General features: G+C 49.1%; 61 protein-coding genes (1 of these 61 cut by a window edge). 34 read left to right on the top strand and 27 right to left on the bottom strand.

From position 1 onward, the window contains the following. The first annotated feature begins 32 nt into the window (after positions 1-32). A complete protein-coding gene (locus AB8S08_RS01085; RefSeq protein WP_369743109.1) occupies positions 33-1,367 on the top strand; it encodes a sodium-dependent transporter in 1,335 nt (444 codons plus the stop codon). A gap of 63 nt (positions 1,368-1,430) precedes the next feature. On the opposite strand, the gene coaD is transcribed toward AB8S08_RS01085, so the two are convergent. Next, entirely contained in the window at positions 1,431-1,937 is a 507-nt protein-coding gene (coaD, locus tag AB8S08_RS01080) for a pantetheine-phosphate adenylyltransferase (RefSeq protein ID WP_153827026.1), read from the bottom strand. A gap of 101 nt (positions 1,938-2,038) precedes the next feature. Between coaD and AB8S08_RS01075 the strand changes: the two genes are divergently transcribed. The 6 genes from AB8S08_RS01075 to ubiA are packed head-to-tail and all read left to right on the top strand — an operon-like array spanning position 2,039 to position 6,933. After that, positions 2,039-3,232 (top strand): glycine C-acetyltransferase, encoded by a 1,194-nt coding sequence (locus AB8S08_RS01075; RefSeq protein ID WP_369743108.1) that lies wholly within the window; start codon positions 2,039-2,041, stop codon positions 3,230-3,232. A gap of 12 nt (positions 3,233-3,244) precedes the next feature. Then, positions 3,245-4,270: an L-threonine 3-dehydrogenase gene (tdh, locus tag AB8S08_RS01070; protein ID WP_110076645.1), complete on the top strand. Its 1,026-nt coding sequence runs from the start codon at positions 3,245-3,247 to the stop codon at positions 4,268-4,270. Between the two features lie 7 nt (positions 4,271-4,277). Next, complete coding sequence (gene glpE / locus AB8S08_RS01065; RefSeq protein ID WP_369743107.1) at positions 4,278-4,601, top strand: thiosulfate sulfurtransferase GlpE; 324 nt, start codon at positions 4,278-4,280, stop codon at positions 4,599-4,601. Then, positions 4,602-5,438, top strand: coding sequence for a rhomboid family intramembrane serine protease (locus AB8S08_RS01060; RefSeq protein ID WP_369743106.1), 837 nt, complete (start codon positions 4,602-4,604; stop codon positions 5,436-5,438). 9 nt (positions 5,439-5,447) lie between these two features. Next, complete coding sequence (locus AB8S08_RS01055) at positions 5,448-6,068, top strand: chorismate lyase (protein ID WP_313933219.1); 621 nt, start codon at positions 5,448-5,450, stop codon at positions 6,066-6,068. Between the two features lies 1 nt (position 6,069). Beyond that, complete coding sequence (ubiA, locus tag AB8S08_RS01050; protein ID WP_369743105.1) at positions 6,070-6,933, top strand: 4-hydroxybenzoate octaprenyltransferase; 864 nt, start codon at positions 6,070-6,072, stop codon at positions 6,931-6,933. A gap of 59 nt (positions 6,934-6,992) precedes the next feature. Here the strand turns inward: ubiA and plsB are convergent, their stop codons facing one another. Further along, entirely contained in the window at positions 6,993-9,455 is a 2,463-nt protein-coding gene (gene plsB / locus AB8S08_RS01045; protein ID WP_369743104.1) for a glycerol-3-phosphate 1-O-acyltransferase PlsB, read from the bottom strand. Positions 9,456-9,600: 145 nt separating this feature from the next. On the opposite strand from plsB, the gene lexA reads away from it, so the two are divergent. The 6 genes from lexA to AB8S08_RS01015 all read left to right on the top strand — a co-directional run bounded on the left by lexA (position 9,601) and on the right by AB8S08_RS01015 (position 15,153). Beyond that, positions 9,601-10,218, top strand: coding sequence for a transcriptional repressor LexA (gene lexA, locus AB8S08_RS01040; protein WP_153827030.1), 618 nt, complete (start codon positions 9,601-9,603; stop codon positions 10,216-10,218). Continuing rightward, positions 10,215-10,643 carry a hypothetical protein gene (locus AB8S08_RS01035; RefSeq protein ID WP_313933221.1) on the top strand — a complete coding sequence of 143 codons (429 nt, stop codon included), beginning with the start codon at positions 10,215-10,217 and terminating at the stop codon, positions 10,641-10,643. Before lexA ends, AB8S08_RS01035 begins: the two co-directional genes overlap by 4 nt. A gap of 311 nt (positions 10,644-10,954) precedes the next feature. Further along, complete coding sequence (gene coxB, locus AB8S08_RS01030) at positions 10,955-12,064, top strand: cytochrome c oxidase subunit II (protein WP_369744209.1); 1,110 nt, start codon at positions 10,955-10,957, stop codon at positions 12,062-12,064. 12 nt (positions 12,065-12,076) lie between these two features. Next, positions 12,077-13,663: a cytochrome c oxidase subunit I gene (gene ctaD / locus AB8S08_RS01025; protein WP_369743103.1), complete on the top strand. Its 1,587-nt coding sequence runs from the start codon at positions 12,077-12,079 to the stop codon at positions 13,661-13,663. A gap of 2 nt (positions 13,664-13,665) precedes the next feature. Continuing rightward, on the top strand, positions 13,666-14,262 hold the full coding sequence (locus tag AB8S08_RS01020; RefSeq protein WP_110076654.1) for a cytochrome c oxidase assembly protein: 597 nt from the start codon (positions 13,666-13,668) through the stop codon (positions 14,260-14,262). Between the two features lie 9 nt (positions 14,263-14,271). Continuing rightward, positions 14,272-15,153, top strand: a complete 882-nt coding sequence (locus AB8S08_RS01015) for a cytochrome c oxidase subunit 3 (RefSeq protein ID WP_369743102.1) — start codon at positions 14,272-14,274, stop codon at positions 15,151-15,153. 27 nt (positions 15,154-15,180) lie between these two features. Here the strand turns inward: AB8S08_RS01015 and AB8S08_RS01010 are convergent, their stop codons facing one another. Then, positions 15,181-15,396 (bottom strand): DUF2909 domain-containing protein, encoded by a 216-nt coding sequence (locus tag AB8S08_RS01010; protein ID WP_110076656.1) that lies wholly within the window; start codon positions 15,394-15,396, stop codon positions 15,181-15,183. Positions 15,397-15,422: 26 nt separating this feature from the next. Between AB8S08_RS01010 and AB8S08_RS01005 the strand changes: the two genes are divergently transcribed. The 5 genes from AB8S08_RS01005 to AB8S08_RS00985 are packed head-to-tail and all read left to right on the top strand — an operon-like array spanning position 15,423 to position 19,303. Beyond that, on the top strand, positions 15,423-16,172 hold the full coding sequence (locus AB8S08_RS01005) for an SURF1 family protein (protein WP_369743101.1): 750 nt from the start codon (positions 15,423-15,425) through the stop codon (positions 16,170-16,172). Then, on the top strand, positions 16,169-16,711 hold the full coding sequence (locus tag AB8S08_RS01000; protein ID WP_110076658.1) for a hypothetical protein: 543 nt from the start codon (positions 16,169-16,171) through the stop codon (positions 16,709-16,711). Before AB8S08_RS01005 ends, AB8S08_RS01000 begins: the two co-directional genes overlap by 4 nt. Before the next feature lie 4 nt (positions 16,712-16,715). After that, positions 16,716-17,690, top strand: coding sequence for a heme A synthase (locus tag AB8S08_RS00995; protein WP_369743100.1), 975 nt, complete (start codon positions 16,716-16,718; stop codon positions 17,688-17,690). Positions 17,691-17,719: 29 nt separating this feature from the next. Continuing rightward, positions 17,720-18,661 (top strand): heme o synthase, encoded by a 942-nt coding sequence (cyoE, locus tag AB8S08_RS00990; protein WP_369743099.1) that lies wholly within the window; start codon positions 17,720-17,722, stop codon positions 18,659-18,661. A gap of 24 nt (positions 18,662-18,685) precedes the next feature. Further along, a complete protein-coding gene (locus tag AB8S08_RS00985) occupies positions 18,686-19,303 on the top strand; it encodes an SCO family protein (RefSeq protein ID WP_369743098.1) in 618 nt (205 codons plus the stop codon). A 22-nt stretch (positions 19,304-19,325) separates the two neighbouring features. Here AB8S08_RS00985 and AB8S08_RS00980 read toward each other — a convergent pair whose 3' ends face one another. Further along, positions 19,326-20,393, bottom strand: a complete 1,068-nt coding sequence (locus AB8S08_RS00980) for a polysaccharide deacetylase family protein (RefSeq protein ID WP_369743097.1) — start codon at positions 20,391-20,393, stop codon at positions 19,326-19,328. On the opposite strand from AB8S08_RS00980, the gene AB8S08_RS00975 reads away from it, so the two are divergent. Next, complete coding sequence (locus tag AB8S08_RS00975) at positions 20,377-21,735, top strand: MATE family efflux transporter (protein WP_369743096.1); 1,359 nt, start codon at positions 20,377-20,379, stop codon at positions 21,733-21,735. The two genes, AB8S08_RS00980 and AB8S08_RS00975, sit on opposite strands and share 17 nt — an antisense overlap. Here the strand turns inward: AB8S08_RS00975 and AB8S08_RS00970 are convergent. Both AB8S08_RS00970 and nfuA read right to left on the bottom strand, forming a co-directional pair. Further along, positions 21,700-23,109: a DUF4397 domain-containing protein gene (locus AB8S08_RS00970; protein ID WP_369743095.1), complete on the bottom strand. Its 1,410-nt coding sequence runs from the start codon at positions 23,107-23,109 to the stop codon at positions 21,700-21,702. The two genes, AB8S08_RS00975 and AB8S08_RS00970, sit on opposite strands and share 36 nt — an antisense overlap. Positions 23,110-23,231: 122 nt before the next feature. Then, the gene (nfuA, locus tag AB8S08_RS00965) at positions 23,232-23,810 is read right to left on the bottom strand and encodes a Fe-S biogenesis protein NfuA (RefSeq protein WP_369743094.1); all 579 of its coding nucleotides are present in this window, start codon (positions 23,808-23,810) and stop codon (positions 23,232-23,234) included. A gap of 198 nt (positions 23,811-24,008) precedes the next feature. Here nfuA and AB8S08_RS00960 point away from each other — a divergent pair, with 198 nt between their 5' ends. After that, on the top strand, positions 24,009-26,633 hold the full coding sequence (locus tag AB8S08_RS00960; protein ID WP_369743093.1) for a M14 family zinc carboxypeptidase: 2,625 nt from the start codon (positions 24,009-24,011) through the stop codon (positions 26,631-26,633). Positions 26,634-26,649: 16 nt separating this feature from the next. Here the strand turns inward: AB8S08_RS00960 and AB8S08_RS00955 are convergent, their stop codons facing one another. Further along, complete coding sequence (locus tag AB8S08_RS00955) at positions 26,650-27,312, bottom strand: ComF family protein (RefSeq protein WP_369743092.1); 663 nt, start codon at positions 27,310-27,312, stop codon at positions 26,650-26,652. 41 nt (positions 27,313-27,353) lie between these two features. Between AB8S08_RS00955 and bioH the strand changes: the two genes are divergently transcribed. Continuing rightward, the gene (gene bioH / locus AB8S08_RS00950; protein ID WP_369743091.1) at positions 27,354-28,151 is read left to right on the top strand and encodes a pimeloyl-ACP methyl ester esterase BioH; all 798 of its coding nucleotides are present in this window, start codon (positions 27,354-27,356) and stop codon (positions 28,149-28,151) included. On the opposite strand, the gene mutM is transcribed toward bioH, so the two are convergent. Beyond that, positions 28,148-28,963: a bifunctional DNA-formamidopyrimidine glycosylase/DNA-(apurinic or apyrimidinic site) lyase gene (gene mutM, locus AB8S08_RS00945; RefSeq protein WP_369743090.1), complete on the bottom strand. Its 816-nt coding sequence runs from the start codon at positions 28,961-28,963 to the stop codon at positions 28,148-28,150. The genes bioH and mutM overlap by 4 nt on opposite strands. Positions 28,964-29,074: 111 nt before the next feature. Here mutM and AB8S08_RS00940 point away from each other — a divergent pair, with 111 nt between their 5' ends. Next, complete coding sequence (locus AB8S08_RS00940) at positions 29,075-29,728, top strand: 2OG-Fe(II) oxygenase (protein ID WP_369743089.1); 654 nt, start codon at positions 29,075-29,077, stop codon at positions 29,726-29,728. A gap of 76 nt (positions 29,729-29,804) precedes the next feature. Here the strand turns inward: AB8S08_RS00940 and rpmG are convergent, their stop codons facing one another. The 3 genes from rpmG to radC all read right to left on the bottom strand — a co-directional run bounded on the left by rpmG (position 29,805) and on the right by radC (position 31,042). Beyond that, complete coding sequence (gene rpmG / locus AB8S08_RS00935; RefSeq protein WP_092857736.1) at positions 29,805-29,960, bottom strand: 50S ribosomal protein L33; 156 nt, start codon at positions 29,958-29,960, stop codon at positions 29,805-29,807. Between the two features lie 11 nt (positions 29,961-29,971). Then, entirely contained in the window at positions 29,972-30,208 is a 237-nt protein-coding gene (rpmB, locus tag AB8S08_RS00930) for a 50S ribosomal protein L28 (RefSeq protein WP_110076755.1), read from the bottom strand. A 156-nt stretch (positions 30,209-30,364) separates the two neighbouring features. Continuing rightward, positions 30,365-31,042, bottom strand: a complete 678-nt coding sequence (gene radC, locus AB8S08_RS00925) for a DNA repair protein RadC (protein ID WP_110076754.1) — start codon at positions 31,040-31,042, stop codon at positions 30,365-30,367. A 258-nt stretch (positions 31,043-31,300) separates the two neighbouring features. On the opposite strand from radC, the gene coaBC reads away from it, so the two are divergent. The 3 genes from coaBC to slmA are packed head-to-tail and all read left to right on the top strand — an operon-like array spanning position 31,301 to position 33,707. Beyond that, complete coding sequence (gene coaBC, locus AB8S08_RS00920) at positions 31,301-32,593, top strand: bifunctional phosphopantothenoylcysteine decarboxylase/phosphopantothenate--cysteine ligase CoaBC (RefSeq protein WP_369743088.1); 1,293 nt, start codon at positions 31,301-31,303, stop codon at positions 32,591-32,593. Positions 32,594-32,614: 21 nt separating this feature from the next. Continuing rightward, complete coding sequence (gene dut, locus AB8S08_RS00915) at positions 32,615-33,070, top strand: dUTP diphosphatase (protein ID WP_153827065.1); 456 nt, start codon at positions 32,615-32,617, stop codon at positions 33,068-33,070. Positions 33,071-33,122: 52 nt separating this feature from the next. Beyond that, a complete protein-coding gene (gene slmA / locus AB8S08_RS00910; RefSeq protein ID WP_369743087.1) occupies positions 33,123-33,707 on the top strand; it encodes a nucleoid occlusion factor SlmA in 585 nt (194 codons plus the stop codon). 68 nt (positions 33,708-33,775) lie between these two features. On the opposite strand, the gene gpsA is transcribed toward slmA, so the two are convergent. Genes gpsA through AB8S08_RS00895 form a run of 3 tightly spaced genes read right to left on the bottom strand, consistent with a single transcriptional unit; the run spans position 33,776 to position 35,784 of the window. After that, the gene (gpsA, locus tag AB8S08_RS00905; RefSeq protein WP_369743086.1) at positions 33,776-34,810 is read right to left on the bottom strand and encodes an NAD(P)H-dependent glycerol-3-phosphate dehydrogenase; all 1,035 of its coding nucleotides are present in this window, start codon (positions 34,808-34,810) and stop codon (positions 33,776-33,778) included. A gap of 17 nt (positions 34,811-34,827) precedes the next feature. Further along, positions 34,828-35,325, bottom strand: a complete 498-nt coding sequence (gene secB, locus AB8S08_RS00900; RefSeq protein WP_110076749.1) for a protein-export chaperone SecB — start codon at positions 35,323-35,325, stop codon at positions 34,828-34,830. Between the two features lie 30 nt (positions 35,326-35,355). Continuing rightward, on the bottom strand, positions 35,356-35,784 hold the full coding sequence (locus AB8S08_RS00895; RefSeq protein ID WP_110076748.1) for a rhodanese-like domain-containing protein: 429 nt from the start codon (positions 35,782-35,784) through the stop codon (positions 35,356-35,358). A gap of 168 nt (positions 35,785-35,952) precedes the next feature. Between AB8S08_RS00895 and gpmI the strand changes: the two genes are divergently transcribed. Genes gpmI through AB8S08_RS00880 form a run of 3 tightly spaced genes read left to right on the top strand, consistent with a single transcriptional unit; the run spans position 35,953 to position 39,410 of the window. Further along, a complete protein-coding gene (gene gpmI / locus AB8S08_RS00890) occupies positions 35,953-37,494 on the top strand; it encodes a 2,3-bisphosphoglycerate-independent phosphoglycerate mutase (protein WP_369743085.1) in 1,542 nt (513 codons plus the stop codon). After that, positions 37,494-38,639, top strand: a complete 1,146-nt coding sequence (locus AB8S08_RS00885) for a murein hydrolase activator EnvC (RefSeq protein ID WP_153827062.1) — start codon at positions 37,494-37,496, stop codon at positions 38,637-38,639. Before gpmI ends, AB8S08_RS00885 begins: the two co-directional genes overlap by 1 nt. Next, entirely contained in the window at positions 38,640-39,410 is a 771-nt protein-coding gene (locus AB8S08_RS00880) for a divergent polysaccharide deacetylase family protein (RefSeq protein WP_369743084.1), read from the top strand. On the opposite strand, the gene rpoH is transcribed toward AB8S08_RS00880, so the two are convergent. The 4 genes from rpoH to ftsY all read right to left on the bottom strand — a co-directional run bounded on the left by rpoH (position 39,407) and on the right by ftsY (position 43,425). Next, a complete protein-coding gene (gene rpoH / locus AB8S08_RS00875; protein WP_110076744.1) occupies positions 39,407-40,273 on the bottom strand; it encodes an RNA polymerase sigma factor RpoH in 867 nt (288 codons plus the stop codon). The genes AB8S08_RS00880 and rpoH overlap by 4 nt on opposite strands. 156 nt (positions 40,274-40,429) lie before the next feature. Beyond that, positions 40,430-41,410: a permease-like cell division protein FtsX gene (ftsX, locus tag AB8S08_RS00870; RefSeq protein ID WP_369743083.1), complete on the bottom strand. Its 981-nt coding sequence runs from the start codon at positions 41,408-41,410 to the stop codon at positions 40,430-40,432. 3 nt (positions 41,411-41,413) lie between these two features. Continuing rightward, complete coding sequence (gene ftsE / locus AB8S08_RS00865; protein ID WP_110076742.1) at positions 41,414-42,085, bottom strand: cell division ATP-binding protein FtsE; 672 nt, start codon at positions 42,083-42,085, stop codon at positions 41,414-41,416. Beyond that, positions 42,082-43,425 carry a signal recognition particle-docking protein FtsY gene (gene ftsY / locus AB8S08_RS00860; RefSeq protein WP_369743082.1) on the bottom strand — a complete coding sequence of 448 codons (1,344 nt, stop codon included), beginning with the start codon at positions 43,423-43,425 and terminating at the stop codon, positions 42,082-42,084. The genes ftsE and ftsY overlap by 4 nt, the downstream gene beginning before the upstream one ends. An 86-nt stretch (positions 43,426-43,511) precedes the next feature. Here ftsY and rsmD point away from each other — a divergent pair, with 86 nt between their 5' ends. Both rsmD and AB8S08_RS00850 read left to right on the top strand, forming a co-directional pair. Then, positions 43,512-44,162, top strand: a complete 651-nt coding sequence (gene rsmD / locus AB8S08_RS00855) for a 16S rRNA (guanine(966)-N(2))-methyltransferase RsmD (RefSeq protein WP_369743081.1) — start codon at positions 43,512-43,514, stop codon at positions 44,160-44,162. 21 nt (positions 44,163-44,183) lie between these two features. Then, positions 44,184-44,462, top strand: a complete 279-nt coding sequence (locus tag AB8S08_RS00850; protein ID WP_153827056.1) for a DUF1145 domain-containing protein — start codon at positions 44,184-44,186, stop codon at positions 44,460-44,462. Between the two features lie 5 nt (positions 44,463-44,467). Here AB8S08_RS00850 and AB8S08_RS00845 read toward each other — a convergent pair whose 3' ends face one another. After that, positions 44,468-45,082: a YjaG family protein gene (locus AB8S08_RS00845; RefSeq protein ID WP_110076738.1), complete on the bottom strand. Its 615-nt coding sequence runs from the start codon at positions 45,080-45,082 to the stop codon at positions 44,468-44,470. A gap of 35 nt (positions 45,083-45,117) precedes the next feature. On the opposite strand from AB8S08_RS00845, the gene AB8S08_RS00840 reads away from it, so the two are divergent. Further along, the gene (locus tag AB8S08_RS00840; RefSeq protein WP_110076737.1) at positions 45,118-46,059 is read left to right on the top strand and encodes a threonine/serine dehydratase; all 942 of its coding nucleotides are present in this window, start codon (positions 45,118-45,120) and stop codon (positions 46,057-46,059) included. Here AB8S08_RS00840 and AB8S08_RS00835 read toward each other — a convergent pair. From AB8S08_RS00835 to AB8S08_RS00820, 4 genes are all read right to left on the bottom strand, one after another. Continuing rightward, positions 46,041-46,460, bottom strand: coding sequence for a VOC family protein (locus AB8S08_RS00835; protein WP_369743080.1), 420 nt, complete (start codon positions 46,458-46,460; stop codon positions 46,041-46,043). The genes AB8S08_RS00840 and AB8S08_RS00835 overlap by 19 nt on opposite strands. 36 nt (positions 46,461-46,496) lie before the next feature. Continuing rightward, the gene (locus AB8S08_RS00830) at positions 46,497-46,706 is read right to left on the bottom strand and encodes a hypothetical protein (RefSeq protein ID WP_110076735.1); all 210 of its coding nucleotides are present in this window, start codon (positions 46,704-46,706) and stop codon (positions 46,497-46,499) included. 89 nt (positions 46,707-46,795) lie between these two features. After that, the gene (locus AB8S08_RS00825) at positions 46,796-47,959 is read right to left on the bottom strand and encodes a cystathionine gamma-synthase (RefSeq protein WP_369743079.1); all 1,164 of its coding nucleotides are present in this window, start codon (positions 47,957-47,959) and stop codon (positions 46,796-46,798) included. 2 nt (positions 47,960-47,961) lie between these two features. Then, positions 47,962-48,933 carry a PLP-dependent cysteine synthase family protein gene (locus tag AB8S08_RS00820; protein WP_110076733.1) on the bottom strand — a complete coding sequence of 324 codons (972 nt, stop codon included), beginning with the start codon at positions 48,931-48,933 and terminating at the stop codon, positions 47,962-47,964. Positions 48,934-49,059: 126 nt separating this feature from the next. On the opposite strand from AB8S08_RS00820, the gene AB8S08_RS00815 reads away from it, so the two are divergent. Both AB8S08_RS00815 and ltaE read left to right on the top strand, forming a co-directional pair. Beyond that, positions 49,060-49,725, top strand: coding sequence for a hypothetical protein (locus AB8S08_RS00815; RefSeq protein WP_369743078.1), 666 nt, complete (start codon positions 49,060-49,062; stop codon positions 49,723-49,725). 4 nt (positions 49,726-49,729) lie between these two features. Continuing rightward, the gene (ltaE, locus tag AB8S08_RS00810) at positions 49,730-50,752 is read left to right on the top strand and encodes a low-specificity L-threonine aldolase (RefSeq protein ID WP_369743077.1); all 1,023 of its coding nucleotides are present in this window, start codon (positions 49,730-49,732) and stop codon (positions 50,750-50,752) included. On the opposite strand, the gene AB8S08_RS00805 is transcribed toward ltaE, so the two are convergent. The 3 genes from AB8S08_RS00805 to AB8S08_RS00795 all read right to left on the bottom strand — a co-directional run bounded on the left by AB8S08_RS00805 (position 50,738) and on the right by AB8S08_RS00795 (position 53,370). Further along, positions 50,738-52,264, bottom strand: a complete 1,527-nt coding sequence (locus tag AB8S08_RS00805) for a YifB family Mg chelatase-like AAA ATPase (protein ID WP_162014609.1) — start codon at positions 52,262-52,264, stop codon at positions 50,738-50,740. The genes ltaE and AB8S08_RS00805 overlap by 15 nt on opposite strands. 119 nt (positions 52,265-52,383) lie before the next feature. Then, positions 52,384-53,124, bottom strand: a complete 741-nt coding sequence (locus AB8S08_RS00800; protein WP_369743076.1) for a ferredoxin--NADP reductase — start codon at positions 53,122-53,124, stop codon at positions 52,384-52,386. 6 nt (positions 53,125-53,130) lie between these two features. Then, positions 53,131-53,370 (bottom strand): accessory factor UbiK family protein, encoded by a 240-nt coding sequence (locus AB8S08_RS00795; RefSeq protein ID WP_110076729.1) that lies wholly within the window; start codon positions 53,368-53,370, stop codon positions 53,131-53,133. Between the two features lie 134 nt (positions 53,371-53,504). Between AB8S08_RS00795 and rep the strand changes: the two genes are divergently transcribed. Next, positions 53,505-55,517 (top strand): DNA helicase Rep, encoded by a 2,013-nt coding sequence (gene rep, locus AB8S08_RS00790; RefSeq protein ID WP_369743075.1) that lies wholly within the window; start codon positions 53,505-53,507, stop codon positions 55,515-55,517. Here the strand turns inward: rep and AB8S08_RS00785 are convergent. Next, positions 55,514-55,796 carry the 3' portion of a diguanylate cyclase domain-containing protein gene (locus AB8S08_RS00785; RefSeq protein ID WP_369743074.1) on the bottom strand. The gene runs 2,348 nt beyond the window's last position, so only the last 283 of its 2,631 coding nucleotides appear in the window; its start codon lies off the right edge, out of view; its stop codon occupies positions 55,514-55,516. The genes rep and AB8S08_RS00785 overlap by 4 nt on opposite strands.

Raw genomic sequence — 55,796 nt, 5'->3', positions numbered from 1 at the left:
GCGCTAGAGTGCCAACTTGCCAACCTATAGTTGTGATTATGATACGTGATGCTTTTAATACCAGAATAGGCTTTATTCTTGCAGCCGCGGGCTCTGCCGTAGGGCTTGGCAATATTTGGGGCTTTCCAACCCAAGTGGCTAATCATGGCGGCGGCGTGTTCTTGTTGGTCTATTTGTTAGTGGTATTAATTCTCGCTATTCCAGCACTTTATACCGAAATCTCGTTGGGCCATGCGGCTCAAGCCAACCCCGTGCAAGCCTTACGCAGCTTGGCACAACGCCCCGCTGGAGTGGGTGCTGCGGCCGGTGCCGGTATGGGCTACCTGAATGTCGGTGGCGCCATCTTGATGCTGAGTTTTTACCATTTAGTCGCCGCTTGGATGTTGGCGCAGGGGTTAGCGTCGCTCGCTCTTGCGCTCAACCTAGACCAACTAAGCCAGTGGCTGCAAACCGGTAGTCATAGTCGCGACTTGGTGCTGATGTTTGCCTTTATTAGTCTTACTTTTGGGATTGTCATTAAGGGCGTGCAACAAGGTATCGAACGCTGGTCACGGCGTTTAATGCCGGTGTTGGTGCTTCTACTACTGAGTCTCATTGCCTACATTCTTACGTTGCCCGGTGCTAGCACTGGTTTAGCGGCCTACTTAATTCCTGATTTATCCGCATTAAAACAACCGGGGCTGATTGTCGCAGCGATGGGACAAGCGTTTTTCTCGTTGTCGATCGGCTTGGGCGGCATGATGATCTATGGGAGTTACCTGCCTAAAGACACCCGTATCGGCAAGTTAGTCTTTGGGGTGGCAGGGCTGGATACACTGATTGCGTTTCTAGCCGGGTTGCTGATCATTCCTGCGTTATATGTCGCTATGGCACAAGGGCTCAGCGTTGCAGAGGGCGACCAACTGATTGGAGAAGGCCAGTTGATCTTTCAAATCTTGCCGCAATTGTTTGCTCAATTAGGTACGGCCGGAGCTTGGCTAGGCTTTGCCTTTTTTGCGCTACTCAGTATTGCTGCGCTGACCTCAACGATTGCTACTGCGGAAGTGCCCATTGCCTATGCCATCGAGCAACACCAGCTGTCACGACGCCAAGCAGCTTGGATTATTGCTGCGCTGATAGCCGTCATCGGTAGTGCTTTGGTGATTTGGTTTGAGCCACTCTTCAACTGGGTGGTGACCTATGTTACTCAGTTCCAATTGCCGCTGTCTGGGCTGTTTTATTTTATTGTGTTGGGTTGGTTATGGCAGCGCAGCAATCGCTTACGTGAACTTGCCCAACAGCAGTTGAAGTATCGTTTGCTGTTCTGGCACTTACGGGTCGTGTGCCCGCTACTATTGCTCTGGGTATTCGTGGATGTTGCGTTTTAAGCTGTTCAGTTGGAGCTTATCGAGCGTTAAGGCTCACTAGAGCCTTAACGATGATTCATCTAGTTAATTCTGATTGGTTGCCTGATCGCGCAGTTTAACTTGCTGTTCTAAAGCTGCTGCGACACGACTATCGGTAAACTGACGGACATCGCCATGATGAATAGCGACTTCTTTCACTAACGTTGAAGAGATAAAAGAATTCTCTTCAGCGGGCGTCAAAAAGACACTTTCTAGGCCCGGAAACAGCCGGCGATTCATATTGGCTAACTGAAATTCATACTCAAAATCTGAAACCGCACGCAACCCACGAATAAGTACAGTAGCGCCCTGCTCTTTAGCAAAATCAACCAACAAACCACTAAAACCAACAACCGTAACGTTGTTCAAATTCTCTGTGACTTGCTGTACCAAAGCTACTCGTTCTGCTAATGAGAACATCGGCTTTTTGCTAGGACTGTTGGCAACGCCTACAATCACTTCACTGAATAAATTTGCTGCCCGTTCAATCAGATCCGCATGACCATTCGTAATAGGATCGAAGGTGCCTGGGTAAATAGCGCGTTTATGCATCAATTATCTCCCGTTGCATAAATGAGGATGCGCAGCCCCCTGTAGATCAGGTAAACTATGCAACATAAATCCATGAATCAGTCCGAACCACGGAGAATTACATGAAGAACGATTTTTATCAACAGCTTGAAGCCCAGCTCGTAGAGCTTGAAAACGAAGGCTTGTACAAAAACGAACGCATCATTTTAGGCGATCAAGACGCTGAAATCGAAGTAGGTAACGGCGAGTCCGTACTTAACTTCTGCGCCAATAACTACCTTGGTTTAGCCAATAATTCTGAACTGATTGCGGCGGCAAAGCAAGGTCTAGATGAACACGGCTTTGGTACCGCATCGGTGCGTTTTATCTGTGGTACCCAAAACATTCACAAGCAATTAGAAGCCAAATTGAGTGAGTTCTTAGGTACCGAAGATACCATTCTTTATTCATCATGCTTTGATGCCAATGGCGGCTTATTTGAGACCCTCATGGGCCCCGAAGATGCGATCATCAGTGACGAGCTTAATCATGCCTCGATTATTGATGGAATTAGATTGAGCAAGGCGAAGCGCTATCGTTACAAAAATAACGATATGGCCGACCTTGAAACTCAACTAAAACAAGCAAAAGCCGACGGCGCTCGTAACATTCTGGTAGCCACCGATGGTGTGTTCTCAATGGATGGCGTGATTGCCAACCTTAAGGGCATTTGTGATTTAGCCGATGAATATGGCGCCCTAGTGATGATGGACGACTGTCATGCCACAGGTTTTTTAGGTGCTAACGGTAAAGGTACTCACGAGTACTGCGAGGTCATGGGCCGCGTTGATATTATCACCGGCACCCTCGGTAAAGCATTGGGTGGCGCTTCAGGTGGTTACACCTCAGGTAAAAAGCCAGTGATTGATTGGTTGCGTCAGCGCTCGCGTCCTTATCTGTTCTCTAACTCAGTGGCTCCTGCGATTGTGCAAGCCTCTATCCGCGTACTTGAGATGCTTGAGCAAGGCCATGAGCGACGCCAGAAACTTTGGGACAACGCTAATTACTTCCGTGAGCAAATGACTGCGGCTGGCTTTACTTTGAGCGGTGCAGATCATGCCATTATTCCAGTGATGATTGGTGATGCCCGCTTGGCCTCAGAAATGGCTGACCGGATGCTTAAGGAAGGTATCTACGTGGTCGGTTTCTCATTCCCTGTGGTGCCGCGTGGTAAAGCTCGTATTCGTACGCAAATGAATGCTGCCCATACTCGTGAGCAGCTTGACCGTGCTATTGATGCCTTTACCCGTATTGGTAAAGACCTCGGAATTATTTAAGGAGTTTTGCCCATGAAAGCGCTCGCTAAATTACATGCAGAACCCGGCATTTGGATGACCGAGGTTGAACAACCTGAATACGGTTACAACGATCTCCTTATTCGGATCAAGAAAACCGCTATTTGCGGTACTGACGTACACATTTACAAATGGGACGAGTGGTCACAAAAAACCATTCCAGTACCTATGGTGGTTGGCCATGAATACGTTGGTGTCGTTGAAGCCATGGGTGATGGCGTGCGTGGTTTTACCAAAGGTGACCGCGTATCGGGCGAAGGCCATATCACCTGTGGCTACTGCCGTAACTGCCGTGCCGGACGTCGGCATTTATGCCGCAATACCGTAGGCGTTGGCGTTAACCGTCCGGGTGCTTTTGCTGAATACTTGGTGATTCCAGCCGAGAATGCCTTTAAATTACCCGACGATATCAGCGATGATTTAGCGGCTATCTTCGACCCTTTTGGTAATGCTGTCCACACCGCACTTGCTTTTGATTTAGTCGGCGAAGACGTGCTTATTACTGGAGCAGGCCCCATTGGTATTATGGCCGCGGCCGTTGCCCGCCATGTTGGGGCTCGCCACGTGGTGATCACCGATGTTAACCAGTACCGGTTAGATCTAGCGAAGCAAATGGGCGCAACTCGTGCCGTTGACGTCAGCAAAGAAAATTTGCGCGATGTGATGCAAGAACTAGGCATGAAAGAAGGCTTTGACGTAGGTCTTGAAATGTCAGGGGTGCCTTCGGCATTTTCACAAATGCTAGAAACCATGAACCATGGTGGCAAAATCGCCATGCTTGGGATCCCACCACAAAGCGTTGCTATCGATTGGAACCAAGTGATTTTCAAAGGGTTAGTTATTAAAGGTATTTACGGCCGCGAAATGTTTGAAACCTGGTACAAAATGGCCAGCTTACTGCAATCAGGGCTAGATTTATCACCTATTCTAACCCATAGTTTGCCGGTTGCTGACTTCCAGCAAGGTTTTGATATCATGACGTCGGGTCAATCCGGTAAAGTCATTTTAGATTGGAGTTAAGCTTACTATGGCAGAATTTACGCGTATCAACTGTGCTACCGCGCACCAATTATGGCAGCAGGGCAACACGGCATTCGCCGATATTCGCGATGCGCGTTCATTCGCCATGGGCCATATCCCAGGGGCTGTGCATTTAACTGATGCCAGCCTCAATGAGTTTTTGCAGCAGTTAGATGACGAGCAACAGGTGGTAGTGGTTTGTTACCATGGTAACAGTAGCCAAGGTGCCGCCCAGTATTTGGCTGGCCAAGGCATTGAGTTCGTCAGTAGCCTTGATGGTGGCATGACGGCATGGGGCCAACAATATCCTGAGGCTATGGAGCGCGGTTAAATGCAAAAGCTGATGAGTACTGAAGATGCTGAGTTAATGGCCAAAACCTACCGGTTCTTAAGCCAGCGCGGCGTTCCAGTCACCGTCAGCGAACATGGTAGCCAGTTAGAGTTATGGCTTACCGTGGCGAGTTACAGTGCGCATGCGAAGGCGCTGTTGCAAGAGCTTAAGCATCATCCAGAGCTACTTGATCAAGCCGAACCGGCGCACACTCCTTCCGCAAACAGTCATGCCAACCCCAGTTTGCTCAAGCAACTCTTGCAACAAAGTGGTTGGTTTACTGCGGGCTATGCACTGTTAGTAGTGCTGGTTTTTGCAGGGCTACAAGTCGATGCGCTGCAAGAGCCGATATTACGCGCCCTGCTCTATAATCCCGATTCGTTTGAGCAACTGCCATGGGCTCAGCCTTGGCGCTTGTTAACCCCGGCATTACTGCACTTTAGTGCCATGCATATCTTGTTTAACGTGTTTTGGTGGTGGTATTTAGGCGGCCGTTTTGAGCGCTATTATGGCTCTAAATGGCTGATTTTAACTTACGTTTGCGTGGCGCTGGTCTCTAACACTGCACAGTTTATGGTAAGTGGCCCGTATTTTGGCGGTTTATCGGGTGTGGTTTATGGTCTTTTTGGCCTAGCCGTGGTGGTTGCATGGAATCGTCCTCGCCACCCGCTCTTTCTACCCCGTGGATTAATCATCTTTATGTTGGCTTGGCTGCTGTTAGGCTACACCGACTTACTTTGGGTGAATGTTGCTAACACCGCCCACACCGCAGGTTTAGTCAGTGGCTTATTGGTTGGTGCACTGATCCAGTGGCTAAGCCGTTTCAGCACCAAATAAGGTTTTAATATGGGGTTTTTACTTCCAAATGGGGTTAACTTTCCGGTGATTGGGGTGGCGCAACAAGCGAACTGGTGCAAGGCCGAGGCCCAACACCTAAGCCAGCATGCTGAGCTCGATAGTTGGTTACAAGACCCGCAATCCCTTACCGCCAAACTCAAACAGCATAGCAGTGATTTTCAGGTTATCGTTATCGGCCAGCAACCAGGTATCATTCGTGCCGATGAAGCCACTTGGCTGGGCACCGATCTAACCGGCGAACATGCGATTATCCGTGAGGTGCTGTTGTGCTGCGATGGCCAGCCTTGGGTGTTTGCGCGTAGTGTTTTTCCTGCCAGCGCCATGGATACCAAGCAGCTACAACTAGGCCAGCTTGGCGATAAACCCTTAGGGGCGCATCTGTTTGCCCAACCGGATCTGCAGCGCAGCGCGATTGAGGTCTGCTGCTTTGCCGATAACTCGGTAGTCAGTGACCTCAATCAACAACTCGGTTTTGCTCGCCAACAGTTATGGGGACGCCGCAGTTGCTTTACTGCAGCACAACAACAAGTGCTGGTAGCAGAAGTGTTTATTGGCGCTTCTATACCTGCTCAGTTGGCGTTATCTGCTAGTTCATCAAGGGGAAGTTAACATGACCAACATGCGTTCGTTGGCGCGGGCAAGCTGGCAGCTGATGCGTGCTGACCGCCCCATTGGCACCTTACTGTTAGGTTGGCCTACGTTAATCGCTTTGTTCATTGCTGGTAACGGTAATCCTCCGTTAAAAGTGGTGGTGTTGTTTATGCTGGGTGTGTTTGTGATGCGTTCGGCCGGCTGTGTCATTAATGATTACGCTGATCGCCACATAGATGGTCATGTCACTCGTACTAAACAACGACCGCTAGCAACGGGGGCTATCAAACCTTGGCAGGCGATCGTTTTGTTTGTGGGCTTGTTGTTCATCGCTCTACTGATAGTTTTGCAATTTAATTTAGCGACTATTTTACTAAGTATCGCTGCTGTTGCCGTAGCTACTCTCTATCCTTTCTGTAAACGTTTTACTCAGCTGCCCCAATTAGTGCTAGGTATTGCCTTCAGTTTTGGCGTGCTGATGCCCTTTACCGCGTTGGAGCAAGGCTTACCCTTGGTGGCTTGGCTGCTGTTTTTCGCCAATATCGCTTGGACGGTTGCCTACGATACCGAGTACGCCATGGCAGATAGACCTGATGATTTGAAGATTGGGGTAAAATCTACAGCTATTTTGTTTGCTGGTTTTGATAAGCTGGCGATTTTTAGTCTGCAAGTGATTACTTTGTTGCTACTGTTGTGGCTAGGCATCGAACTAGCTTATGGATTAGCCTACTGGCTGGGGTTAAGTATCGTGGCAGTACTGTTTTTGTGGCAGCAAAAGATGATTTGGTGGCGAGAGCCTGATGCCTGCTTTAAGGCTTTTTTACACAACAATCATGTAGGCTGGATTCTTACGCTGGCGGTCGCGCTCGAGTACTGGTTTTAAGTTTTTAGGTTCAAGCTAAGCTAGCGCAAGCCCGGTCTGCACCGAGCTTGCGCATTTTTTTACTCGCTGGTGGAGGTATCCGCCTGCATCAACAGTTGTTGCACCGATTGCCTAATGGTTTGCAGCACAGTAGGTTCTAACAACACATCGATGGCATCACTGAACAAGCCTACCCGCGCATCAGCCAACAACATGCCGTCGGTATTAACGCTGATGTAACCCTCACGCTTAATGGTCGCAACCAAGGTTGTCAGTACTTTTCGATCAAAGAACTCTGGCGCATTAACCCCATGAATGGCACTCAAACGTTCCGCCAGCGTCACTGCATGCTGCTCTAAATCGCTACGACTTATTGGCTGCGCTTGCTGCAATAGCTCCAACACAATAGCATAGCGTTGCAAGGTTTCACTGGCGCTGCGGGCCAAGAGTACCAATTGGAAATAACGCTGCGAATCACGTGCAGGTACGCCATAAACACAGTCTTGCTCGTTGGTTAACAAACCAATCTGTACGTAATGCTCTAATAATGCGGCTACCCAAAGCTCGATATCTTGTTCTGGATGACTCAAAAAGAGTTCATCGCGCAATAAGGGCTGTAGTTGTTTTATTAAGGCCTGCAAGCCCGCGATACCAAACCTCTTGTGTCCCATCGCATAGGCGGCCACGATTGCAGGCACGATCACCATGTGGATGATATTATTACGATAATAGGTCATGGCGATGGCCGTGGTGCCGTCTAGGCGAATCAATTCACCCATGGTATCGGCTTCTACCACAAACTTATCGTGACGTTTCGCAAGCTCCCACAATTCAGCACCCGTTTGGTCTGGAATATAGGCATCCTTGCTATAAGGCACATGGCGCAAAATATCTGTGTATAAGTCCAGTTGCCCAATCAGTTCTTCACGAGTTAACGCATGGTGCTCAGAGCTGAGAATGGCTAGCGCCGACAAGTTAATGCTATTCAACGCCGCCGCATTATTGATTCGACACATGATTTCATCAGCCAACACATTAACGGTTGGGGTTAACCATTGGGGCCGCGATGGCTCCTCGGCACCCAACGTAATAGATTCACGCCAGTTCGGCTGCAATTTATCTAAGGTATCACCAAGGTTAATAGGGTCGCCAAAGGAGACATAGCCTTGGCCAAAATTGCGTAAATGACGCAAACTACTCAGCACCTGCCATACGGATTCTTTCTCTTTGGACTTACCTTTAAGCTCTTTTAAGTAAGTACCCACTTCCATCACATGCTCGTAGCCTAAGTACACAGGCACCAAGGATATCGGACGCTGTTGACCACGTAACATGCCTTGAATGGTCATCGCGACCATACCTGTTTTAGGGGGTAACAAACGACCGGTTCTACTGCGCCCACCCTCGGTAAAATATTCTACTGGGTAGCCCTTTTGGAACAAGCGGTTCAAGTATTCACGAAACACCGTCGAGTAAAGTTTGTTGCCTTTGAAGCTACGGCGGATGAAAAAAGCACCGCCACGGCGGAAAATAGGACCCGCCGGGAAAAAGTCTAAGTTCACCCCCGCAGCAATGTGCGGCGGCACCAAACCTTCTTTATAAATCACGTAACTTAACAGCAGGTAATCCATGTGCGAACGGTGACACGGCACATAGATCACCTCATGCCCGGCTTGCGCCAGCTCGCGAATACGCTCGCCGCCATCCACATGAATCCCGTTATAAATACGACTCCAACACCAGGTCATAAAGCGGTCTAAAAGACGCACTAAGGTATCGTTATAGTTAGCAGCTATTTCATGCAAGTATTTTTCAGCAGTCTTACGCGCTTGTGCTTCGGTTTGCTTTTTGCTCTTCGCCTCATCAGCGATGGCTTGGCGTAACGCTGGCGTATCCAGGAGGTCTTGAATCACCACCGCCCGTTCCGTCATCTTTGGCCCTGCAACTGCATGGCGCATCCGGACAAAATGAACGCGTGCTACCCTTGCCAGCTTGTGCGCTAGATGTTTGGTACTACCGCGCTGTTCGGCCATCTCTTGCAATTGCACCGGCCGACTGCCACGCACCAGAATATGCCGACCCGAGAACAGCACCAGCCAAAATTTACGCCAATGCCCTGGGTTATCCACATCTGCAATCATGGTGCGCCCCTGCCGTCGCTCCTGACCGGCTTGGCGCCCCCAAAATAATCCTACTGGCACCAAGGAAACCGCCAAGCTTCGATCCTGTTGATGGGCATTAAGCAACTGTTCGAAATCTTTAATCGCCTGTTGGGCACTATGCTGGTCGGTCTGATCTAAATACATGACCCGCGCATACTCGTTACCGTTTAACAATAACGGCTGGGTAGGGTCAGGTAAGCCCGCTGCACGCAACGCTCGTTGGGCCACCAATAAGTCGGCATTGGACACACTGCGCATCACATACACCACGTGGTCGCTGCCCTTTAGCCCTTGTACCGACTCATCAACAATAATCTCAAAGCGTGTTAACCAACGCACTGGCCAGTGCAACAGGCTGCGCCAAAAGCCTTTTAGACTCATGAACCTTCCTCGACAAAATGAAACCCTTAAAGAATATCATTGTTGTTTGAATTTGTCTGATAGAAAAAAATTGCACAAAAAAGTTGCGATTCCAAAACACCTGTATATACTCACAGTACTACTGTATAGATAAACAGGTAAACATATGCGTCCGTTAACACCTCGTCAGCAGCAAATTCTGACTTTAATCAAAGACAATATCGATGCCACTGGTATGCCACCCACCCGTGCTGAGATAGCTGAGCGTTTAGGTTTTCGTTCCGCTAATTCAGCCGAGGAGCATTTGAAAGCATTAGCCAAAAAAGGCGTGATTAAGATGATGCCTGGCATGTCTCGAGGTATCCAGTTAATGGAGGCAGAAGACGAAGCTCCAAGCGGTTTACCACTGATTGGTCAAGTAGCCGCAGGTGAACCTATTTTGGCGCAGGAGCACGTTGAGAGTCACGTTCAGGTTGACCAAAACCTGTTTCACCCGGCGGCTGATTTCCTGTTACGCGTTAACGGTATGAGCATGAAAGATATCGGTATTCTCGATGGCGACTTACTAGCGGTTCACAAAACTCAAGAAGCTCGTAATGGCCAAATAGTGGTTGCTCGCGTTGAAGATGAGGTGACGGTGAAACGCTTTGAACGACGCGGCAATGTTATTTTCCTACATCCCGAAAACGATGAGTTCGCCCCGATTAAAGTCGATTTAACCTCACAGTTTTTTACGATTGAAGGGTTAGCTGTAGGCGTGATTCGCAATGGAGCATGGTTATGAGAAACAAATTTTATCACCACGATATGTTATCAGCAGTCCACGAAGTAACACCTGATACTTGGGCTAGTGAGCTTGAAGCAACTGCAACAAGTTCATCCTTAGAGGCCTTGTTGCCGCGTTTACACGCCCTGTCATTACGTTCTCACCAATGGGTGACTGTTATCGGTGCGACAAGAGATGTCGTAGAAAAATTAGTTGCAGCCGGGATCAGTCGTACCCGCATTCGATGGGTCTGCGGACGCAATCAAGACGAGCGCGAATGGGCAACTGAACAAGCCCTACTCGCAGGCACTAGCAGCATTGTTTTAAGCTGGTTAGGTGAATTAGCACCGCGTACTCAGCAACGTTTAAAAATGGCAAGTAAAGTTAGCCATACCCACAGTTTCATCTTTGATGAACAACCTTCACGTACCCCACTCCACTAAATCTGCCGTGAAGGATTTGATAGGGCTGCCGTGATGGCAGCCCTTTTTTTATCCTTAAATGAAAAAAATCTTAACTTTTGCGGTGGCAATTTGTGCAGAAGGTGGTATTTTGATCAGGCATTAACTGCTAACACAATAAATAAAAACAAATATTGATACACAACAACAAAGGGTTAGTGGGGAAAGCGATTTTCGAAGGAAATGCTGTTCCTTTTTCTACTCACCTCTTTGTTCTTCAGGCAAGCACTTCGGTGTAATCGCGGTTACCGCGTCGGAAGAATGAGAGGAGCTGTCGCGTGAGAACGAGACTCATCACTAGCTTACTTGCGAGCATTCCATTTGCTGCAAGCGCACAATCGTCGCAATTGAACTTAACTCAAGGTGTTACTGAGATAAGTAATCGCGTCTATGACTTACACATGACCATTTTTTATATCTGTTGTGTGATAGGTCTCTTAGTTTTTGGGACCATGTTTTGGTCCATGATAGCCCACCGCAAAAAGCAGGGGGTTAAACCAGCCACTTTCCATGAAAACGTGAAAGTTGAGATTGCTTGGACGGTCATCCCCTTCTTGATTTTGATAGGTATGGCTATTCCAGCAACGTCAACGCTCATTGCTATGGAAGACACCAGTGAATCTGACGTTACCGTGTTAGTTACTGGCTCGCAATGGAAGTGGCATTACAAGTATTTTGACCACGACGTTGAATTCTTCAGCCTCCTAGCTACTCAACAAGAGCAGATCAATAACCGTCTTGATAAAGGCGAGAATTACTTGCTTGAAGTTGACCGGCCATTAGTTATTCCTACGGGTAAGAAAGTCCGCTTCCTTATCACCTCAGATGACGTTATCCATTCTTGGTGGGTACCTGATTTCGCAGTGAAGAAGGACGCGAACCCCGGCTTTATTAATGAAGCTTGGACCAAAGTAGATGAACCCGGTATTTACCGTGGCCAATGCGCTGAGCTGTGCGGCAAAGACCATGGCTTTATGCCGGTGGTTGTTATTGCTAAAGAGCCGGCCGAATACGACGCGTGGATTACCGAGCAGGAGCAGATCGCGAAGCAAGCCAAAGCTGAAGAGCAACGCTTACTGGCCATGTCGATGACCGAAGCCGAACTTATGCAACTTGGCGAAAGCGTGTACTTAGGTAACTGCGCTGCTTGTCACCAACCTAACGGTCAAGGTATTCCTGGTGTTTTTCCAAGCTTAGTCGGCACCGATATGGTGCTCAACGATTTACCCGCACACATTGATATTGTGGTGAATGGTAAGAATGGCACCGCCATGCAAGCCTTTGGTAACCAGCTAAGCCTTCGTGAGTTGGCCGCGGTCATCACCTACGAGCGTAATGCTTGGGGCAACAGCACTGGCGATTTAGTACAAGCCGCCGATGTTAACGAATATAAGAATAATTAAGGAGACCCGGCTATGAGCACAGTTGTTGGCGAGATGGATCACCAAGATCATCACCACCACGCGCCGTCGGGAATTACCCGTTGGCTATTTACCACCAATCATAAAGACATAGGCTCTATGTATTTATGGTTCAGTTTTATTATGTTTTTAGTAGGCGGCTCGATGGCGATGGTTATTCGCGCCGAGTTATTCCAACCTGGATTGCAGTTGGTAGATCCGCACTTCTTTAATCAGATGACCACAGTACACGGCTTGATCATGGTATTCGGCGCGGTGATGCCAGCCTTTACCGGATTAGCTAACTGGATGATTCCGATGATGATTGGTGCGCCAGATATGGCGTTACCTCGGATGAATAACTGGAGTTTCTGGATCCTACCTTTTGCGTTCGCTATTTTGCTAGCCTCGCTATTTATGGAAGGCGGCGGCCCCGCTTTTGGTTGGACCTTCTATGCTCCCCTTTCCACCACTTACAGTAGCGATTCAACGGCTCTGTTTGTATTCTCTGTGCACATCATGGGTATTTCATCCATCATGGGCGCCATCAACGTGATAGTAACCATCATGAACATGCGTGCACCCGGGATGAATTACATGAAGATGCCGCTGTTTGTCTGGACTTGGCTCATCACTGCTTTCCTGTTGATAGCTGTGATGCCAGTGCTCGCAGGAGCGGTGACCATGGTGTTGACGGATAAATACTTTGGTACCAGCTTCTTTGACGCTGCCGGGGGCGGCGACCCGGTCATGTTCCAGCACATTTTCTGGTTCTTCGGGCATCCAGAAGTTTACATCATGATTTTACCGTCATTCGGTATTATTTCGGCGATTATCCCAGCATTTGCACGTAAGCCGCTGTTTGGTTACTCGTCCATGGTGTACGCCACCGGAGCTATCGCCATACTCAGTTTCCTGGTCTGGGCGCATCATATGTTCACCACCGGTATGCCGGTAGCAGCCGAAATGTTCTTTATGTATGCAACCATGCTGATCTCGGTGCCTACTGGGGTGAAAGTATTTAACTGGGTTGCCACCATGTGGCGCGGTTCGATCACTTTTGAAACCCCGATGTTATTTGCTTTAGCCTTTGTGATTCTGTTCACCATTGGCGGCTTCTCGGGCTTAATGCTGGCTATTACCCCGGTCGACTTTCAATACCACGACACTTATTTTGTAGTGGCTCACTTCCATTATGTTTTAGTGAGTGGTGCGATTTTCTCCATCATGGCAGCGGCTTACTATTGGCTACCTAAATGGACTGGCCACATGTACGACGAGAAGCTTGGGCGCTTGCATTTCTGGTGCTCGTTGATCTCAGTTAACGTGCTGTTCTTCCCCATGCACTTTGCTGGCTTGGCTGGTATGCCGCGGCGTATCCCTGACTACTCACTACAATTTGCTGATATTAACCAAATTGTCAGTATCGGTGGCTTTGCGTTTGGCCTCTCCCAGTTGATTTTCTTATGGGTGGTGATTAAGTGTGTTAAAGGTGGCGAGAAGGCCCCTGCCAAACCTTGGGAAGGAGCCGAAGGGTTGGAGTGGACAGTACCTTCACCAGCGCCTTATCACACCTTTGAGACCCCACCTGAGGTGAAGTAATCATGCAAAAGCCCGAACCAACAGTCACCAAAGTACCCCGTGCAGACAATGCACGGGTAGTACGCAAACTGCTGTTTATTGTCGTAGGTATGTTTGGGTTTGGTTTTGCATTAGTGCCCCTGTACGACGTTTTTTGTGACATTACCGGCTTTAACGGTCGCACCAAGAACGAACAAGCAATGGCGAATACCCGCAGTGTGGACACCTCACGAACAGTGAATGTGCAATTTCTAACGCGGGTAAACAAAGGGATGCCATGGGGCTTTGAAGCCGAAGTGAAATCGGTACGGGTGCACCCTGGCGAAACCAAAGTGGTGAACTTTTTAGCGCATAACCTCACTGGTAATAATATGGTGGCGCAGGCAATTCCGTCAGTAGCCCCTGGTGAGGCCGGTTTGTACTTAAATAAAACCGAATGTTTTTGCTTTAACCAGCAGCCGTTAGCTGCTGGTGCAGAAACAGTTATGCCGATGCAGTTTTACCTAGACCCTGATATTCCAGATCATATTCACACCTTAACTTTGTCATACACCATGTACGATATGACAGCCCATGCAACGCCTGATGTGCTGGCGAGCATTGAGCAACCAGCAGACTGAGGAAGAGTTATGGCAACACAACACGAAAAATATTATGTCCCAGCTTCCAGCCCTTGGCCTATCGTTGGCGCAATTGGGCTAGGATTAATAGCCTTTGGCGCTGGCCATACCGTCATCGATATGAAAAACGAAACGGTTGATGGCTGGGGTAGCAATGTACTTTGGGGCGGCATCGCCGTCATGCTAATCATGTTATTTGGTTGGTTCCGCGACCAAATTAACGAATCTATGGGCGGTTTATACAGTCCACAGCTGGGCCACTCCTACCGTCAAGGCATGAGCTGGTTTATCTTTTCTGAGATTATGTTCTTTGCGGCTTTCTTTGGTGCTCTTTTCTACGCGCGCGTCATTGCCGTGGAGTGGTTAGGCGGCGCCAGCAACAATGCCATGACCAACGAAGTGCTATGGCCAGGCTTTGAGGCTATGTGGCCGCTCACGGAAACTCCGGGGGGCACCACCACACAAGCTATGGGCTGGATGGGTTTACCTTTGTACAACACCATTATTTTGGTGATTTCTAGCTTTACCTGTCATTTTGCGCATGTTGGCTTAGAAAAGAATAACCGCAAGCAACTCACGTTGTTTTTGGGGATTACCATCGTCTTGGGCTGTATCTTCTTGTATTTACAAGGTGCCGAATATGTTCACGCCTACCAAGATCTTGGATTAACTTTATCCTCTGGAGTGTACGGTAACACCTTCTACATGCTGACGGGCTTCCACGGCATGCACGTTACTCTGGGCACCATCATGTTAATCGTGATGTTTTTCCGAGTTCTGAAAGGTCACTTTACCCCAGATAACCATTTTGCATTCCAAGCTACCAGTTGGTACTGGCACTTTGTGGATGTGGTCTGGGTGTGTTTGTTTATCTTTGTTTATGTCATTTAAAGCAAGTTACCGTACTGGGCCATGTGCCTAGTACGGTCTTGGGTTTGGTGCTAATACACCAGACCCCAGTAGTACCACAATAATCACTAGGGCAATCGCCGAGAATAACACGCGACGCCCCAAATAGTGCGTCATTGGTGGTTTGGTAGGGTCGTTTCTGAGCATGGCTAACAAAGCCCGCATGAGGTTTACGACCATAAATAACATGAGTAGTACCAGAATGATTTTTGCAGCTATAACCATTATTTTTGCTCCAGTGGCGCACGCTTATGCGTAAGTCGATGTGGCTTGGCATGGGCTTAACTGTGCTAGCAATTGCACTATTGGTCAAGCTAGGATTTTGGCAGCTGCAACGTGCCGCAGAAAAACAACAGCTGTTTGACCAATTTCAACAAGGTGAAGCTCAACAGCAAACTCCCGTGCCACTGCAATCTATCGAGCAACTGCAGGATTTAGAGCAGTATCAACCCGTTACTATTAGTGGCCGCTTTTTGCCCGCGCCCATTTTGCTGTTGGATAATCAGGTATGGCAAGGTCAGGTGGGCTACCAAGTGATCGGCTTATTTGAACCTGCTGCGGCCACTCGTTTGATCGGCGTTAGTCTAGGCTGGGTAGCGGCGGGCAGTGATCGCAGTCAACTACCAGCATTGAGCTTGCCGACCCGACCCATGGATATCAGCGGACTCGTTTATACGCCCAGCCTTGGCGGATTTCGCTTATCTGAGCACGTAGTTACTGAGGCAGCAACAAATGCCGCTCAAACCGAGCTGATCCGTATTCAACGCTTCGACCCAACCGCACTGACAAACCTGCTCAGCCTCCCCTTAGCCGATCGGCAGTTGTTATTAGCAGAAAGCGAAGCCTGGGGCTGGCCACGTGCTTGGCAACCTCAAGTGATGTCGCCCGCCAAACATCAAGCTTATGCATTGCAGTGGTTTTCACTAGCATTAGCTTGCTTGATTGTGTTTACTATAGCTGCACGTTCCAATAAAAAGAAAAATAATAAGGAATGCCCATGAGTACTGTTAAAAAATCCAGAGCCACCTTAATAGGCGTTGTACTTGCCTTTCTTATTCCGGTGATTGGCGCCAAATTGGTACTAGACCAAAACTGGTATCAAGGGGCGGTTACCAATAAAGGCACTATGCTAGTGCCGCCCATCGAACTGAACCAACTAAACCAGCGCTTGCCTGCAGGATGGCGGGTAGCCATGCGCACCGAGCAAGATTGCGGTGCCGGTTGCCAACAGGGCTTGTATGCCATTAATCAGCTTGATATAGCCTTAGGCAAAGAGACTGAACGAGTTACCCCAATCATGATCAGCGCCCAAGCGCCGAGCATCGATTTACAACAAACGCCATTAGTGCAAGCTGTGGTCGACAGTCAGTTAGCGGCAGCTGTTGCCAGCATCCCAGATCAGCACTTGTTTATCATCGATCCCTTGGGAAATATTGTCCTTTATTACCCAACGCATGCCGATGAATCAGCCATGCGCACCGAGGCTAAAAACATCCTGGCCGATTTGCGTACCTTGTTAAAACTTTCAAAGATAGGGTGATAGCATGCGGGCCTTAGTTAAATTTAGCTTATTGCTGACCCTAGTGGTGATTGTACTTGGTGCCTACACGCGTCTTACTGATGCGGGTTTAGGCTGCCCTGATTGGCCTGGCTGTTACGGTGAATTAACGGTCCCCAAAAGTGCAGAGCAGGCTGCCATAGCCTTTCCTGATGCACCGTTAGAAACTCAAAAAGCTTGGAACGAAATGATTCACCGTTATGCCGCTGGCAGCTTGGGTTTATTTATTCTAGCAATAGCCATCAGTGCCTTGGTTCGCGTTCGTAAACATCCAGAACAACCGGTTAAACTGCCGTTGCTACTGCTCGCCCTGGTCATATTTCAGGCAGCGCTGGGGATGTGGACAGTTACCATGAATTTGCAGCCATTGATTGTTATGGGGCATTTATTAGGCGGCTTTAGCACCCTTAGCTTGCTCTATTTGTTGCACCTAAGGTTACAACGCATCCATATGCCTATGGGCGATGCTGGCATGCGCAAACTCGCCGGATTAGCCGCGTTAGCCTTGCTTGTGGTCATCGCCCAAATCGCACTTGGTGGCTGGGTTGCCGCTAACTATGCGGCACTTGCTTGTACCGACCTGCCGTTCTGCGAAGGCAACTGGACCGAACGTTTAGACGTAGCCGGAGCTTTTAGTATTCCAGAAGCACAAACCTATCAATACGGCGCTCATGACTATGCTGAACGCATGACCATGCATGTAGCTCACCGGCTTGGTGCCTATGTGACAACGGTAGTAGTGGCACTACTGTTGTGGTTTGGTTTTGCTAAAGCTCAATCCAAAGTGATGCGCCGTGCGCTAACTTGGGTTGCCGTTGCCTTAGTGGTGCAATTAGCACTAGGCTTTAGTAATGTTATTTTTATGCTACCGTTAAAGGTAGCCGTAGCGCATAACTTAGTAGGAGCCTTGTTGCTTCTTAGCTTAGTTGGGCTAAATTATAAAATTGCTCGCAACGCATAAAACAACAATAAGCGAGTAAGGAGAACCAGATGGCAGAACATGCAAGTATCAAAGACGCCAGCCAAGACTTGGCAGCAACCTATAAGAAATCCAGCTCGTGGCGTGATTACCTTACGTTAACCAAACCCAACGTAGTGCTCTTGCTGCTACTCACGGCCTTGGTAGGCATGGCCTTAGCCACGCCAACTTGGGTTGCTTGGCAGGTGCTGGTGCCGGCACTGGTCGGTATTGGCTTAATGTCGGCTTCAGCGGCAGCGGTAAATCATTTGGTGGACCGCCACATCGATGCGCGGATGGCGCGGACGTTACGACGGCCGTTACCCTCGGGCGCCCTCTCCCCCAAACGCGTGCTAACCTTTGCTGCTGTTATTGGGGTGTTAGGTTTTGTGGTGTTAGCAGTTTGGGTCAACATGCTCACCGCATGGCTGACGCTAGCTAGCTTAGTTGGTTACGCTTTTATCTATACCATGTATTTAAAACGGGCCACGCCACAAAATATCGTCATCGGCGGCCTTGCCGGAGCAGCGCCTCCGCTATTGGGCTGGACCGCAGTCACCAATGAGATCCATCCCTTTGCGATTTTGCTGGTGATGATTGTCTTTACCTGGACCCCACCGCATTTTTGGGCGTTAGCCGTGCATCGAGCCAAGGATTACGCCAAAGCTGAAATTCCGATGCTGCCTGTGACTCATGGTATTGAATTCACCAAAACCTGCATCCTGCTGTACACCATTTTATTAGGCGTGGTCTGCTTGTTACCCTATTTAGTAGGAATGTCTGGGGTAATTTACCTGATTGGCTCCACAGTCTTGAGTCTTTGGTTTTTGGTGTATGCATGGAAGCTCAAATTTGCTCCGCAACAGCATACTGCCTTTAGTATGTTTAAGTTTTCTATTTGGCATTTAATGATTTTGTTTGTGCTGTTGTTGGTAGACCACTACTTGGTATTACCTCCTATGAGTTCGTTTTAATTTTCAGCGATAGGAAAAGATAAAATGCAAAGATTAGTGGCAACGGCAGTGGCTTTAGTAGCCTTGGTCGCGGGGTTGGTGATTTACAATAGTTTGCCACAAGCGCAACCCCAAGCCTTAGTGTACGAACCAGCACGACAACTACAGCCATTTACGCTACAGGGCAGCGATGGTAGTCAAGTAACGAACGAGCGCCTGCAAGGACAGTGGACGCTGTTGTTTACGGGCTACACTTTTTGTCCAGATATTTGCCCCACCACCATGGCTGACTTGCGCCAAATCATGCCTAGCCTGCAACAGCACACGGATACCCCGGTAAAGGTTTGGATGATTTCAGTGGACCCACAGCGCGACGATGTCGAACGCATTGCGGCTTATACGGAGTTTTTTGGCCCAGAATTTTTTGGGGTTCGCGCTGAACATCCACAACTGTATCCATTTGTGAACAATCTGGGCTTGATGTATTCCATTCCCGATGAAGGTGCTACCGATTATCTCGTTAATCACAGTGCAGCTATTATTCTGGTGAATCCAGCCGGTCATTTACAGGCGATATTTAAGGCAGAGCACACCATGGGCGAGATACCCACGGTGAATATGCAGCAATTAGCCGCTGACTTTGCCATCATTGCTGATAATTAATACCTCTTGATGCTGGTTTTGCTTAATCAGGCCAGTGTCCATTTTTATCAGCCCGAGCAAAGGGCTGCGAATACCAGTAAAACCGCTGCGGCTGACTCTTACTAGCAACAGTACAATTCACCCGTGATCGTCCTATCGGTAACGGTTGGCTGAGCTCCACGGTAAAGGTGTTTCCCTGCCAACTAGGCCGCAAAGTCGAGCTACCCGCAAAACAATTCATTTGGGCCGGATTAAAATCATCGGTATGGTCTAAGGTCACACTAAAGCTTGGCGTGCTTTGGTCATGCTTTAATACCATAGAAGCCGGGGTGATATGAGTTACCGGCAAGGCTAAACTATTGATTTTAGTTGCTAGAGTGCGTAAGTCCGCATACTGAGCAGAGGCAGGAAAACGTGGAATCGCAGCACTGTTGCTGAACCTGTTCCAAGCGCCTGAATGTTGGGCAAAGGCTACAAAGCCAGCTTCTTCGACAATAGCTTCAACGGCGGGGTCGTACTCACCATAAGGATAAGCAAGCAATTTCGGCTGTGCACCTAAGGCTTCATCGATCTCTTGCTGAGCATCTAAAATATCGGCCCGAATACGCTGCTGCCATTGGCTTTCAGATTCATCGGTACGGCGCCAGGTAAGATGATCATGTGAGTTGGTGTGGTTTGCAATGGTAGCACCGTATTGCTGTAACTCCCGTAATTGTTGCCAGTTCATGTATAAATTGGGAGCCTCTCGCATTAAGCGCGGGTTCACAAAAACAGTAAAAGGTACTTGGTATTTTTTAAACACCGGCAAGCCATTTTGGTAAACGTTCTTCCAGCCATCATCGATGGTCAACACTGCGAGTTTAGCCGTAGCAGGGGTTGGTTGCTGCAACAGCTGCAACGCATCAGTAATCGAGACGATGTCAAAATCATGCTCTTGTAACCACTCAATATGCTGAGCTAGTTCGTCCGCTGTTACTGAGGTTACCCGCGGTGTATCATCACCAATATGATGATACTGTAGCACCGCAACACTGGCGGACGATTTAGCCAGCACCGGCTCGCTGCAACCTAATAAGCCTAACCAACATAAACAGATGATTAACACACGCATAGATAAACTCCTCGGCATTGCATGGTTGAACAAGTATCGGGCTGATCATCGAGCGATTTTTGCGATTGCCCTGCCCATGATTCTTTCAAATATTGCCGCGCCACTTTTAGGTTTAGTAGATACGGCCATTATCGGGCACTTAGACCACAATATCTACCTTGGTGCCGTTGCCTTAGGTGCGATGGTGGTCAGCTTTACTTACTTACTCGCTATTTTTTTGCGTATGAGCACCACCGCTGAAGCAGCTCACGCCTTTGGTGCTGGTGACGAACAAGCAATTCGACAACTCCTTATTCATGCATTACTTATTTGTATAGGGCTGGGGGTTGTCTTACTTAGCGCTGCACCTTGGTTGGTCAAGCTAGCTTGGTGGTTGATTCAGCCCAGTGCCGACTTAGCCGAGTTAGCTGGGCAGTATATTCAAATTCGGCTGCTAGCCGCACCTGCTGCACTGATTAATCTCGCAGTACTCGGGATACTGCTCGGGCAACAGCGCAGCAAACAAGCGATGAGTCTGATTATTTTAATGAACCTAGTTAACCTTGCGGCTGATGTGGTACTGGTTATTGGTTTGCAGCTTAATGTAATTGGCGCTGCTTGGGCCAGTGTGATAGCAGAAACCACGGTAGCTGTGGTCGGTCTGGTGTGGCTACGCCAGTGGCTAATATTACCCAGCAAATGGCGGATCGAGCCCGCCAAGTTAAAACAATTTGTGCACATGAACGGAGATATTTTTGTGCGCAGCTTACTGCTGCAATTGTGTATGGCTACCATGACCGGCTATGCGGCTAAGTTTGGCACTGTGGTGGTGGCCGCTAATGCCGTATTAATGCAGTTTTTAATGCTCATTTCACTTGGCTTAGATGGTATTGCTTATGCCGTTGAAGCCCTAGTCGGCGCCGCCCGCGGCCGCAAGGATCAGCAGCAAATAAGGCATTGGATGAAACTCACCTTAACTTGGTCAGCACTGTTTGCCCTGGTTTATTGTTTGGCTTTTGCCCTGACCGGTAACTGGATTATCACCCAAATCACCCACCTACCCGATGTGATAACTACCGCACAAACCTATTTACCTTGGTTAATTGCGTTACCGCTACTGGCGCATTGGAGTTATTACTACGACGGCGTCTTTGTTGGGTTAGGGCTAACCCGTGGCATGCGCAACAGTATGGCTATCAGTGCGTTAGGGGTGTTTTTACCAACGGTGCTAGTAAGCCAATGGCTCTTATCAAAAAGTAACGCCAACCACGGACTGTGGTTGGCGTTATCCTTATTCCTATTAGCTCGTGGAATAACTCAAGCGTACTTATTGCGCCGCTACAAAATCATCCATCAAGATTAACTGTGGTAACAAACCACCACCATCCGCATCTACTGCTACTGCGGTGTATACGCCACCACCTACTAAGCTTAGTGATACCGGACCAATAGCTGCGTCTTTGGTACCTGTTGGGGTTACGGTGACCACATAATCGCCCGGAGTTAAGGCTACATAGCCGGTTGATGCCAGGCTGGCAGAATCAAAAGGTACCGCAGTAAAGACTGGGTCTGCAGCGCTAATATCATCGCTTGCAGTAACGTAGATATCTACCGGACCAGCACTTGGTGAAGCATGTACGATTTGTACTTGAGCTGCAGTCGCAATGCTGCGTGCTAAATCGTCAACTAATGCCAGCGTTAAGCTGCTATCACCCAAGGCACCTACAGCATACACACTGAAGCTTTCGCCTGCATTTAGCGGTAATGGAATATCATCTAGTACTACTGGCGTGCCACCTGCAGCAGCTACGTCCACTAGGTATTCACCGGCTGGCAACTCAATAAAGCCGGTAAACTCTTTAAATGCTAAATTGCTAATCGCTGGCTCTGCTGCATTGTTTACGGTCACGTCTACCGCCGGAGCGTCAGCACTAGCATGTACTACACGAATGTGTGCACCTGCGTTGGCATCAGCAACAATAGCAGCGCCTTCACCGTCGGCAACTTGCAACATCACAGGTGACTCACCCGTGCCTGTGTTGGTTACCGCTGCCACCACTAAATCAGCACCTGCTGCAAACTCTAACGCGCCGCTATCAAATGCTACTGCCGCTGGGTCACCAGCTACAGTTACACGCACACGGTATTCACCCGCTGGTACATCTAATTGACCGGTGTAATCACCGAATTCTAGGGTTGCGGCTGCGGCTTCATCGGCCAAGACTGCATCAGGAGCGGTTAAATAGACATCTACCGCTGGTGCATCTGGCGCTGCATGAAGTACTTGAATACGGAAGTTACCATCGGCGATATCGCTCACTGGGTTGGCAATGATCAATGGCGCAATGGTTTCATCAGCTACTTTACCTACGGCAAAAACTTCGTAGCGAGTATCACCTTCTAGCTCAACACCATCAGCAGTGATCACTGCTGCAGTGTTGCCATCAGGTAAAATACCGTCTACTTGCAAATCGTAAGCGCCTTCATCAAGTTCAAGTACACCAAATGAAGCACCGTAAGGCACTGCTTCTAGTACTGCTGAACCGTCTACTAAGACGTTCACATCAGGAGCATCAGCAACACTATGGTGGACGCGGACAAAGGTTGAGGCCGCTGGTGGTGGCGGTGGCGGTGGAGTAACGCCAGTGTCATTATCATTACTATTGCTGCTACTACCGCAAGCCGCTAAGATAAGCGCAGTAGAGGCAGCTAAACCAAACTTTGTGATCCCATTCATGATTTATTTCCTCGTTATTGATATAAGCAATCTAATTACGCAGGAAATTTCAGGATGGGATCACATTTCTTTCATCTAATTGTTCAAAAAGAACGCAAAGATAAGGTAAAGACCCGTTTTTCTTAGTAGTACGAGTGTTCACCAGCTTGGTGCTCGGTCGCATCTTTCACGCCGGTAAGTTCACCAGGAAAACGTTGCAGCAGTTCTTTTTCAATGCCTTCTTTTAAAGTAACATCAACCATACTGCAGCCATTGCAACCGCCGCCAAACTGCAACACAGCAATGCCGTCGTCGGTTATTTGGCTGACTGCCACTTTACCGCCATGGTTAGCCAACTGTGGGTTAACTTCAGATTGAATCACATATTCAACGCGCTCAATCAGAGGCGCATCGTCAGCAACCTTCTTGGCTTTCGCATTCGGTGCTTTTAGGGTCAGTTGCGAGCCTAAATCTTGTTCTTCAAAATCAATCACAGCATCGGTTAAGAAAGGGGCACTACCTGAGTCAACCACCGCATCAAAACCGCTAAATGGTAATACTTCGTCGTCAGCTTCTACCGAGTCTGGTGGGCAATAAGATACGCCACATTCTGCTGAAGGCGTGCCCGGGTTAACAACAAATACGCGGATATTGGTGTTATCCGGTTGCTCAGCAAGCAGTTTACGAAAATGAGCTTGTGCGCTTTCGGTAATACGAATCATGGGCAAATCACCTCAATACTTTTGAATTACTCGTCGTTGGTAGGTAGCTATAAGCTAGTCGCTACCAAGCTATACTTGACTAAATTAGTAGGGTATATCTTATCGCAATTTTTGGGCATTGCATAGTAACCACTGTGGGCATTCGGTTAAGAGTTTGCTAGTTTACAAGACTACTTTTGGTTTCAGCAGGAAAATTTCATGCAACGTTTGCTTACTCTATGTGTGCTTTGCTTTATTGCAGTAGCTAGTTTTGCTAGCAATGCTACCAGCTTAGATGATTATCTTCCCGACGATGTAACTTACAACCCTGATATTCCAACGCCACAGCAGGTACTTGGCTACGAAGTGGGAGAATGGCATGTAAGGCCTGAACAGTTGGTTCGTTACATGGAAATTCTTGCGGATAAGTCCGCTCGGTTCAGCCTTGAAGTCACAGGGTATACCCATGAGCGGCGCCCACTATTGTTATTAACTGTGACCGCCCCAGAAAACCATGCCAATATTGAACAGTTGCGTGATCAACACCTCGCCTTGGCCGATCCTAAACGCAAAGGCAACCCGGATACTGCGCCGCTAGTACTCTATATGGGTTACAGCATTCATGGTGATGAACCTAGTGGCAGTAACTCAGCCTTGCTGTATGCCTATTATTTGGCCGCAGCTGAAGGCGAGAAAATCGAGCGCGTGTTAAAAGATACCATTATCTTGCTTGACCCTGCCTACAACCCTGATGGCTTAGCTCGTTTTGCACAGTGGGCTAATCAGCATAAAAGCATCAACTTAGTCAGCGATACTCAACATCGTGAGCACGTGCAGCCTACGCCTCGTGGCCGAGTTAACCACTATTGGTTTGACTTAAACCGAGATTGGTTGTTGTTACAGCATCCTGAGTCACGCGCTCGTATTGCCAATTTCCAAAAATGGAAGCCTAACGTCCTTACCGATTTTCATGAGATGGGCACAGATAGCACCTTTTTCTTCCAGCCGGGTATTCCATCGCGTAAAAACCCCAATACGCCAGACGAAAACGTACGTCTAACCCAAACTCTGGCGGAGGGCCATGCGGCGGCACTGGATGAACAAGGCCGGTTGTATTTTACTGAAGAAGCCTTTGATGATTTCTATGTTGGGAAAGGTTCAACTTATCCTGATGTGCAAGGTGCTATCGGTATCCTTTTTGAGCAGGCCTCTAGCCGTGGTCATGCCCAAGACTCTATCAATGGCTTATTAGAGTTCCCTTTTACCATTCAAAACCAATTTACCACGTCGTTAACCAGCATGTATGGCGCTCACGCCAATAAAAAGTGGTTCTTGGATTACCAACAACGTTTTTACGATGACTCGATGGCCGCAGCTAAAAAAGCTGACTTTAATGGCTATGTGGTAGGTGATGAAACCGATCCTGCGCGGCTACACGAGATGCTTAACATTTTGCGTCAGCACGGCGTTCAGAGTTATGTATTAACCGATGATCTAAAACTAAACGGGGTCACTTACCAAGCAGATCATGCTGCTTACATCCCGCTAGAACAACCTCAGTATTTATTGATTCGTGCGATGTTCATGAATCAGAAGAGCTTTAAAGACAATACTTTCTATGATGTTTCGGCATGGACCTTACCCCACGCATTCAACCTGAACTGGGCAACCTACGATGGTCGCCGCATCAAAATTGCCGACCAAGCGTGGCAACCCACCACCACCCCTAACCATGACTTGGCTGCTGATGCCTACGCTTATGCGTTTGAATGGCACCATTATTTTGCCCCGAAAACTCTGAACCGGTTATTGCAAGCGGGCATTCATGTGCGTCAAGCAAACCAAGCTTTTACTGCAACGACTAGCGCCGGAGACTACAACTTCACTGCTGGTACCGTGGTGGTGACTAAAGCCTATCAACAACAAGATTGGGCTGAAGTACAACAGCAGCTTGCCGCCATTACCGCAGAAACCGGCGTAACAGTGCATGCCATCAGCTCGGGTTTAACCCCGCGCGGTATGGACCTTGGTAGCCGTAATTTGGCACCAGTGAAACCTATCCAAGTAATGATGCTGGTGGGTAACGATGCCAATATGTACGAAGGCGGCGAAGCTTGGTATTACCTCGATCGCCATGTTGGTGTACCCCTTTCGATGGTTGATACGGACCGTTTTGGTGGCGTTGATTTAAGCCGCTATACGCACATTTTAATGGTCGACGGTCGTTATTCTAACCTGTCTAAGCGAGACGCAGAGCGACTGCAGCAATGGGTGCGCGACGGCGGTGTGGTAATTGGCCAACAAAACGGTGCACGTTGGTTAAGTCAGCATGATATTTTGGCGGCCGAATTTGTGAATTCAGATGAGTTTTCGAAGAAGTTTCCAACCGCGGGACTCACCTTTGCCGACCAAGATCATTTTTACGGTCAGCGCCGCGTAGCTGGAGCTATCTTTGAACTTGAGTTAGATGCTACCCATCCGCTTACGTTTGGTTATCCTCGCGCTACCTTGCCGGTCTTTAAAGACAGCTTGAATGCGATGGTAGTGCCTGAGCAGCCGTTTGTTACCGTAGCAACATATAGCGCTAACGATCCACTGCTAGCCGGTTTTGCCGCCTCTCAGAATCGTGAAGTATTGGCAGGTAAAGCAGCAATCATCGCCCATCGACACGGTCGTGGCCGCGTGATTGCCTTTACCGATGACATTAACTTCCGTGCCTTCTTCTGGGGCACCGCTAAGTTACTCAGTAATGCTATCTTCTTAGCAGATCAGGTCACTCCTAGCCTGAGCGACGAAGAAAATGCTGCCGAGGCTGCCGCTGAAGCGGCTGAGAGTGCTCACTAAGCACCTCTCTTAGCAGTTATTCATTGAGCGGTGGATGAGGTTCAGCAAAAGCGAACGTCCATGCATCCACCGCCTTGGCGCCGCGCTGTTCAATTGCAGCAGCGGCGGCCGATATTGATGCGCCCGTAGTCAGCACATCATCCACCACCGCTATCGTTAGCCCGGTCATATTACCAGTGCAATACAGACTGCGCTGCATACTATCCCAACGTTGCGAGGCACTACTATGATGTTGTTGGGTGCCGGTATCGTAGAGTCGCCGTAAACCACCACTAATGATCGGCAACTGTAACTGTTCGGCGACCGCCCGCGCCAGCAATCCTGCTTGATTATAACCACGCTTGACCCAACGCGAATAACTCATCGGCATCGCCATAATCGCATCTGGCCGGGGCTTATCCTGATAGCAATGCAGTACCTGGGCCACCATCAAGGGTGCTAGCACCTGAGCTAACTCGGGACAACTGTGGAATTTAAAACGATGCACGAGTGAGCGGGTATCTGCTTGCCAGCTCATCGCCGCATACCAGTATCGCCCTTGCGCTCGTTCGGGTTGCTGACAACGCCATTTTAGGCAGCTCGGCGGTAATCGCGGTAGGTCATACAAACACACCAAACAGAGTCCGCCACCTGTTCGACCAGTTAAAGATTGATTACAGAGCCAGCAATAACCTAACATAGAGGTCCTTTTTCAAGTGGTTTAAGGTAGCAAGGACACTCATGGTAGACTCAGTTTGGCGCGCCGTCAGGGGCACAGGGACGGATATTGTGGTACTCCATGGCTGGGGTTTGAATGCGAATATCTGGACGCCGATTGTCGCTGATTTAGCCAAATTAGGCCGTGTCCATCGCCTAGACCTACCCGGCTATGGCGAGTCACCTTGGCCTGCGGACCGCGAACTGACGTTTGCTAATCTGTGTGATCTCACGCTAGCAGCCTTGCCTTCACGCTGTCATTTAATCGGCTGGTCTCTTGGCGGCTTAGTAGCAAGCCAGATCGGATTGCAAGCTCCAGAACGCCTGCATAGCTTAACCACCGTAGCTTCATCGCCTTATTTTCCTGCAACACCTGAATGGCCAGGTATCGAACCGCATATCTTGCATACCTTTGCGAAACAACTGAGCAAAGATTTCAAACGTACGGTGGAACGCTTCCTGGCGCTCCAGTCGTTAGGCGCGCCGCATGCCAAAGAAGATATTAAACAGATTAAAGCATGGCTTTTTGCCAAACCGATGGCGACCCCTGCGGTGCTCGATGCTGGTTTAGATATGTTGGCCAGTGTGGATTTGCGTCCGCAGTTGGCGCAACTGACGGTACCTTTATTGCGGGTTTATGGCAAATTAGATGCGTTAGTGCCGGCCGCAGTAGCTGACCACGTAAGCCAGCTCCTGCCAAGCACTGCGAGCGCACAGCATCAGTATCTGGCGCCACGCTGTAGTCATGCGCCTTTCATCAGCGATCCGAGCGGCTTTATGGCCGCCCTACAACCCTTTTTGCAGCAATACGCGCCCAGTTAACGCTGACATTGTGGGCAATACACGGTACTACGCTGACCTAAACGGATTTCTTTCAAGGTGTTCTTGCACTGCATGCAAGCTTTACCGCCGCGCCCGTACACCATCAGTTCTTGCTTGAAGTAACCAGGTTGACCATCGGCTTGAGTGAAATCTTGCAAGGTAGTGCCGCCTTGTTCAATGGCTCTAGCAAGGGTTTCTTTGATGATGGGCACCAAGCGTTGATAACGTGCTTTACTGACTTTACCAGCAGCACGTTTTGGATGAATTCCCGCTTTAAACAAAGACTCATTGGCGTAGATGTTCCCTACCCCAACCACCACATGATTATCCATAATGAAGGTTTTAATGGCTTGCTGGCGGCCACGCGAGGCGTTGAATAGATAGTCTAAGGTAAAGTCATCGGTTAAGGGTTCCGGCCCTAACTCGCGCAGTAAGGGGTGGTCGGCACTAGGATGAGTTGCGCTGTACAACCAACAACCGAAGCGGCGCGGGTCGTTAAAGCGTAAACAAAGGCCGGATCCTAGCACCAGATCAATATGGTCATGTTTAACTACCAGACTATCTGCGGGTACCACTCGCAAAGCTCCGGACATCCCCAAGTGCACAATCAGGTAGCCCTTTGTGGTGCTAATAATCAGGTATTTGGCGCGGCGTTCGACGCCTTCGATGGTAGCCCCAGCAACTGTTTCTAAAGAAGCTGGAACCGGCCAGCGTAAGCGTCGATCACGGACAATTACCTGGGTAATCTGTTGCCCTGTAAGATGGGGGCTGATACCTAGACGACTGACTTCAACTTCGGGTAATTCTGGCATGGCTAGACCTCATCAAAAAATACCGCGCAGCTTGTGTTTATAGCTACGCTATTTTATATTCCCGCTCTTGTTCTACACCACATATTTGCAGTATGTTGAGGCATGCACCACATGACCGCCGAAATTAGTTTAAGCGAACAACAATTTCGTACTCAAGCTATTGATTATGACCAGCTTGCTGCGCACGGGTATGTTATTGTACCGCAGTATCTAGCTGCGCCTTACTGCCTGCAATTGTACCAGTATGCCCAACAATTGAGTAGCAACTGCTGGCAACAGGCCGGCATCGGTCGGGCTGATCAGTACACCACCAATACGGCCGTGCGCCAGGATAAGATCCGCTGGTTACAACGCGAATTTGCACTTGAAAACGCTTATTTAACCATGATGGATAACTTGCGCTTAGAAGTAAATCGCGAGCTCTTTATGGGTTTATTTGATTACGAGTGCCACCTTGCTCACTATCCGCCTGGCGCTTTTTATCGCAAACACCTAGATGCTTTTAAAGGTCGCAGCAATCGCATCTTAACCAGCGTGTTCTACTTAAATCCAGATTGGCAAGACGCCGATGGTGGGCAACTCATTATTTATGGTAAACGTGGTGAGGTGCTCGAGACGGTGCTCCCCGAGGCGGGCAAGTTAGTGCTGTTTTTAAGCGATGTGTTTGTGCATGAAGTACTTGCCGGACAACGTGACCGTTATAGCATTACCGGCTGGTATCGGCATAACAATAGTATCAATGGTGTTATTGATCCTACCCGTTAACCCGATGCTTGAGCACACTAAATAGCGCCCATAAAAAAACCCAGCTAGGCTGGGTTTTTTTATGCTCAGAAGAAGCTTACTTAATTTTAGCTTCTTTGAAAACCACGTGCTTACGAACCACTGGATCGTATTTTTTGATTTCCATTTTTTCTGGCATGTTGCGCTTGTTCTTGTCGGTAGTGTAGAAATAACCAGTACCGGCAGAAGAAACTAAACGAATCTTATCACGCATGGTTTATCTCCTTACACAGCTTCGCCACGAGCGCGCAAATCTGCGAGCACCGCGTCGATACCATTTTTATCAACAATACGCATACCTTTGGTAGAGATACGCAATTTAACCCAACGCTTTTCTGATTCTACCCAGAAGCGGTGTGATTGCAGGTTCGGCAGGAAACGACGCTTGGTCGCATTGCGCGCGTGAGAACGGTTATTACCGGTAACCGGACGCTTTCCTGTAACTTGACATACTCGTGACATTCTATTTACTCCAAAATTGCTTCAAGCTCGCCTGTCGCCCATCGCGGCCTTGCCTTGAATCCGAGGGCGCATTTTATACAGCAAATTGGCCCGGCAATCAAGTGATCGCAGATATTTTTTGATCTTTCTGATCCTATAAACGGCGGCGCTACTTTACTACAACAACCCTCGTTCAGCAAATGAAACTGGTGATCCAGCACCAATTATAAAGTGATCGAGTAGCGCGACGTCGATCATCGCTAGGGCTCGCTTCAAGCGCTCAGTGACGCGCTGGTCGGCTTGGCTAGGTTCAGCCACCCCTGACGGATGATTGTGCGCTAGTATAACCGCTGCCGCATTACATTGCAGTACTAACTTAACCACCTCACGCGGATAAACTGGAGCCGCATTGATGGTGCCCTGAAATAATTCAACGTATTTTAACAGCCGGTGCTGACTATCAAGTAGCAGCACCACAAACACTTCGCGTTCTTGATGACGCAACTGTGCGGTAAGATAGTCACGCACCATGGAGGGTTGGGTAAAGCCATCGTCACGCCGTAATTGCCAAGCCAAATAGCGCCGTGAAATTTCCATCACCACTTGCAATTGCATTACCCGGGCCGGGCCAATCCCTGTCTGCTGCAGGAGACTCTCGGCGGGCGCCGCGAGCAAACCGCCAATACCCTCGTAATGGCTCAACAGGTCGCGTGAGTAGGTGACCACATCTTTGCCCTTAACTCCGGTGCCGAGCAAGATAGCCAATAATTCAGCATCGGTTAAGGTGGCGACTCCTAGTTCAGCCATTTTTTCGCGTGGGCGCTCAGCGACTGGCCAATCTTTTACGGTGGGCATGGTTACTTTCCTTGTTTACTCAGATGTGTCAGAGCTCCTAATGTAGCTAATTTTGACCGACGATCGGCCGCCATTGGTTAACGACCCAAATCCAGAAGGTCTGATATTCATGCGCCAAAGCGCTAAACTAAGGGCTTGCGCAGCAGGCGTGCGTACTTATCTAAGCTAGATTGCGTGATTGAAAAGTACCACGTCAGATATCGCCTAAAGCTATCCCAATGTGCTAAGGTAAAGACCTTGTAAAGGTAAGGACTTACTATGACTTATAGCCCCGAGCAACCGCTAGCCAACCGCAACATACTGGTGGGTGTAAGCGGTGGTATTGCCGCTTATAAAATTCCCGAATTGGTGCGTCGTCTGCGTGATTACGGCGCCTCTGTGCGCGTGGTGATGACCCAAGGTGCCCAAGCCTTTATCACGCCACTAACGCTCCAAGCGGTATCGGGACATCCGGTGCATCATGACTTGCTTGACCCTGCGGCCGAAGCTGCCATGGGCCATATAGAATTGGCTAAATGGGCTGATTTAGTGCTGCTAGCGCCTGCGAGTGCAAATATGCTGGCAAGACTTGCTAACGGCAGCGCTGATGACTTACTTAGCACCCTGTGCTTAGCTACTGCCGCTCCTATCTGGGTGGCACCTGCCATGAACCAGCAGATGTGGGCAGCACCAGCAGTACAAGCCAACTTGCAACGGATTCAGCAGTACGGCATGCAGCTGATAGAACCTAATAGCGGTGCTCAAGCTTGCGGTGATGTTGGTAGTGGGCGTATGCCAGAACCGCTAGAGCTGCGAGAGCTGGTAGTACGGGCGTTAGCAGCGGATAAACAATCTGTGGCTGCTCTTCTGGCGAATCAACACTTGGTGATTACCGCAGGTCCCACCCGCGAGGCCATCGACCCGGTACGCTATTTGTCTAACCATAGCTCGGGTAAAATGGGGTTCGCTTTAGCTACGGCGGCGCAACAACTAGGCGCTACTGTTACTTTAATTGCCGGCCCTTGTCAGCTCCCCACTCCAGCAGGCGTGACGCGCATCGATGTGACTAGTGCTGAGGACATGTTAGCGGCAGTGTTAGCAGCGGTTCCCTCAGCCGACATTTTTATTGGGTGTGCAGCAGTCGCCGATTATCGTCCGGCAACCGTTGCTAGCCATAAAATGAAAAAGACCGCGGAGCAAGATGAGTTAGCTCTGACTCTCATTAAGAACCCAGATATTTTGGCCACCGTCAGTAACTTACCTAAGCCACCTTTTACTATTGGCTTCGCCGCTGAAACCAATGACGTTGCCCGGTATGCCCAAAGTAAATTGGTACGAAAGAAACTCGCGATGATCGCCGCTAACGATGTTAGTAGCAGCGCTATCGGCTTTAACAGCGACGTCAATGCCATGACACTCTACTGGCACGACCAACAAGGGCAACTCAAGCACTTAGATCTGCCGGTGGCAGATAAACTGAGTATTGCTACCCAGTTGTTACAGCATGCCGTTAAACTAAAAAATAGCCATGACTTTTCTTATCAAAGTGGCGCAGATTCAGCAACCTCTTAAGTTTAGAACCAGGAACCCAGCATGACTGCTATCGACCTTAAAATTCTTGACCCTAAAATTGGCCAAAGCATCCCCTTGCCAACTTACGCAACCCCAGGTTCAGCCGGGCTAGATTTGCGTGCTTGTCTTGACCAACCACTTACGGTGGAGCCAGGCGAGACCCATCTGGTAGGAACCGGGCTAGCGATTCATATCGCCGACCCTAACCTTGCCGCTACCCTGCTGCCACGTTCTGGATTGGGACATAAACATGGCTTGGTGCTAGGTAATTTAGTGGGTTTAATCGATTCAGATTATCAAGGTGAACTGAAAGTGTCGGTTTGGAACCGCAGCACTAATGCTTATACCATTGAGCCTGGCGAGCGCATTGCGCAGATGGTTATCGTGCCGGTGGTGCAAGTGCAATTTAATCTCGTTGAAGATTTTTCTGAGTCCGACAGAGGCGCCGGTGGCTTCGGTCATTCGGGTACCCGCTAAGCCGTGCTAAATAGGCTCTGCTACTAAGAATCATAACCAAGGAAGCAACCACGTGACCGCAAAACAGAATCGTAAACAGGATATTTTAGCGGCTCTCGCCGCCATGTTAGAAACCAGCCCGGGCCAACGCATCACCACAGCCCGTTTGGCTGCTGAAGTGGGTGTCTCTGAGGCCGCTTTGTACCGTCATTTCGCCTCGAAAGCGAAAATGTTTGAAGGCCTGATTGATTTTACTGAAGATGCCATTTTGTCGCGCATCAACCAGATCTTAGAAAATGAAAAAGACACGTTAGCGCGCTGTGAAATGATGGTGCGGCTAGTGCTTACTTTTGTTGAGCGTAACCCTGGCATCACGCGGGTGATTACCGGAGATGCCCTACTCGGTGAGCACGAACGTTTACGAGATCGAGTGACTGGCATTTTTGATAAACTAGAGGCTAACTTCAAACAGGTCTTACGGGAGCGCCGATTACGTGAGAAAGTGGTCGCTGGGCTAGATGAAGGGATGCTCGCCAATCTACTTATGGCTTATACCGATGGCAAAATCGCGCAGTTTGTGCGGTCAGGGTTTACCCATAAACCAACCACTCATTTTGATCAGCAGTGGCAAACCATTGCGGAACAATTGCTACGCTAGTCAGGCAACTAGCACCAGAAGCATGAGCAGCTTAGACTGGTCTGCTTCTGGCCATATCAATGCATCGCTTAATTGTTCTCACTGGCTGTATCAGTCGCCACCGATTCAGACGTCCGAGCGCGGCTTAGCAAGTTAATTGCGGCTTGCTGTGGCGTGGTATCTCCGTACAGAACATCATACAACTGCTCACAAATCGGCATTTCCACACCATGCCGTCGTGCTAGGGTCACCACTTCGCGCGTGTTGCGATAGCCTTCCACCGCTTGGCCGATTTCAGCCATGGCTTGGTCAACCGTTTTGCCTTGACCCAAAGCCAAACCAAAACGCCGATTACGTGATTGGTTGTCGGTACAAGTTAGAATTAAGTCGCCTAATCCTGCCATGCCAGTAAAGGTTTCTGGTTTAGCCCCAAGCTTTAATCCTAATCGGGTGAGCTCAGCCAAGCCGCGTGTAATGAGGGCAGTGCGAGCATTAGCGCCAAACCCCACACCATCCGCCATCCCCGCACCAATAGCGATCACATTCTTAACAGCGCCACCTAACTGCACGCCAATAAAGTCGTCGTTGGTATAAACGCGAAAACTGCGATCGCAGTGCAGCAGTTCAGACAGATCTTCAACAAATTGCGGATCCGTAGAAGACATCGAGATAGCGGTAGGTAAACCTTTGGCCATTTCCATCGCAAAGGTTGGGCCAGAAAGCACCGCTAAGGCGTGCTCGTCACCCAAAATATCTTCTGCGACTTCAAATAATAACCGGCCTGTTTCGGGCTCTAAACCTTTGGTCGCCCAAGCCACTCGGGCATCAGGCAATAATTGCGGTGCAATATCTTGTAGTACTTGCTTAAAGCCACTACTTGGCACTACCACCACAATATTATGGCATGCAGCTACTGCTTCAGCTAAGTCTGCAGTAACTTGGAGATTATCAGGTAAGGTAATGCCTGGCAGATAGCGTTTGTTCTCGCGCTCAGCAGCCATAGCTGCAACTTGCTCGGCATCGCGACCCCATAAACAGGTCGCCGTACCCTTACGGGCAAAACAAAGTGCTAGGGCGGTTCCATAAGAACCGGCTCCTAGCACTGTTACTTGTGCATTACGCATTCGTTTTGCAATCTAACTTATTGCTGAGTAGCTTCGGCAGCTTCTTGCTGCTGACGCTGGATATGCTGAGCAAATACCGCGTCGAAGTTAACTGGCGCTAAGTTCAATTGTGGGAAGGTTGCGCGGCTAACTAAGCTAGACAAAGTCTCGCGTGCGTATGGGAACAAGATATTTGGGCAGAACGCACCTAATAAGTGTGCACGTTGACCATCTTCGAGTGAATCAGCGATGGTGAAAATACCTGCTTGGTGAACTTCAGCCAGGAACGCTACTTCGCCATTTACTTTGTTGGTTGCAGTAATTTTCAACACAACTTCGTAGGTGTTGTCTTCTAACTTAGTGTTATTCACATTTAAGTCTAAGCTCAACTCTGGCTTCCACTCTTGACGGAAAACTGCCGGCGAGTTTGGCGCTTCAAACGAAACATCTTTGACATAGACGCGTTGAATTTGGAATGCTTGTTGTTGTGGTGCGTCGTCCTGTGCGGCGCCATTTACTTGCTGTTCATCAGCCATTGTTCTACTTCCTATTGCTTGATCAAACGATTATTTTTTTACCAGTGGGAAACTGGCGCCCTGCCAGGCAGAAATTCCACCTTGGAGTATTGCAACCTGTTCAAACCCAGCTTTAGCTAACGTAGCTGCAGCCCCTTTTGCGGTCATTCCCGTTGCGCATACCACCACGATGGGGGCAGATTTGAATTTCTCAAGTGGTGCCAGTTCATTTTTCCGGATTTTATCGGCAGTTAAATGCAGAGAATCCTGAATGTGCCCTTTACGGTACTCATCCACCGAGCGAATATCAACATACACCCCATCATTTCTATTAATTAATAAGGTTGCTTGCTGCGGGGTCAAACTTTTTATTTTGGAAGTTGCGGCTTGAACATAAGTAACCACAATGGCAATTAAAAGAATAACCCAAAGCAGACTCATAAATAGGTGGTCTGCAGCGAAGGCAAGGATTTGCTCCATGGTGAACGTAACTCCAGTTGAAAAACAAGCCACAGAGTATACCTACTGATTTGCCCGTTGCCAGTAAAATTTGGTGTTAATGAATGTCTAGAAAGGGTGCGGAGCAAGCTAAAATCGCATAAAATAGATTCAATTTGATGAATTTACTAAAAAACCACCGAGGATGTTATGGGTAAAGCGCATACACCATTGGCGTTAATTATTTTAGACGGTTGGGGCCATCGCGAGGCAGTTGCCGATAATGCGATAGCGGCAGCACATACTCCGACTATGGATGCCCTGTGGCAACAATGCCCACATACATTGATTGACGGCTCAGGGATGGCAGTAGGCCTACCAGACGGGCAAATGGGTAACTCTGAGGTGGGCCATGTGAACCTTGGTGCAGGACGCGTGGTGTATCAAGACTTTACCCGCATCAGCAAAGCTATCAGCGATGGCGATTTCTTTGCTAATCCTGCTTTAACTGAGGCGGTAGACAAGGCGGTGCGGGCCGACCAAGCGGTTCACATCATGGGGCTGTTATCACCAGGTGGCGTGCATAGTCACGAAGACCATCTGTTAGCCATGGTTGAACTAGCCGCCCAGCGCGGGGCACAAGAAATTTATGTGCATGGTTTTCTAGACGGTCGTGACACCCCACCACGTTCTGCCAAAGCTTCTCTGGAGCGCTTTGATGCCTTGTTTAGTCAGCTTGGCGTGGGGCGATTTGCAAGTCTTTGCGGACGTTACTTTGCCATGGACCGAGATAAGCGCTGGGATCGAGTCGCGCAAGCTTGGGATTTAATCGTCCATGGCAAGGCTTCTTATCAAGCAGATAGTGCCTTAGTAGCACTTGCTGATGCCTACGAACGTGACGAAAATGACGAGTTTGTGCAAGCCACCCGGATTGGCGATAAAGCGCCGATGCAAGAGGGTGATGCAGTGATCTTCATGAACTTCCGCGCCGACCGCGCGCGTCAACTGAGCCACGCCTTTTTAGATGAAGACTTTAATGGATTTGACCGTGGTCAGCGGCCCCAGTTAGGAGCCTTCGTTATGCTCACAGAATATGCAGCAGAGCTGAATGGCCCCGTTGCCTATCCGCCTGAGTCACTGAATAACGTCTTAGGCGAGTGGCTAGCTAAGCATGACTACACCCAGTTGCGTATTTCTGAAACCGAAAAATATGCACATGTCACTTTTTTCTTCAGCGGTGGACGGGAGCAAGAGTTTGCTGGTGAACAGCGAGTGTTGATCCCATCACCCAATGTAGCAACCTACGATCTGCAGCCAGAGATGAATGCCGAGCTGCTCACTGATGAGTTGGTTGCCGCCATTCGCGCCGGCCAACATGACGTGATTATCTGTAACTACCCGAACGGCGACATGGTCGGTCATACGGGCAATTTTGCTGCTGCCGTAAAAGCTTGTGAAGCAGTCGATCGTTGTATCGCACGGGTGGTTGAAGCGCTGCGCGAGGTTGGCGGTGAGTGTCTAATTACTGCAGATCACGGCAATGCTGAGCAAATGCAAGACCATCATACTGGGCAATCACACACCGCCCACACCAGCGAGTTGGTGCCATTTATTTATGTGGGTCGTGATGCCACAGCTCGTGCCGGTGGCACCTTGTCTGATGTAGCTCCTACGATGCTGCATTTATTAGGGCTATCAACTCCGCCAGAAATGACGGGCAAACCCATTGTTACCTTAACTCAAAGCAGCTAATGGTAGCTACTTGGGGTCGCTGGCTGGCGCTGACATTCTGGCTCTTAAGTAGTGCTGCGACCGCAGCGCAGACGGACAGCCAAGCAGAGCAAGCTGCAACTGAAGCCCAGTTGCAGCAAATTGCGACTGAGCTAAAGCGCCGGCAGCAAGCCTTAGACCAACGCTCTGAACAACTCAGCTTAACTGAGCGCGAACTACAACAGTTAGAGCGGCAAATAGCCAGTATTGCGAACGAACTTAACCATACCGCCACCGAGCTAGCGGCGACGGTCGCTCGTATCAAGGATTTACAGCAACAGCAGCAGCAACTAGAACAGCAACAGCAGCAACAGCTGGCGCTTTTGGCTGAACAAATTGATACGGCCTATCGGTTAGGCAAGCACGATTATTTAAAACTATTATTGCAACAACAAGAGCCCAGTAAAATTGAACGGGTGCTGGGCTACTATCGCTACTTTAATGAAGCTCGGATGCAGCAGTTAGAGCAACTGCAAGCTACCTATGCGCAACTAGAACAAGTACGGGCCGACGTTGATGAGCAACAAGCTAAGCAGCAACAGCAATTGGCTGAGCAGCGCCAGCAACAAGGCGTGTTGCAGCAACAACAGCAGCAACAACAACAACTTATCGCACGCTTAAATCGCGAGCAACAAGCGGATCAGCAAGCCATTAGCCAACTCCGCCAGAACCAAGAAGCCCTCGAACAGGTGTTGGCGGCAATCATCGCAGCAATGCGCAACGAGCCGCAATTAAATGGATTAGCGGAGCTCAAGCGACAGTTACAGTGGCCTGCCGAGGGCAAAGTGCAACGAGTGTTTGGTACGGCGCGAAGTGGCGGCTTACAGTGGAAAGGTGTGATCATTGACGCAGCCGATGGCACCCCTGTTACGGCTATCGCTGATGGCCGCGTCTTATTTGCCAATTGGCTGCGTGGCTACGGCCTATTACTGGTACTCGACCATGGCGATGGTTATATGAGCCTGTATGGCCACAACCAAACCATTTTACCCGCCGAGGGTGACATAGTGCGCCGTAATGAAACCATTGCCTTAGTGGGACAAAGCGGTGGCCGTGAGAGCCCAGCCTTGTATTTTGAAATCCGGGTTAAAGGCGATGCCGTTAATCCTACCCAATGGTGTCGTTAAATGCCGCGCCAGTTGCTAGGGGGTGCTTGCCTGTTAATCTTGAGCTTGATCGCAAGCATAGCCTTAGCCCAGCCTCCTCAGCTACTAACCCCGCCATTCAGCGAAGCGCCAAAGCCAGCCAAGATTGCTCTGGTGATTGACGATGTGGGCCACCACCTTCGCCATCAAGAGTTTCTAGATTTAGCTATTCCTATTACTTTAGCCATCTTACCAGGCTCGCCTCACGCCACTAAACTTGCGACCACAGCGCATCAGGCTGGTCATCAGGTGATGCTGCACTTACCGATGCAAGCCCAAGGACAGCAGACCGCCACAGAAGCTGGCATGCTAAGCGCGAGCGACTCGTTCGCACATATTGAACTCTTGCTTGATTATGCATTACAGCAGGTGCCCCATGCACGAGGGGTGAACAATCATCAAGGCAGCTATTTAACCGAACAAAAGCAAAGTATGGCGTGGTTGATGCAAGCCTTAAAGCAGCGTCAGCTGTATTTTTTAGATAGCCGTACTAGCGCAGCTACCGTGGCAGAACAGCAGGCCCTTGCTCATGGCGTACCCACCATAAGACGGCATGTATTTCTTGATAATCAGTTGCAGCAGGTGGCGCTAGAACAAGCTTGGCAGGGACTCCTAGAGCTGGCGCAGAAGCATTCGCAGGCGGTGGTAATTGCACACCCTCATCCAGAAACTTTGGCCTTTCTAAAAGAAAAGATTCCGCTGTTGCCAACGGAATCTTTTCAGTTTGTGTACGTTTCTGAGCTATTAAATTAAGCCATCGCTAACCGCAATTTCTTCATTGCATTCACTTCTAACTGGCGTACTCGCTCGGCTGACACTTGATATTTTTCTGCCAGCTCTTGTAGGGTCGTTTTATTCTCTTCATCTAACCAACGCGCCCTAACAATATCTTGGCTACGCTCATCCAGAGTATTAATTGCCGATAATAAACGCTGCTGAGTATGAGACTCCCACTGCTCTTGCTCAACTTCTTCAGCGAGGTCTGAGCGCTTGTCTTCTAAATATTGAGCCGGTGAGTAATTGCTACCTTCGCGCGCATCATCATCGTCTGAGCTCAACTCAAAGGCTTGGTCATGGGCACTCATTCGAGCTTCCATTTCCAATACTTCAGAAGTACTAACACCTAAAGTTTCAGCTACCGTGTTTACTTCATCTTGAGTAAACCAACCCAAACGCTTCTTCATTTTGCGCAGATTAAAGAACAATTTACGTTGTGCTTTGGTGGTGGCGATTTTGACCAAACGCCAGTTCTTCAGCACGTATTCATGAATTTCGGCTTTAATCCAATGCACCGCGAAAGATACCAAGCGTACCCCCACGGTCGGGTCAAACCGGCGCACAGCTTTCATCAAGCCAATGTTGCCTTCTTGAATTAAATCGGCCTGAGGCAAGCCATAACCTGAGTAGCTGCGGGCCACATGTACGACAAAGCGCAGGTGCGACATGATGAGCTGACGTGCAGCCTCTAAATCGTCCTGTTCTTGTAGGCGCTCCGCCAACTCGCGTTCTTCTTCTGCTGACAGCATAGGAATGCGATTCACTGACGAAATATACGCCTCTAAGCTACCGCTCGATTGCGGTACCGTTAATGCCATACTCGTAATTTCAGTGCTCATGCAACAACATCCTCTTTAAATTTGGGTGCCTGTACTAAGTTCTGCAGGCACCTACTCAGACTCTTTTTAAGCCTGAAAGTTCCCTCATTCTAGCAAAAACGACGCTGCTGACAATGGTTGTGAGATCTTTAACTCAGGTTTAACTTAAGGGCTAAGCTAGGTCATTTCAATGGTTCGTACATGTTTTCTTACAGCAAGGTACGATCCAAGCAGCCCCAACCCAATTGCCACTAACCATAACACCATCATTTCACTAAAGTTTAAGCCTTCAATACGAAATTGGCTTTGATACAGTTCACTGACGTGAGCAACGGTACCGCTGATCCACCAAATGATCAATGCCGTTGCTACCCAAGCAATCACGCCACCCACCAGGCCATACCAAATGCCCGTATACAAAAAAGGCCGCTGAATATAGGCATCGGTAGCACCCACCAATTTCATCACCATGATTTCATCGCGTTTGCTATTGATATTCAAACGGATGGTATTGCCTACGATTAACACCACCGCCACACATAACAACAAAGCTAACGCTGATAAGCCATGGCGTATCACCGCTAAAATAGCCTCCAGCCTCGTCAGCCAATCTAAATCTAAGCGCGCTTCAGCTACTTCACGCTCTTGTTGTAACTGGCTAAGCAATTGCCGTGCTGCAGCCGCACTGCGCTGTGCTGCTACCGGGGTTACAATAAGCACATCCGGCAAAGGGTTCTGTTGCAATGCTGCCAGCGCATCACCAAAGCCCGACTGTTCTTTAAACTCGCTCAAAGCTTGTTGTTTATCAATCCAACGTACGGATTCTATGGCGTTAGACAAGCTTAAACGCTTATGTACAGTATCTACTTCTTGCTGGGTTAAGTCTTTGCGCAAAAACAGCGTGATTTCTGCTGCATTTTGCCAATCAGCACCCAAGCTTTCGGTGTTCTTAACCACCACGTATAGCGTTGCTGGTAGCGTTAAACTTAACCCCAGCACCGCCATCGTCATCATGCTAGCCATCGGATAACGTAACAATTCGCCAAGACTCGCCAAGGCTTGTTGCACATTGTGCACCCAAAACATGACAAAACGTTGAAGCTTTGAAATGTTGACTTGGCTTGCCCCTTGTTGGCGTGATCGGAATAATAAACTCATGGCTTAATTCTCCTGCAAGCCATCGTTGATCATACGGCCATCACGCAAGGTTAGGGTGCGGTAGCGTAACCGCGCAATCAGGCCTAAATCGTGCGTTGCAATTAATACGGAGACCCCCACCCGATTAAATTCTTCAAATAACCGAATAATATCCATAGATAGCTTAGGATCTAAGTTGCCGGTAGGCTCGTCCGCCAACAATAACGGCGGCTTATTGACCACGGCGCGAGCTATCCCAACGCGCTGTTGCTCGCCACCCGATAGCATATAGGGGTAGTGCCGAACTTTGTCCAACAGACCTACTTTCTCTAGTGCTGCATGAACCCGCTTTTTCGCTTCGGCCATACTGTAGCCTTCAATGAGTAAGGGCAGTGCGACATTGTCTAACACGGTTTTATCCATCAGCAGGCGGTGGTCTTGAAAAATCATCCCAATATCACGCCGCACATAAGGTACTTGCCGTGCCGAGATCCGTTTTAAATCGTGGCCATTGATGAGCACACGGCCAGCTGTTGGGCGCTCAAGGATACTTATTAATTTGAGCAAGGTACTCTTACCTGCCCCCGAATGACCCGTTAGAAACGCCATTTCACCTGGCTCCAGATGAAAGCTCACGTTGTTTAATGCCTGAAAGCCACCAGGGTAAGTTTTGCTTACTTGCTCAAATTTAATCATGCGTTATCACTGTGGGTTAACTCGCGCTGAAACAGCGCTGCAACAAACTCGTCCGCGACAAACGGGCGCAAATCGTCAATACCTTCGCCTACCCCAATATAACGAATAGGAATGTTAAATTGGTCGGCGATAGCGAAAATAACCCCACCTTTGGCGGTGCCATCAAGCTTGGTTAAAGTGATGCCAGATACCCCCACAGCTTCAGTGAAAAGCTTGGCTTGGCTGATGGCATTTTGCCCTGTGCCAGCATCTAGCGTCAGCATCACTTCATGCGGTGCGGTTTCGTCTAGCTTGCGCATCACCCGTACCACTTTTTTCAGTTCTTCCATCAAATGTGCTTTATTTTGCAAACGCCCGGCCGTGTCGGCAATCAATACATCAACCCCGCGCGCTTTGGCGGCTTCTACCGCGTCAAAAATCACGCTAGCACTATCAGCGCCAGTATGCTGCGCAATAACAGGGATATCATTGCGCTCACCCCATACTTGCAATTGCTCGACCGCTGCAGCCCTAAAGGTATCGCCAGCAGCTAGCATCACCGATTTGCCTTGGCGTTTAAATTGCTGGGCTAACTTACCAATAGTGGTGGTTTTACCTACTCCGTTCACACCTACCATCAAGATCACAAAAGGGCCATCTTGATTCACTTGTAACGGTTGTTCAACGGGCTTGAGGATCTCGGTTAAATCCTGTTGCAACAGGTCATACAAGGCATTGGCATCTTTCAACTGATGGCGGTTCGCATGCTGCGTTAAACGGTCGACAATACGCTGGGTGGTGGGAACCCCAATATCAGCCGTAAGCAACTGCGTTTCTAATTCCTCAAACAGCTCATCATCTATTTTTTTGTCTTTGAACAAGCCCCACAAGCCATCGCCAATAGCACTTGATGTTTTTTTGAGGCCTTGGGTCAGGCGAGCCCACAAACCTTGTTTGGCCGGTTTAGCTGCCTTCTTAGCGGCTACCTCTGCAGTGACTTGGGCGCACACTTCGGCCGCATCTGGTGCTGCTACCGCCGCCACTGTTGTCGGCTCGGCTGGCTCAACTGACTCAACTGGCTCAACTGGTTCAACTGGTTCAACTGGCTCGGCGCTTTCGGCTGGTTCACTGCTTTCGGTTGGTTCTGTACTTTCAGTTAGTTCGCCAACTACAGCTGCTTCTTCGCGCTCGGCTAGTTCGCCAGCCTCCGCTATCGTGGCTTGGTCACTCACTGAATCACTGTTCGAATCTATGCTTGGATCAGTGGCAGAATCAGTGGTTGCTGGAGTTGAGGTTACCTCGGATGCCTCTTTGGGCTTGTCTTTTTTACGAAAAAACGAAAATAACGATCCTTTGGCCATGCTTGCTTTACCTTTGGAAGTTCTGTGCTGCTCGGTTACAATGCCCAACAGTTTACCATGTCAAACCCTAGAAGGCGTACTTTAGCATGCCAAACCGCTCAAACAAGCAGAAAAAAGCCAGTCATAAAGGCGCTGGCGAACTCCGCCTTATTGGCGGTTTTTTGCGTGGCCGCAAACTAAGCATCGCTGATTTACCGGGGCTACGGCCAACCACCGATAGAATTCGCGAAACCTTATTCAACTGGCTGCAGTTTGAGCTGGCCCAACAACGCGTGCTAGACGCCTTTGCTGGCAGCGGAGCGCTAGGTTTCGAAGCGCTCTCACGGGGGGCTGCGAGCGTGACCCTGTTAGAGCGCAATAAGCAAGCCGCGACCTTATTGCAACAACATGCAAAGGTACTCAACCAAGCCATGCAGGCCAGAGACCTACCAGAGCCTTGTCAGGCCGAGGCAATAGCAACGGATGCTTTAACCTATTTAGCGCAACCGGCGCTACAGCAGTTTGATGTAGTCTTTATCGACCCGCCGTTTCAACAAGGCCTTGCTGATAAATGCATTGCGGCACTTGAGCAGCAGCAATGGCTAGCACCAGACAGTTGGGTGTATGTGGAAACAGAGGCGAATTGGATTGCGCAAGTGCCAGCTCATTGGCATTTGTATCGAGAGAAGCGAGCTGGCCAAGTCGCCTTTCGTTTATATCAAGTAACTAGCACCAACGTGACTCCGATACCAGAGTGACAGTAAATTAGGATACCAATAATGAGTATGGCAGTTTGGGCAGGACGTTTATTATTTGCTTTGGTATGGGCCGCGATGCTAGCCAATTTGGTCTGGCCGTTTCCTGGTAAAGGCTTTGCGCTTTTTCTCATCTTAATGATGGTACTGATTGCGGTGCATTTGTTGCAATTACTGATGTTTGTCACCGTCTACAAAGAGCATATTTTGTGGCGACGAGGTGACTATTGGCAAATAGTCATTTTTGGCATTATTGGTTGGCTTGCCATTGTCCAATCACAACCGCAACGCCAACCAAAATAGAGTCGTTAATCAGCTAAGCTAACCCCAATATTGGAGACGCCTTCGTCTGCTACCATTTGGCGCACCTGTTGCACCAGTGCCTGACTTGGTTGAGGCTGGCTGGCGGCAAGGGTCTCCAAAAAGTTTAACATGGCTTGTTGCACTTCAACTTCGTACACCGCCAACTCATGCTCGCGCAATAGTTTGCGGCGCTGCTCGGCAGACATCTCAGCACCTTCGGTTAGCTCAAGGAATTTCGCTACGCCAGCTTGAGATACTTTTGCGACGCTAACGAAATCAGCACTGTTGTTATCCATCAGTCCTTGCAATAAAGTACTGATTGCGGTGCAAGCATCCATCGCTGGATAAACACCAAGCATATCGTGGCCATGTTCGCTAGGCGTCTCGTCATCGACTTTCTCTTGCCAACGAGCAAAGTTCACTTTAACTTTCTTAGGTTGCCAGACCCATTCCCAACAGGCATTAAGTGCACCTTGCAAGGGTTTTGGATCACCAAAGCCGGTGACCTGATGAAAAAGCTCATAGTTAGGTAGCATGCGCTGGCACAAATAAAGCGCCAGCAGCGTTTGATAAGGCATAGGTAGCGCACGAATGCGCTCAAAAGTATTGAGTACCGCCATAATGTCCTCATATTTATTTAGTCACAGGAGTATACATGCATTTATCACTAAACACCGAATACTCTGAGGTTGTTGCAGCAGCAAAACGACTGGCGGGGCGCACTCGGCGTACCAATGTCATCGTCAATCAGCACCTTAATGACGCTTTAGGTGCTACCTTGATGCTCAAATGTGAACATACTCAACACACGGGGGCGTTTAAATTTCGAGGCGCTTGTAATGCCCTTTTGCAGCTTACCCCAGCGCAACGTCAAGCGGGGGTGTATACGGTTTCGTCAGGTAATCATGGTGCGGCTTTAGCTGCTGCTGGGCAACAGCTGGGTATTGCAGTAACCGTTGGGGTCGCCACCAATGCCTCACCGATAAAACGCGCGAACATGCAGCGCTATGGCGCCGAATTGATCGATATAGAGCCTGGCATGGCTGCCCGTGAAGCTTTTGTCGCAGCTCGCGAACCTAGTGGTGGCATCTTTGTGCCACCCTACGACCATCCTCACATTCTGCAAGGCCAAGGCACGGCGGCGCTAGAATTATTACAAGAGTATCCAGAGTTAGAGGTGTTACTCGCCCCGCTTGGTGGCGGCGGTCTGTTAAGCGGGACTGCGATCGTGGGTAAGCAGCACCAAGTAGCCAATGTGTATGGGATTGAACCTGAATTAGCTGCCGATGGCTATGCCAGTTTTAAAACCGGTGTGTTGCAACCAGCAATGCCACCGTTGAGCATTTGTGATGGCTTGCTCACCCGCGTCGGAGAGCATACCTTTGCCCGTATTAAAGCATGGGTAGATAAGATTTTACTGGTGAATGATGACCAAGTGCTGCAAGCCCAAGCTCTTGTATGGGAGCACACTCAACAATGGATAGAGCCATCGTCAGCAACGGTTATCGCAGCCATAACGCGCTACCCTGAGCTATTTCAGGGCAAGCGCATTGGCGTGATTATTAGTGGTGGTAATTGTCAGCGAGCAAATAACTGACCTAAGTCTTGGAAGGCCTTAAACTCAAGCGCATTGCCACAGTAATCGTAGAAGAACATAGTGGCTTGTTCGCCCGGCTGGCCAGCGAAGCGAATATGTGGCTCTATCACAAACTTGATGCCTGCCGCGGTCACTTGCTCAGCTAATTGCTGCCATTGCGGCATAGTTAGCACCACGCCAAAGTGAGGTACCGGAACCTCATGCCCATCAACCGGATTATGGTGAGCCACGCCGGCACGCTCGGGTGCTAAATGAGTCACTAACTGGTGCCCAAAGAAATCCCAGTCGACCCATTGTGCTGCGCTGCGACCTTCAGCCAAGCCCAATACATCTCCGTAAAAGGCCCGCGCTTGCTCAATAGAGCTTACTGGAATAGCCAAATGAAAAGGTTGTAACTGCATTGACCCTACTGCCTCATGGCTCGTTAATCGTCTTAATTAATGTTTAATCGGCATGGCTGCGGCTGGCTTATGCCAGAGTCGGTAGCCGACTGCCAACATAAGCACCAACCAATTCACTGGCGGTACTAACCCTAAAGTTAGTACCGCTAAGGTATTCCACAACGGCTGGCGATAGTGCTGCCCTACCAATCCATAAAACAACAACGCCGCAAGTAAACCCTGCAATAAAAACAGGCTAATAGGCATAGATGTTCCTTAATGTCTCGTTATTATTGTGGAAATAAGCCTACCTTATCTTCATTGAATTGTAAAAGAAGCTTAAATTTTCTGACATATTAAGCGCTTAGAGCACGATCTAAATCGGCAATAAGGTCTTCAACGTCTTCAATCCCCACTGAAATCCTTACAAAGTTGTCAAGAATGCCCAACTTGGCTCGGTTTTCGGCAGGAATAGATGCATGGGTCATGATCGCCGGATGCTCAATCAAGCTCTCCACACCGCCCAAGCTTTCCGCTAGAGCGAAAATTTCTACAGCTTCTAAAAAGCGGCGTGCTTTATCGAGGTCGCCTTTCAATAAAATAGAAATCATGCCGCCAAAGCCGGTCATTTGTTGCTTAGCGAGCTGGTGTTGCGGGTGACTTGGTAAGCCCGGGTAAATGACTTTTTCTACTTGCGGATGCTGATCTAACCATTGTGCAATCTTGAGCGCAGCAGCATTATGGTGCTGCATACGCAACGCCAGCGTTTTCACCCCACGCAACGCTAAATAACTGTCGAATGGCCCAGCAATAGCACCTACAGCATTTTGTAAAAAGGTCATTTGCTCAGCTATCTCGGCGTTATCGCCAACCACCGCAATACCACCAACCATATCTGAGTGACCGTTCAAATATTTTGTAGCTGAGTGCATCACCACGTCTGCGCCTAGCTCCAACGGACGTTGATTAAAAGGTGTCGCAAAGGTGTTGTCCACCACAACCCAAATATTATGCTGCTTTGCTAGCTTGCACACGGCGGCAATATCAACCAACTTCAACATCGGATTACTTGGCGTTTCAATCCAAATCATCTTGGTACTGCTCGTAATAGCAGCAGCGACTGCAGCTAGATCGGTTAAATCGACGTACGAGAAGTTCAGCCCTGCTGAACGTCCACGAACCTTATCAAATAGACGGAAGGTACCGCCGTACAAGTCGTCCATCGCGATCACATGGTCCCCGCTGTTCAGCAGTTCCATGATGGTTGAGGTTGCGGCCATCCCTGAAGCGAACGCATAGCCATGCTGGCCGCCCTCAAGATTCGCTACCGCGCGCTCCCAAGCAAAACGTGTTGGGTTGTGCGAGCGTGAATACTCAAACCCCTTGTGTACACCAGGGCTCTCTTGAATATACGTAGAGCTGGTAAAAATAGGCGGCATGACCGCGCCAGTCGCCGGTTCAGGTGCTTGTCCGCCATGAATAGCACGAGTTGCAAATTTTAGTGTCTTTTGGTCAGCCATTATTATTTCTCCAGCAGGCCTTTCTCGGCCATCCAATCGTCATTATAGAGTTTTGATAAATAGCGATTACCAGTGTCACAAGCCAAGGTAACCACACGTTTAGGACTGGTTTGCTCACGGCAATAGCGGAGCGCGGCAGCAATCAAAGTACCGCTTGATGAACCTACCATCACGCCTTCTTTCACCAACAGCTCACGGGCCGTATGAAAGGCTTCTTTGTCACTGATAGCATAAGCTTTGTTAGCTAAGTTGATCTGACAAATATCTGGCACGAAATCTTCTCCTATGCCCTCTACTAACCAACTACCTGCAGTTACTTCTTCATTGCGATTAATCAAAGGTTCTAAAATAGATCCCTCTGGGTCAGCGAGAACCAAATCAACCTGTGGGTTTTGTTCGCGTAAATAGCTACCAATACCGGATAGCGTTCCGCCTGAACCTACGCCGCACACAAAGGCATCCAGCTGGCCTTGCATCTGTTGCCAAATTTCAGGTCCGGTCGTGCGATAATGCGCTGCCACGTTGGCTGGGTTAGTAAATTGATTCACATAGAACCAACCATGTTCAGCAGCCAAGCGCTCAGCCATATCTTGGTAGTATTCAGGGTGGCCTTTACCCACGTCTGAACGAGTACGAATCACTTCAGCACCCATGGCTTTTAAGTTATTCACTTTTTCTGCCGACATTTTGTCTGGCATCACAATTTTTAGCGGGTAGCCTTTACTGGCAGCAACCAAGGCTAAGCCTAAACCGGTATTGCCTGCGGTAGCTTCAATAATCGTCATTCCAGGGCGTAATTTGCCCTGTTGCTCAGCGGCTTCAATCATGCTCACCGCAATACGGTCTTTAATCGAGCCGCCTGGGTTAAGCAGCTCTAATTTTAAATACAACTCACAGGGGCCGGTATCAATGTTGCTAACTTTGACCATCGGCGTGTTGCCAATCATTTCTAAAACGTTCTGATAAACATGCATATGAATGAATTCCGCTATTAGGTTCGCTTAAAATATAATGGCATTATCGCACGGTGCAGTGTTCCATAGCAAAAGCCGGTGTGGCAAAGTAATATCACCAGAGCTACATAACAATAAAGGATAATCATGGCTAATCAACCGCAACCTCAGTATCAGCAAATTAGGCATACTTCTTTAACCCAAGCCAGATCAGCTTGGTACCTCAGTGCCGTTGCTGCCAGTGGCTTGCTGTTAAGTGCCTGCGGCCAACCAACAGCCTCAGTCGAAAGCCCTCAACAACAGTTCATGGCGGCTTTTAAACCTTATTGCGGACAAGCCTTCAGCGCCACTATCGTGGCCGATAATCAGCCGAGCCCAGCCTGGGATCATCCGTTAGTGGTGCATATTCGCGATTGTGAAGCTAATACCATTCGGATGCCGTTGCATGTTGGTGACGATCGTTCACGTACATGGGTACTAACCAGACAACAAACTCAACAACAAGAAGTTATTGATTTTCAACATTATCATTTGCATGAAGATGGTAGTGCCGATGCCGTCTCACCATACGGTGGCCAAACTGTACAAGCTGGCAGCGCTAGTAAGCAGGCATTTCCTGTCGATGAGGCCAGTAAAGCTTTATTTGTCGCGAATGGATTGGATGTGTCTACCACCAATACTTGGACGTTTGAGTTTGTTGACGCCAATACCCTAAGCTATCAATTGAGCCGGCCGGGTCGTTTATTTGAAGTTCACATTGATCTCAGTCAACCCATAGCAGTACCACCACCAGCTTGGGGTTATCAGGAGTAGAGCCATGCTAGATTTACGGAGCGATACGGTCACCAAACCAACAGCGGCCATGCGTGCCGCAATGGCAGCAGCGCCCGTTGGCGATGATGTTTTTGGGGATGATCCAACCATCAATGCATTGCAACAACGCATTGCCAAATTGGCTGGTAAAGAAGCCGCGCTCATTGCTAGTAGTGGTACCCAAACCAATTTATTAGCTCTCCTCAGTCACTGTCAACGTGGCGATGAGTACTTAGTTGGTCAGGAATATCACACCTATCGCTATGAAGCTGGTGGCGCCGCAGTGCTAGGTGGCATCGTACCGCAACCGTTTGAATTGGAAGCGGATGGTACGCTTAACTTAACTCAAGTCGAAAAACGAATTAAGCCCGATGACCCGCATTTTCCAATCACTCGCTTACTATCTTTGGAGAATACTCATACGGGTAAAGTGATTAGCCAAGAATTTATGCTCAAGGCACGTAAACTTTGCAATAAACATGGCCTTAAGCTGCATTTAGATGGTGCCCGCATTTTTAACGCCTGTGTAGCTAGTAAACAATCACTGGCCACCCTTGTTGAACCCTTCGATAGTGTCTCTATCTGTTTTTCTAAAGGGCTAGGCACGCCCATTGGCTCCGTCTTGGTAGGTTCGCACAAACTCATCGAACGTGCCCGGCGCTGGCGCAAAATGCTCGGTGGCGGCATGCGCCAAGCTGGGATCGTAGCGGCCGCAATGGATTATGCCCTTGACCATCATATTGAGCGGCTTGCCGACGATCATCGGCATGCACAGCAACTACACGACGGATTAATGCAGTTAAGCCAGAACGGCGCTGCTATTACCGTAGAGCCAGCGCAAACTAACATGGTTTACCTCAACTACAACAGCACCGACGACGCGCAAAAAGTGAGCACACACTTACGTGAGCAGGGTATTATTGTTGGAGCAGGCCAACGGCTGCGACTAGTCACTCATTTAGATATCAGCAGCCAGGATATTGAACGCGTGATCATTGCTTTTGATCAGGCCTTAAAGTTGTTGTAATTGTTGAAGTAACCGGTCTAAAGCCCGATAACTTAAACTTTCGGCAAGATGGCTACGCTGAATCTCCGAAGCTTGTGCAGCGTCGGCAATGGTTCGCGCTAGCCGCAAGGTGCGGTGATAGGCCCGGTGAGATAACTGCAAGCGCTCGATGGCTTGCACCAAAAACTGATGATCCGCATCACTCAAGCAGCAATGCTCTGCGAGTTGACTCGGTTTAAGTTCAACATTTAAACAGCCCTGTCGCGCCAATTGTACCTCGCGTGCGCTGGCCACTTGCTGGCGCCAAAGCGCAGTTAGCGGTGGCTGAGCAACCTCACGCTGGGCGAGCACCTCAGGCTGTCGCGGCACATCCACTTGCATATCGATGCGATCAAGCAAGGGGCCAGAAAGCTTGCCAAGATAGCGCATGATTTGCTCTGGGCTCGAGCGCGCACTTGCCAAGGTGCCATCAAATTGTCCGCACGGTGATGGATTAAGAGCACAAACCAGTTGAAACTTTGCTGGAAACTGCGCTTGGTAACCAGCCCGACTTATGGTGACGTGACCTGACTCCAAAGGTTCGCGCAGTGAATCTAACACATGACGCTGAAATTCTGGCAACTCATCTAAAAACAAAATTGAGCGATGAGCTAAAGAAATTTCACCTGGCCGTGGTGGCGAACCGCCGCCCACCAGTGCTGCCGCTGAACAGGAATGGTGCGGTGCACGAACGCAGCGTTGCTGCCAATGTTGGGGCTGCTCCGTTGCGTTTGAAATACTCCGTACTGCGGCTACTTCTAAGCCTTCTTGTTCAGCCAAATGAGGCAAAAGCCCCAGCAGGCGTTGGGCGAGCATGGTTTTGCCAGTGCCCGGGGGGCCTACAAAAAGTAAGTGATGACCTCCCATGGCCGCCAACAATAGCGCCCGCTTCGCTTGCTCTTGTCCAATGACATCGGCAACATCGCCAAAGGGTTCCAAATCGACATGGGGCTCTTGATACTTGATATAAGGAAGCCCATGCGGGCCCTGCAAATGGCTCACCACATCGCGCAGGCTGATGGCCGCAACACACTGTTGTTGCTTTAAGATGCTGGCTTCGGGGGCATTATCAAGGGGAATAACTGCTTCTCGGCCCTCATCTCGACAGGCCAATACCGCCGGCAAAATACCTAATACCGAACGTAAATCACCGTTAAGCGTTAGCTCACCAAAAAATTCACGGCTTTCAACTTTTGCCGACGACAACTGCTTATCGGCCACTAATATGCCGATAGCTATAGCAAGATCATAGCGCGCACCGTGCTTAGGTAAATCTGCTGGAGCCAAATTGATGGTGATTTTTTTTGCTTTGGGGAATAAATACCCGCTGGCCATAATCGCTGATCTAACCCGATCCTTGGCTTCGCGCACACCAGCCTGAGGTAAACCGACCATGTTGAAACCAGGCAGACCCGCCGCTAGGCAAACTTCTACCGTAACTAAAGGGGCGTCCATACCATACAAGGCGCGCGTATAGACTTGCGCTAAACTGATTGAGCTCATAACCACTCCGTGGTGAAAAGACCTCAGTTTAGCGCGGTAAGAAGCACTTGTTGCTATCGCAATAGCGGATTGCGGCTGCGGATTTTACGCAACCTTGCTAGGTAAATGACTTACCAGTAATGCTCCATGGTGACATTACCAGGCTTGCGCCGGAGGTTTTTCGGTAACCCGAGATCTGCGAGCACTTGTTTGGCATCACGAATCATGTCCGGATTACCACAAAGCATAACTTGTGCACTGCTATCTAACTGGTCTGCTAGCGCAGCTTGCAAAGCTCCTGATTCAATCAAAGCCGGCACCCGACCCGACAAAGCCCCGGTAACCTGCTCACGACTCACTATCGGCTGATAGCTGAATTGTTGTGGATACTGCTGTAACCACTGTTGCGCTAGTTTCTGATAGGCTAAATCGCTGGCATAACGCACCGCATGAACTAGATGAATCCGTTTGAACCGTTGCCAAGGCTCTGCGGTACCTAGCATCGAAAAATACGGCCCCACCCCGGTACCAGTCGCAATGAGCCACAAGCTCTCACCATCCGGCACTTCGTTCAGGGTAAAAAAGCCACTTGGTGGCTGTGATACTTCAATTCTTTGCCCTGCCTGTAAGCCATGTAATAACGGCGATAACAAGCCATCTTGAATACGGTTGACCAAAAACTCTAATTCATCTGCGGTGGGCGCGTTAACCAATGAATACGCGCGTTGTACCCGTTGCCCGTCTACTTCTAAACCCAGACGCACAAATTGCCCCGCAATAAAATCAAACTTAGGAGTACGCACCTTTAAGGTGAATAAATCTTGATTCCAGGCGTAGTTTTCAACTACTTCGCCCGTTAGCCATTGTGCCATGATGATCTACTCTGGTTTTTGCATTGCTGCTAAATCACGCTCTAACTGCTCTACCCGCTGCCGTAGACGCAATAATAACTGCTGCTGCACATCTAATTCTTCACGCGTAACCACATCTAGTTTGCCTAACTGCTGCTGCAAAATAGTTTTTACGCGCTGTTCAAAACTACCCGCTAAATCTTTGATCCCCGCAGGAATGCTGTCATTAATCTGGCGGGCTATGTCTTCTATTTTTTTCGCATCCATAACAACCCCTTATCTTTATCTGGTGGTGGCTGACATCATTAACGTTTAGCTTAGCAAGAAGTTGCGGTAAAATCTGCTTTTCATACGCTTTACCCAGCTTTTGTCACCTCCAACAAGAAGGTTGTTTATTCGTCATGCTGTTGAACCCTCGTCAACAAGAGGCCGTGCGGGCCATTACTGGACCGGTACTGGTATTAGCTGGCGCAGGTAGTGGCAAAACACGAGTCATTACAGAAAAAATTGCCCATTTAATTACTCGATGTGGTTACCCTGCGAAACATATTGCGGCGGTGACCTTTACCAATAAAGCAGCCAAAGAAATGAAAGAGCGGGTTGGGCAAACGCTCGGTCGCGAGTATACCCGTGGATTAACGGTTTCTACTTTTCACACCTTGGGCTTAACGATTATCAAAAAAGAAGTCACTCAGCTCAACATGAAAGCGGGCTTCTCTTTATTTGATGATCAAGACAGCTTGGCACTCTTAAATGCCTTAACTGAACCTGAATTAGATGGAGACAAAGAGCTCCTGAAACGCTTACAACATAAGATTGGGCAGTGGAAAAATGCCATGCTCCTGCCCGATCAGGCACTAGCCCAAGCGCAAACCGATGATGATAAGTTATTTGCCGAGTTTTATCGGCGCTATCAACAAAACATGAGAGCCTGCAACGCACTCGACTTTGACGATCTGATTTTACTGCCAACGCTCTTGCTGCGCACTAACGACGCGGTTCGTCAGCGCTGGCAGCAGAAGTTTCAGTACCTTTTGGTTGACGAGTATCAAGATACCAATACCAGTCAGTACGAGCTCGTTCGGTTACTGGTGGGGGATCAAGCAAACTTTACGGTGGTAGGTGACGACGATCAGTCGATTTATTCTTGGCGTGGGGCCCAACCCCAAAACTTGGCTTTGTTACAGCGTGATTTTCCGCAGTTGCAGGTGATTAAACTCGAGCAGAATTATCGTTCCCATGGGCGGATTCTAAAAGCGGCGAATATTCTTATCGAGAATAACCCCCACGTTTTTGAAAAAAAGCTCTTTTCAGAAATGGAATACGGAGTGCCACTGCGGGTTATCTATGGGCGCAATGAAGAACATGAAGCTGAACGAGTGATCGCAGAAATTGTGCGTCGACGCTTTCTAGAGCGTACTCCTTATTCGCAATTCGCTTTGCTTTATCGGGGCAATCATCAAGCACGGATTTTCGAGAAAGCTTTGATTGCCAACCGAATTCCCTATCGTATGACTGGTGGCCAAAGCTTTTTTGCGCGGGCCGAAATCAAAGACATGATGGCCTATCTAAGGCTATTAGTTAATCCAACCGATGATACCGCCTTTATTCGCATCATTAACTGCCCCAAACGTGGCATCGGTCCGAATACCGTGGAGCGGATCGGCGAGTTAGCGCACGAGCTGCATACAGGGCTCCTTGAGGCAGCAAACCATCAAGCACTCAAAACTCGTTTGGGCGCACGCGAGTTTCAGTCGGTGCAATATTTTTGTCAGCTGATACAACGCTGTGCTCGACGTTGCGACCATCAACCAGAGGCTGCATCGGCCTTGTTTGATTTGCTTAAAACGATAGGCTACGAAGAGTGGCTTTACGAAACCAGTCCGAGTGTCAGTGCCGCCGAAATGCGCTGGAAAAACATCAATGAGTTGATGCGGTGGGTGTCAGATATGCTAAAGGGTGATGCTGAACACGAGCCACTTAGCCTTGCCGATACGGTAGCTAAATTGTGTTTACGAGACATGATGTCGCGCCAAGAAGAAGCCGAACAAGGCGATCAAGTACAGTTGATGACCTTGCATGCATCCAAAGGCCTGGAGTTCCCACATGTATTTATGGTGGGCATGGAAGAAGGTTTACTCCCACATCAATCCAGTATTGATGAAAACATGGTGGAAGAAGAACGCCGGCTTGCCTACGTAGGAATTACTCGAGCACAGCAGTCGCTTACCTTTACCATGGCGAAAGAACGTCGACAATATGGTGACACCCTACGCCCTGAGCCTAGTAGATTTTTATTTGAACTCCCCCAAGATGATTTAGAGTGGGAAGAGCAAACCATAGCCACAGAAGCTCAGCAAGAGCAAACACGGTTATCAGGGATCGCACTACTGCGTAAAGCTATGGAAGATTAAGCTCGCGTTGCCGACTTACTGGTCGGCTGGGCATTGAATGGTGACTTTACTTGCTGGGGCTCTCCAAACAATTGGCCTTGCCCGATATTCACGCCATTATGGATAAGCGCCTGTAATTGATCGTGATTATCAACGCCCGCTGCGGCAATTTCGATGGCTAGATCGCGGCATAGATGCACCACATTTCGTACCATCACTTGTGCTCTTTGGCTGGTCGCAATGTCCGCCACAAAGCGCGGGTCTAACTTCACATGGGTAAAGGGATAATTCAAAATAAAT

Origin of the sequence: Pseudidiomarina sp. PP-1MA (assembly GCF_041200125.1) — a bacterium.
Classification (GTDB): Bacteria; Pseudomonadota; Gammaproteobacteria; order Enterobacterales; family Alteromonadaceae; genus Pseudidiomarina; species Pseudidiomarina fusca.
The sequence above is the reverse complement of the archived record's forward strand: the minus strand, read 5'-3'. Positions and strand labels throughout refer to the sequence as shown.

Bases quoted from the DNA above. Each gene is read 5' to 3' on its own strand.
- rep (WP_369743075.1), top strand. From the start codon at position 53,505: ATGCTGTTGAACCCTCGTCAACAAGAGGCCGTGCGGGCCATTACTGGA.
- AB8S08_RS00895 (WP_110076748.1), bottom strand. From the start codon at position 35,784: ATGGAGCAAATCCTTGCCTTCGCTGCAGACCACCTATTTATGAGTCTG.
- gpsA (WP_369743086.1), bottom strand. From the start codon at position 34,810: ATGCGTAATGCACAAGTAACAGTGCTAGGAGCCGGTTCTTATGGAACC.
- AB8S08_RS00980 (WP_369743097.1), bottom strand. From the start codon at position 20,393: ATGCGTGTGTTAATCATCTGTTTATGTTGGTTAGGCTTATTAGGTTGC.
- AB8S08_RS00815 (WP_369743078.1), top strand. From the start codon at position 49,060: ATGGCTAATCAACCGCAACCTCAGTATCAGCAAATTAGGCATACTTCT.
- AB8S08_RS01005 (WP_369743101.1), top strand. From the start codon at position 15,423: ATGCGTAAGTCGATGTGGCTTGGCATGGGCTTAACTGTGCTAGCAATT.
- AB8S08_RS00985 (WP_369743098.1), top strand. From the start codon at position 18,686: ATGCAAAGATTAGTGGCAACGGCAGTGGCTTTAGTAGCCTTGGTCGCG.
- gpmI (WP_369743085.1), top strand. From the start codon at position 35,953: ATGGGTAAAGCGCATACACCATTGGCGTTAATTATTTTAGACGGTTGG.
- AB8S08_RS00835 (WP_369743080.1), bottom strand. From the start codon at position 46,460: ATGCAGTTACAACCTTTTCATTTGGCTATTCCAGTAAGCTCTATTGAG.
- AB8S08_RS00880 (WP_369743084.1), top strand. From the start codon at position 38,640: ATGCCGCGCCAGTTGCTAGGGGGTGCTTGCCTGTTAATCTTGAGCTTG.
- AB8S08_RS00940 (WP_369743089.1), top strand. From the start codon at position 29,075: ATGACCGCCGAAATTAGTTTAAGCGAACAACAATTTCGTACTCAAGCT.
- ftsX (WP_369743083.1), bottom strand. From the start codon at position 41,410: ATGAGTTTATTATTCCGATCACGCCAACAAGGGGCAAGCCAAGTCAAC.
- AB8S08_RS00830 (WP_110076735.1), bottom strand. From the start codon at position 46,706: ATGCCTATTAGCCTGTTTTTATTGCAGGGTTTACTTGCGGCGTTGTTG.
- secB (WP_110076749.1), bottom strand. From the start codon at position 35,325: ATGGCTGATGAACAGCAAGTAAATGGCGCCGCACAGGACGACGCACCA.
- coaD (WP_153827026.1), bottom strand. From the start codon at position 1,937: ATGCATAAACGCGCTATTTACCCAGGCACCTTCGATCCTATTACGAAT.
- AB8S08_RS00850 (WP_153827056.1), top strand. From the start codon at position 44,184: ATGAGTATGGCAGTTTGGGCAGGACGTTTATTATTTGCTTTGGTATGG.
- AB8S08_RS01000 (WP_110076658.1), top strand. From the start codon at position 16,169: ATGAGTACTGTTAAAAAATCCAGAGCCACCTTAATAGGCGTTGTACTT.
- AB8S08_RS01075 (WP_369743108.1), top strand. From the start codon at position 2,039: ATGAAGAACGATTTTTATCAACAGCTTGAAGCCCAGCTCGTAGAGCTT.
- rpmG (WP_092857736.1), bottom strand. From the start codon at position 29,960: ATGCGTGATAAGATTCGTTTAGTTTCTTCTGCCGGTACTGGTTATTTC.
- AB8S08_RS01055 (WP_313933219.1), top strand. From the start codon at position 5,448: ATGGGGTTTTTACTTCCAAATGGGGTTAACTTTCCGGTGATTGGGGTG.
- coaBC (WP_369743088.1), top strand. From the start codon at position 31,301: ATGACTTATAGCCCCGAGCAACCGCTAGCCAACCGCAACATACTGGTG.
- lexA (WP_153827030.1), top strand. From the start codon at position 9,601: ATGCGTCCGTTAACACCTCGTCAGCAGCAAATTCTGACTTTAATCAAA.
- bioH (WP_369743091.1), top strand. From the start codon at position 27,354: ATGGTAGACTCAGTTTGGCGCGCCGTCAGGGGCACAGGGACGGATATT.
- AB8S08_RS00795 (WP_110076729.1), bottom strand. From the start codon at position 53,370: ATGGATGCGAAAAAAATAGAAGACATAGCCCGCCAGATTAATGACAGC.
- AB8S08_RS01015 (WP_369743102.1), top strand. From the start codon at position 14,272: ATGGCAACACAACACGAAAAATATTATGTCCCAGCTTCCAGCCCTTGG.
- glpE (WP_369743107.1), top strand. From the start codon at position 4,278: ATGGCAGAATTTACGCGTATCAACTGTGCTACCGCGCACCAATTATGG.
- AB8S08_RS00800 (WP_369743076.1), bottom strand. From the start codon at position 53,124: ATGGCACAATGGCTAACGGGCGAAGTAGTTGAAAACTACGCCTGGAAT.
- AB8S08_RS00955 (WP_369743092.1), bottom strand. From the start codon at position 27,312: ATGTTAGGTTATTGCTGGCTCTGTAATCAATCTTTAACTGGTCGAACA.
- AB8S08_RS01035 (WP_313933221.1), top strand. From the start codon at position 10,215: ATGAGAAACAAATTTTATCACCACGATATGTTATCAGCAGTCCACGAA.
- AB8S08_RS01020 (WP_110076654.1), top strand. From the start codon at position 13,666: ATGCAAAAGCCCGAACCAACAGTCACCAAAGTACCCCGTGCAGACAAT.
- plsB (WP_369743104.1), bottom strand. From the start codon at position 9,455: ATGAGTCTAAAAGGCTTTTGGCGCAGCCTGTTGCACTGGCCAGTGCGT.
- AB8S08_RS00970 (WP_369743095.1), bottom strand. From the start codon at position 23,109: ATGAATGGGATCACAAAGTTTGGTTTAGCTGCCTCTACTGCGCTTATC.
- rpmB (WP_110076755.1), bottom strand. From the start codon at position 30,208: ATGTCACGAGTATGTCAAGTTACAGGAAAGCGTCCGGTTACCGGTAAT.
- AB8S08_RS00975 (WP_369743096.1), top strand. From the start codon at position 20,377: ATGATTAACACACGCATAGATAAACTCCTCGGCATTGCATGGTTGAAC.
- AB8S08_RS00840 (WP_110076737.1), top strand. From the start codon at position 45,118: ATGCATTTATCACTAAACACCGAATACTCTGAGGTTGTTGCAGCAGCA.
- ubiA (WP_369743105.1), top strand. From the start codon at position 6,070: ATGACCAACATGCGTTCGTTGGCGCGGGCAAGCTGGCAGCTGATGCGT.
- cyoE (WP_369743099.1), top strand. From the start codon at position 17,720: ATGGCAGAACATGCAAGTATCAAAGACGCCAGCCAAGACTTGGCAGCA.
- AB8S08_RS00820 (WP_110076733.1), bottom strand. From the start codon at position 48,933: ATGCATGTTTATCAGAACGTTTTAGAAATGATTGGCAACACGCCGATG.
- rsmD (WP_369743081.1), top strand. From the start codon at position 43,512: ATGCCAAACCGCTCAAACAAGCAGAAAAAAGCCAGTCATAAAGGCGCT.
- AB8S08_RS00845 (WP_110076738.1), bottom strand. From the start codon at position 45,082: ATGGCGGTACTCAATACTTTTGAGCGCATTCGTGCGCTACCTATGCCT.
- AB8S08_RS00960 (WP_369743093.1), top strand. From the start codon at position 24,009: ATGCAACGTTTGCTTACTCTATGTGTGCTTTGCTTTATTGCAGTAGCT.
- tdh (WP_110076645.1), top strand. From the start codon at position 3,245: ATGAAAGCGCTCGCTAAATTACATGCAGAACCCGGCATTTGGATGACC.
- AB8S08_RS00995 (WP_369743100.1), top strand. From the start codon at position 16,716: ATGCGGGCCTTAGTTAAATTTAGCTTATTGCTGACCCTAGTGGTGATT.
- AB8S08_RS00825 (WP_369743079.1), bottom strand. From the start codon at position 47,959: ATGGCTGACCAAAAGACACTAAAATTTGCAACTCGTGCTATTCATGGC.
- ltaE (WP_369743077.1), top strand. From the start codon at position 49,730: ATGCTAGATTTACGGAGCGATACGGTCACCAAACCAACAGCGGCCATG.
- AB8S08_RS01060 (WP_369743106.1), top strand. From the start codon at position 4,602: ATGCAAAAGCTGATGAGTACTGAAGATGCTGAGTTAATGGCCAAAACC.
- ftsY (WP_369743082.1), bottom strand. From the start codon at position 43,425: ATGGCCAAAGGATCGTTATTTTCGTTTTTTCGTAAAAAAGACAAGCCC.
- ftsE (WP_110076742.1), bottom strand. From the start codon at position 42,085: ATGATTAAATTTGAGCAAGTAAGCAAAACTTACCCTGGTGGCTTTCAG.
- rpoH (WP_110076744.1), bottom strand. From the start codon at position 40,273: ATGAGCACTGAAATTACGAGTATGGCATTAACGGTACCGCAATCGAGC.
- dut (WP_153827065.1), top strand. From the start codon at position 32,615: ATGACTGCTATCGACCTTAAAATTCTTGACCCTAAAATTGGCCAAAGC.
- AB8S08_RS01010 (WP_110076656.1), bottom strand. From the start codon at position 15,396: ATGGTTATAGCTGCAAAAATCATTCTGGTACTACTCATGTTATTTATG.
- mutM (WP_369743090.1), bottom strand. From the start codon at position 28,963: ATGCCAGAATTACCCGAAGTTGAAGTCAGTCGTCTAGGTATCAGCCCC.
- ctaD (WP_369743103.1), top strand. From the start codon at position 12,077: ATGAGCACAGTTGTTGGCGAGATGGATCACCAAGATCATCACCACCAC.
- AB8S08_RS00885 (WP_153827062.1), top strand. From the start codon at position 37,494: ATGGTAGCTACTTGGGGTCGCTGGCTGGCGCTGACATTCTGGCTCTTA.
- nfuA (WP_369743094.1), bottom strand. From the start codon at position 23,810: ATGATTCGTATTACCGAAAGCGCACAAGCTCATTTTCGTAAACTGCTT.
- radC (WP_110076754.1), bottom strand. From the start codon at position 31,042: ATGCCCACCGTAAAAGATTGGCCAGTCGCTGAGCGCCCACGCGAAAAA.